Annotated in this window: 48 protein-coding genes and 2 pseudogenes (1 of these 50 running past the window's edge); 9 read left to right on the top strand and 41 right to left on the bottom strand. The window is 33.1% G+C overall.

The window, feature by feature from the left end:
* The 3 genes from RTP52_RS09440 to RTP52_RS09430 all read right to left on the bottom strand — a co-directional run.
* Positions 1 to 1,177, bottom strand: partial view of a TrkH family potassium uptake protein gene (locus tag RTP52_RS09440; RefSeq protein WP_312104838.1) — the 5' portion only. It extends 116 nt beyond the left edge of the window; only the first 1,177 of its 1,293 coding nucleotides appear in the window; the start codon lies at positions 1,175 to 1,177; the stop codon falls past the left edge of the window.
* 155 nt (positions 1,178 to 1,332) lie between these two features.
* Positions 1,333 to 1,470, bottom strand: a complete 138-nt coding sequence (locus RTP52_RS09435; RefSeq protein WP_312104840.1) for a hypothetical protein — start codon at positions 1,468 to 1,470, stop codon at positions 1,333 to 1,335.
* Between the two features lie 113 nt (positions 1,471 to 1,583).
* Entirely contained in the window at positions 1,584 to 1,739 is a 156-nt protein-coding gene (locus tag RTP52_RS09430) for a hypothetical protein (RefSeq protein WP_312104843.1), read from the bottom strand.
* A 432-nt stretch (positions 1,740 to 2,171) separates the two neighbouring features.
* On the opposite strand from RTP52_RS09430, the gene RTP52_RS09425 reads away from it, so the two are divergent.
* Positions 2,172 to 3,302, top strand: a complete 1,131-nt coding sequence (locus tag RTP52_RS09425) for a sodium ion-translocating decarboxylase subunit beta (RefSeq protein WP_312104846.1) — start codon at positions 2,172 to 2,174, stop codon at positions 3,300 to 3,302.
* 31 nt (positions 3,303 to 3,333) lie between these two features.
* On the top strand, positions 3,334 to 3,468 hold the full coding sequence (locus tag RTP52_RS09420; RefSeq protein ID WP_312104848.1) for a hypothetical protein: 135 nt from the start codon (positions 3,334 to 3,336) through the stop codon (positions 3,466 to 3,468).
* A 181-nt stretch (positions 3,469 to 3,649) separates the two neighbouring features.
* Here the strand turns inward: RTP52_RS09420 and RTP52_RS09415 are convergent, their stop codons facing one another.
* The 16 genes from RTP52_RS09415 to RTP52_RS09340 form a co-directional block, all read right to left on the bottom strand.
* Positions 3,650 to 4,036: a desulfoferrodoxin family protein gene (locus RTP52_RS09415; protein ID WP_312104850.1), complete on the bottom strand. Its 387-nt coding sequence runs from the start codon at positions 4,034 to 4,036 to the stop codon at positions 3,650 to 3,652.
* A 14-nt stretch (positions 4,037 to 4,050) separates the two neighbouring features.
* A complete protein-coding gene (locus RTP52_RS09410) occupies positions 4,051 to 5,091 on the bottom strand; it encodes a 2-hydroxyacid dehydrogenase (RefSeq protein WP_331661265.1) in 1,041 nt (346 codons plus the stop codon).
* A 211-nt stretch (positions 5,092 to 5,302) separates the two neighbouring features.
* Positions 5,303 to 5,434, bottom strand: a complete 132-nt coding sequence (locus RTP52_RS09405; RefSeq protein WP_312104853.1) for a hypothetical protein — start codon at positions 5,432 to 5,434, stop codon at positions 5,303 to 5,305.
* Positions 5,435 to 6,212: 778 nt separating this feature from the next.
* Positions 6,213 to 8,135 (bottom strand): ribosomal protection-like ABC-F family protein, encoded by a 1,923-nt coding sequence (abc-f, locus tag RTP52_RS09400; protein WP_312370797.1) that lies wholly within the window; start codon positions 8,133 to 8,135, stop codon positions 6,213 to 6,215.
* Between the two features lie 493 nt (positions 8,136 to 8,628).
* Entirely contained in the window at positions 8,629 to 10,797 is a 2,169-nt protein-coding gene (gnpA, locus tag RTP52_RS09395; RefSeq protein ID WP_312370795.1) for a 1,3-beta-galactosyl-N-acetylhexosamine phosphorylase, read from the bottom strand.
* 117 nt (positions 10,798 to 10,914) lie between these two features.
* The gene (locus RTP52_RS09390) at positions 10,915 to 11,952 is read right to left on the bottom strand and encodes a glycoside hydrolase family 88/105 protein (protein ID WP_312370792.1); all 1,038 of its coding nucleotides are present in this window, start codon (positions 11,950 to 11,952) and stop codon (positions 10,915 to 10,917) included.
* 567 nt (positions 11,953 to 12,519) lie between these two features.
* Entirely contained in the window at positions 12,520 to 14,193 is a 1,674-nt protein-coding gene (locus RTP52_RS09385) for an extracellular solute-binding protein (protein WP_312103711.1), read from the bottom strand.
* Between the two features lie 58 nt (positions 14,194 to 14,251).
* On the bottom strand, positions 14,252 to 15,169 hold the full coding sequence (locus RTP52_RS09380) for a carbohydrate ABC transporter permease (RefSeq protein WP_312370789.1): 918 nt from the start codon (positions 15,167 to 15,169) through the stop codon (positions 14,252 to 14,254).
* A gap of 12 nt (positions 15,170 to 15,181) precedes the next feature.
* On the bottom strand, positions 15,182 to 16,153 hold the full coding sequence (locus tag RTP52_RS09375; RefSeq protein WP_312370788.1) for an ABC transporter permease: 972 nt from the start codon (positions 16,151 to 16,153) through the stop codon (positions 15,182 to 15,184).
* Positions 16,154 to 16,465: 312 nt separating this feature from the next.
* A complete protein-coding gene (locus tag RTP52_RS09370) occupies positions 16,466 to 18,793 on the bottom strand; it encodes an AraC family transcriptional regulator (protein ID WP_312370787.1) in 2,328 nt (775 codons plus the stop codon).
* Positions 18,794 to 18,927: 134 nt separating this feature from the next.
* Positions 18,928 to 19,830 carry a hypothetical protein gene (locus tag RTP52_RS09365; protein ID WP_312370786.1) on the bottom strand — a complete coding sequence of 301 codons (903 nt, stop codon included), beginning with the start codon at positions 19,828 to 19,830 and terminating at the stop codon, positions 18,928 to 18,930.
* Complete coding sequence (locus tag RTP52_RS09360) at positions 19,823 to 20,107, bottom strand: hypothetical protein (RefSeq protein WP_312103723.1); 285 nt, start codon at positions 20,105 to 20,107, stop codon at positions 19,823 to 19,825. Before RTP52_RS09360 ends, RTP52_RS09365 begins: the two co-directional genes overlap by 8 nt.
* A 224-nt stretch (positions 20,108 to 20,331) precedes the next feature.
* Positions 20,332 to 21,564: an apolipoprotein N-acyltransferase gene (gene lnt, locus RTP52_RS09355; protein ID WP_312370887.1), complete on the bottom strand. Its 1,233-nt coding sequence runs from the start codon at positions 21,562 to 21,564 to the stop codon at positions 20,332 to 20,334.
* On the bottom strand, positions 21,558 to 21,947 hold the full coding sequence (locus RTP52_RS09350; protein ID WP_312370785.1) for a hypothetical protein: 390 nt from the start codon (positions 21,945 to 21,947) through the stop codon (positions 21,558 to 21,560). Before RTP52_RS09350 ends, lnt begins: the two co-directional genes overlap by 7 nt.
* 227 nt (positions 21,948 to 22,174) lie before the next feature.
* The gene (locus RTP52_RS09345; RefSeq protein ID WP_312370784.1) at positions 22,175 to 24,031 is read right to left on the bottom strand and encodes a hypothetical protein; all 1,857 of its coding nucleotides are present in this window, start codon (positions 24,029 to 24,031) and stop codon (positions 22,175 to 22,177) included.
* 273 nt (positions 24,032 to 24,304) lie between these two features.
* Positions 24,305 to 24,943, bottom strand: coding sequence for a TetR/AcrR family transcriptional regulator (locus RTP52_RS09340; protein WP_312103728.1), 639 nt, complete (start codon positions 24,941 to 24,943; stop codon positions 24,305 to 24,307).
* Positions 24,944 to 25,167: 224 nt separating this feature from the next.
* Here RTP52_RS09340 and RTP52_RS09335 point away from each other — a divergent pair, with 224 nt between their 5' ends.
* Together RTP52_RS09335 and RTP52_RS09330 are read left to right on the top strand one after the other, a co-directional pair.
* Positions 25,168 to 27,246, top strand: coding sequence for an efflux RND transporter permease subunit (locus tag RTP52_RS09335; RefSeq protein ID WP_312370782.1), 2,079 nt, complete (start codon positions 25,168 to 25,170; stop codon positions 27,244 to 27,246).
* A 13-nt stretch (positions 27,247 to 27,259) separates the two neighbouring features.
* Positions 27,260 to 29,188: a hypothetical protein gene (locus tag RTP52_RS09330; protein WP_312370779.1), complete on the top strand. Its 1,929-nt coding sequence runs from the start codon at positions 27,260 to 27,262 to the stop codon at positions 29,186 to 29,188.
* 349 nt (positions 29,189 to 29,537) lie between these two features.
* On the opposite strand, the gene RTP52_RS09325 is transcribed toward RTP52_RS09330, so the two are convergent.
* From RTP52_RS09325 to RTP52_RS09315, 3 genes are all read right to left on the bottom strand, one after another.
* Positions 29,538 to 30,947 (bottom strand): MFS transporter, encoded by a 1,410-nt coding sequence (locus RTP52_RS09325; RefSeq protein ID WP_312103736.1) that lies wholly within the window; start codon positions 30,945 to 30,947, stop codon positions 29,538 to 29,540.
* A gap of 194 nt (positions 30,948 to 31,141) precedes the next feature.
* The gene (locus RTP52_RS09320) at positions 31,142 to 32,065 is read right to left on the bottom strand and encodes a DUF1848 domain-containing protein (RefSeq protein ID WP_312370776.1); all 924 of its coding nucleotides are present in this window, start codon (positions 32,063 to 32,065) and stop codon (positions 31,142 to 31,144) included.
* A gap of 50 nt (positions 32,066 to 32,115) precedes the next feature.
* The gene (locus RTP52_RS09315) at positions 32,116 to 32,757 is read right to left on the bottom strand and encodes a lactate utilization protein (protein WP_312370773.1); all 642 of its coding nucleotides are present in this window, start codon (positions 32,755 to 32,757) and stop codon (positions 32,116 to 32,118) included.
* Positions 32,758 to 33,007: 250 nt separating this feature from the next.
* Between RTP52_RS09315 and RTP52_RS09310 the strand changes: the two genes are divergently transcribed.
* Together RTP52_RS09310 and RTP52_RS09305 are read left to right on the top strand one after the other, a co-directional pair.
* Positions 33,008 to 33,619, top strand: coding sequence for a chromate transporter (locus RTP52_RS09310; RefSeq protein ID WP_312106596.1), 612 nt, complete (start codon positions 33,008 to 33,010; stop codon positions 33,617 to 33,619).
* Positions 33,616 to 34,176 (top strand): chromate transporter, encoded by a 561-nt coding sequence (locus RTP52_RS09305; protein WP_312106597.1) that lies wholly within the window; start codon positions 33,616 to 33,618, stop codon positions 34,174 to 34,176. Before RTP52_RS09310 ends, RTP52_RS09305 begins: the two co-directional genes overlap by 4 nt.
* Here RTP52_RS09305 and RTP52_RS09300 read toward each other — a convergent pair.
* On the bottom strand, positions 34,087 to 35,055 hold the full coding sequence (locus RTP52_RS09300; protein WP_312370771.1) for a LysR family transcriptional regulator: 969 nt from the start codon (positions 35,053 to 35,055) through the stop codon (positions 34,087 to 34,089). The genes RTP52_RS09305 and RTP52_RS09300 overlap by 90 nt on opposite strands.
* A 70-nt stretch (positions 35,056 to 35,125) precedes the next feature.
* Positions 35,126 to 35,635: a GNAT family N-acetyltransferase gene (locus RTP52_RS09295; RefSeq protein ID WP_312370769.1), complete on the bottom strand. Its 510-nt coding sequence runs from the start codon at positions 35,633 to 35,635 to the stop codon at positions 35,126 to 35,128.
* Positions 35,636 to 35,923: 288 nt separating this feature from the next.
* On the opposite strand from RTP52_RS09295, the gene RTP52_RS09290 reads away from it, so the two are divergent.
* Positions 35,924 to 36,490: a histidine phosphatase family protein gene (locus RTP52_RS09290; RefSeq protein WP_312370767.1), complete on the top strand. Its 567-nt coding sequence runs from the start codon at positions 35,924 to 35,926 to the stop codon at positions 36,488 to 36,490.
* 89 nt (positions 36,491 to 36,579) lie between these two features.
* Here RTP52_RS09290 and RTP52_RS09285 read toward each other — a convergent pair whose 3' ends face one another.
* Positions 36,580 to 37,347: an EFR1 family ferrodoxin gene (locus tag RTP52_RS09285; RefSeq protein WP_312370766.1), complete on the bottom strand. Its 768-nt coding sequence runs from the start codon at positions 37,345 to 37,347 to the stop codon at positions 36,580 to 36,582.
* A gap of 133 nt (positions 37,348 to 37,480) precedes the next feature.
* Here RTP52_RS09285 and RTP52_RS09280 point away from each other — a divergent pair, with 133 nt between their 5' ends.
* Positions 37,481 to 37,639: a hypothetical protein gene (locus tag RTP52_RS09280; RefSeq protein WP_312106608.1), complete on the top strand. Its 159-nt coding sequence runs from the start codon at positions 37,481 to 37,483 to the stop codon at positions 37,637 to 37,639.
* 147 nt (positions 37,640 to 37,786) lie between these two features.
* On the opposite strand, the gene RTP52_RS09275 is transcribed toward RTP52_RS09280, so the two are convergent.
* The 7 genes and pseudogenes from RTP52_RS09275 to RTP52_RS09245 form a co-directional block, all read right to left on the bottom strand.
* Positions 37,787 to 39,136, bottom strand: a complete 1,350-nt coding sequence (locus RTP52_RS09275; protein WP_312370765.1) for a rhamnogalacturonan acetylesterase — start codon at positions 39,134 to 39,136, stop codon at positions 37,787 to 37,789.
* 10 nt (positions 39,137 to 39,146) lie between these two features.
* The gene (locus tag RTP52_RS09270) at positions 39,147 to 39,536 is read right to left on the bottom strand and encodes a bacteriohemerythrin (protein WP_312106614.1); all 390 of its coding nucleotides are present in this window, start codon (positions 39,534 to 39,536) and stop codon (positions 39,147 to 39,149) included.
* 15 nt (positions 39,537 to 39,551) lie between these two features.
* Positions 39,552 to 40,124 carry a cyclase family protein gene (locus RTP52_RS09265; protein ID WP_312370763.1) on the bottom strand — a complete coding sequence of 191 codons (573 nt, stop codon included), beginning with the start codon at positions 40,122 to 40,124 and terminating at the stop codon, positions 39,552 to 39,554.
* A gap of 132 nt (positions 40,125 to 40,256) precedes the next feature.
* Positions 40,257 to 40,472 (bottom strand): glycerol-3-phosphate acyltransferase, encoded by a 216-nt coding sequence (locus tag RTP52_RS20385; protein ID WP_312107641.1) that lies wholly within the window; start codon positions 40,470 to 40,472, stop codon positions 40,257 to 40,259.
* Positions 40,463 to 40,753: pseudogene (locus RTP52_RS20380) on the bottom strand (MGDG synthase family glycosyltransferase); the annotation flags it as partial. The pseudogene RTP52_RS20380 and the gene RTP52_RS20385, both read right to left, overlap by 10 nt.
* 335 nt (positions 40,754 to 41,088) lie before the next feature.
* The gene (locus tag RTP52_RS09250; RefSeq protein ID WP_312370761.1) at positions 41,089 to 42,195 is read right to left on the bottom strand and encodes a hypothetical protein; all 1,107 of its coding nucleotides are present in this window, start codon (positions 42,193 to 42,195) and stop codon (positions 41,089 to 41,091) included.
* 4 nt (positions 42,196 to 42,199) lie between these two features.
* Positions 42,200 to 42,718 carry a hypothetical protein gene (locus RTP52_RS09245; protein WP_312106955.1) on the bottom strand — a complete coding sequence of 173 codons (519 nt, stop codon included), beginning with the start codon at positions 42,716 to 42,718 and terminating at the stop codon, positions 42,200 to 42,202.
* Positions 42,719 to 43,239: 521 nt separating this feature from the next.
* On the opposite strand from RTP52_RS09245, the gene RTP52_RS09240 reads away from it, so the two are divergent.
* A complete protein-coding gene (locus tag RTP52_RS09240) occupies positions 43,240 to 44,235 on the top strand; it encodes an Ig-like domain-containing protein (protein ID WP_312370759.1) in 996 nt (331 codons plus the stop codon).
* Between the two features lie 506 nt (positions 44,236 to 44,741).
* On the opposite strand, the gene RTP52_RS09235 is transcribed toward RTP52_RS09240, so the two are convergent.
* The 9 genes and pseudogenes from RTP52_RS09235 to RTP52_RS09195 form a co-directional block, all read right to left on the bottom strand.
* Positions 44,742 to 46,628, bottom strand: coding sequence for a right-handed parallel beta-helix repeat-containing protein (locus RTP52_RS09235; protein WP_312370756.1), 1,887 nt, complete (start codon positions 46,626 to 46,628; stop codon positions 44,742 to 44,744).
* Positions 46,629 to 47,302: 674 nt separating this feature from the next.
* A complete protein-coding gene (locus tag RTP52_RS09230) occupies positions 47,303 to 49,861 on the bottom strand; it encodes a hypothetical protein (RefSeq protein WP_312370753.1) in 2,559 nt (852 codons plus the stop codon).
* A gap of 315 nt (positions 49,862 to 50,176) precedes the next feature.
* Positions 50,177 to 52,075: a peptidoglycan-binding protein gene (locus tag RTP52_RS09225; protein ID WP_312370750.1), complete on the bottom strand. Its 1,899-nt coding sequence runs from the start codon at positions 52,073 to 52,075 to the stop codon at positions 50,177 to 50,179.
* Between the two features lie 494 nt (positions 52,076 to 52,569).
* A complete protein-coding gene (locus tag RTP52_RS09220) occupies positions 52,570 to 53,175 on the bottom strand; it encodes a hypothetical protein (RefSeq protein ID WP_312370748.1) in 606 nt (201 codons plus the stop codon).
* Between the two features lie 155 nt (positions 53,176 to 53,330).
* Entirely contained in the window at positions 53,331 to 54,284 is a 954-nt protein-coding gene (locus RTP52_RS09215; RefSeq protein ID WP_312370746.1) for a tRNA dihydrouridine synthase, read from the bottom strand.
* A 463-nt stretch (positions 54,285 to 54,747) separates the two neighbouring features.
* A complete protein-coding gene (locus RTP52_RS09210; RefSeq protein WP_312103774.1) occupies positions 54,748 to 55,545 on the bottom strand; it encodes a hypothetical protein in 798 nt (265 codons plus the stop codon).
* Positions 55,546 to 55,625: 80 nt separating this feature from the next.
* Positions 55,626 to 56,597, bottom strand: coding sequence for a phosphotransferase enzyme family protein (locus tag RTP52_RS09205; protein WP_312103771.1), 972 nt, complete (start codon positions 56,595 to 56,597; stop codon positions 55,626 to 55,628).
* A 111-nt stretch (positions 56,598 to 56,708) separates the two neighbouring features.
* Complete coding sequence (locus RTP52_RS09200; RefSeq protein ID WP_312370744.1) at positions 56,709 to 57,272, bottom strand: metallophosphoesterase family protein; 564 nt, start codon at positions 57,270 to 57,272, stop codon at positions 56,709 to 56,711.
* Between the two features lie 105 nt (positions 57,273 to 57,377).
* A pseudogene (locus tag RTP52_RS09195) lies at positions 57,378 to 57,671 on the bottom strand (hypothetical protein); the annotation flags it as partial.

Here is a 57,671-nt window from a genome sequence, read left to right as displayed (position 1 = left end):
TAATTTTTGATAAATCTTTTAAATTTGGTGTAATACCTGTAGATAAACCTACCGTTCCAAACGCACTTGTAACTTCATATAAATTTTGAATAAAGCTGAAATTAGGTTCTATAAAACACAATAGTAACGTATTTAAACATACCAAACCCATTGCTAACAAAAATAATACAAATGATTTTGAAATAACATCACTTGGAACCCTACGCTTAAACGCTGTACAGTGCTTGTTTTTGGCAGTACTATATAGGCTTTTTATTAATGTATAAAATGTAGTTGTCTTTATACCACCACCAGTGGAACCAGGTGAAGCACCGATAAACATTAAAATAATTAAGATAAATAAACCTGCATTTGTAAAATTACCTGTATTAAAGGTACTAAATCCAGCAGTTCTTGCTGATGTGCTCATAAAAAAGGCACCCAGCCAAGTAATATCCTCTGTAATATATAAAAGTACGGTACCTACTGATAATAAAATACCAGTCATTAAAAGTACAACCTTGGAATGAAGACTTAATTTACGAAGAGATCTTTTTTCTACCAGCTCTTTTGTAACAATAAAACCAATACCACCAAAGATAATTAGACCAGCTGTAGTTAAGTTGAGCAATACATTATCTTTATAATTTAAGAGGTTTTGAAAGCCTCCAAGAACATCAAAACCAGAGTTATTAAAACTTGCTACCGAATGGAATAAACTTATTCCCAATGCTTTAATTGGTGAATAGTCTTGTACAAAGACGATAAAGCTTAATATCGTTCCTACCACTTCAAAGCATAAGGTAGTAAATAATACTGCCTTAACAAGTTGCATAATACCCTTAAGAGAGTTTAAGTTCATCGATTCTCTCATGAGTACTCTTCCCTTAATACCAACCTTCTTACCTGCAAATAACAAGATTGCAACACCTAAACTAGTAACCCCTAATCCTCCAATCTGAATTAGTAGACCTACAACGGTGCGACCAAATATATTAAAGGTATCTGCTGTATCGACAGCAATTAATCCGGTTACACAAACCGCACTTGTTGAAGTAAATAAAGCATCTATAAATCTAACATTTACTCCATCATTTGCAGATATTGGGAGCCACAAAATTATTGCTCCAATCAAAATAACACTTGCAAACCCTAATGATATTAATCTTCCAGGGCTTACCCTTTTTAGCAGTTTCATTTTCTACCCCTTGATGTAAAATAATTATGAATTTTTTAATACTATACTTTCCATTAAATTTGTTGTTACATAACCAAGACTTAATTCTATCACTGTCGATATAAAAAGTCCATAAAGACCTTTACCGACTCATTACCATTGATACTTAAGCCTACTTATAAAGCAATTGCTGCTCCAGAGATTCCTGCAATTAACGCATAACTCTCATTCATTTGTATTCCAAAGTATGATGCTGCTGTTACCCAGATAGCCACAGTAAATAAAGCTACACGTAGAGCAACCAGGGCATCCAAAGACCCCCCCTCAAATCTACTATATTATAAATAGCTTATGCTACGGCCTTATTCACCATAATCATTACTAACACACCCAAAAAATAAAAACTGCTGCATTATGATCACTTTGTTTAGTGATAACAATCTTGTTGATAACAAGTTGCAATTGCATTCGGGGCATCAGTCCAACCATTTACTAATATTACTACTAATGTTAATAATACTGTTATAAATAGCGCTGGATTACTCGTAATCTGTATTAAAAAATCAGATAACGAAACGCTCATGAACTTTCCCCCTTTGAATAATTTCAATCACATATTACCATTCGTACAAAATAAAACAATATAGTATATTGATTTTTAACAAATTCTTTACAACTATTTTTCGTTCCTATACCATTTCTGTTAATAAATAGTAAATATTACTTAATAAATAAGAATTTCTTCTTATTTAAATAGTTTATCAATATGCTTGCAAAAATACTTCCCAGTCTCTTAGGTAGGAGATGGATCTTATATCATATCTTATATATTATCCCTAATTGAATCCTTTATTTCACCTTTATTATCTTAATGACAAATCTTTCGTTTTTTTGTGCTATTTTAGCATATTTTTCTTGATTCTATGTCCTATGAATTATATAATTAGAGTATTGTATAGAAGCCAATAATTTAGTGTTTCTACGATACAAAAATAAGGAGAAAGTGGAGGATGTTATGGAATTTTTACTGTCCGGAATAACCGCCATTCGTTGGGAAGAATATTTAATGTTTCTCATTGGTGGTATTCTAATCTATCTAGCAATTCGTAAAAACTATGAACCCGCGCTCTTATTACCAATGGGATTTGGCGCAATCCTTGTTAATCTACCAGCAACTGGTGTACTTAACCAAACCTATGAAGGAATTGGTAACGTAAACGGTATCATTGAATGGTTGTTTCATGTAGGAATCGAAACTTCCGAAGTACTTCCAATTTTACTTTTTATTGGTATTGGTGCAATGATTGATTTTGGGCCTCTTTTATCAAATCCGAAAATGTTTCTTTTTGGCGGTGCTGCACAATTCGGAATCTTCTTAACAATGACATTAGCAGCTATGCTCGGATTCAATCTTAATGACTGTGCATCTATTGGTATTATAGGTGCAGCTGATGGACCTACTTCTATTTTAGTGTCCCAAGTATTAAAATCTCAGTACATAGGAGCTATAGCCGTCGCCGCCTATTCTTACATGGCTTTAGTCCCAATCGTTCAACCTTTCGCAATAAAACTTGTTACAACCAAGAAAGAACGTATGATTCGTATGCAATACAATCCTGCTTCTATCTCAAAACGTGCACGAATTCTGTTTCCGATTATCGTAACTGTAATTGCTGGTTTAATTGCTCCATCGTCTGTTTCTCTCGTAGGTTTCCTAATGTTCGGTAACCTTTTAAGGGAATGTGGCGTATTAAACTCTTTATCCGATACAGCTCAGAACGTTCTTGCAAACTTAATTACATTATTACTTGGAATAACAATATCATTTAGTATGAAAGCAGACGCATTCGTAAATGTTCAAACTGCTTTAATCATGGGACTTGGATTATTTGCTTTCGTATTTGATACCATTGGTGGAGTATTATTTGCAAAATTCCTAAACCTATTTTTAAAGAATAAAATTAATCCAATGGTAGGTGGAGCTGGAATCTCAGCATTCCCAATGTCAGCACGTGTAATACAAAAGATGGGTATCAAAGAAGACCCATCCAACCACTTGTTAATGCATGCAGTCGGAGCAAATGTTGCAGGTCAGATTGGTTCCGTTCTAGCTGGTGGTATTATCTTAAACCTTTTATTACATTAAAGACGTAAAGTTCTTTGAAAGGAGTATGTACATGGACTTAGAAACTGTATTTTTAACCTTAGAAATCATGTGGAAAGGCATGTTTAGTATTTTTATAGCAATGCTAATTATCGCTGGTATTGTTGTTATTCTTCAGAAAATTCCGGATAAGAAAGAGAATAAATAAGTAGTAAATTGATTCAAAAAAAGGGTGATGCATCTTAGTGTATTTTTACTACATGATGATCACCCTTTTCTAAATTTAAATTATTATTTCTACTAATTCTACTTAGTGTAATGTTTTTGATATGAACTTTTCGTTATCATAAACTAGGAAAAGATACTAAGAAAATTTATCTCTTCATAATTTAAAGAACAGTTTTCCATAGACCATGTATGTTACAGTACTCAAATACTTCGATTACTTCTTCATCTTCTGTTAATGCGAATACAACCTTTGGCTCACTGCCTGGTGTTAAGCTCTTTCTTTGACCACCCTGATTCGTTCTTAAATATACCCACATGATAAAGTGTTCTTCAACCATTGGATGAGGTACATTACCAACGCTTACATAAACTAAATTATCCTTTACTTCCACTACTGGAACATGTTTTTCCTGTGCACCATCGGTTGTATTGGCAACTAACTCAGTCATCTTTTTTCCACAACATACAACTGGAACACCTGCATCCTCAATCATACCGATAATGTTTCCACAATGCTCACAAATAAAAAATTTTTGCTCATTACTCATACGTATTCTCCTCTCTAAAAACAACGTCCTTCTTTTTGCTTTCTACAGTCCGGATTCGTTCCGCCTGGTTGGCAAAAGTAACATATTTCATTTATCAAAGGCTCATTATGAAAATAAGCTCTAAGATTCTCAATCGTAGTCTCAGCAATGTTACTTAACGCTTCATTCGTCAAGAAACCTTGATGAGATGTTATAATGACATTTGGCAGACCCACCAATAATGATAGCACATCATCCTTTGGTATGGTATCCGAATTATCCTCAAAAAATAAATCGGATTCTTCTTCGTATACATCAAGTCCGGCACCAGAGATCCTCTCTTCTTTCAGAGCGGCTAATAATGCTTCACTATCAATCAATGCACCTCTTGATGTATTTATAATGACAGCATCTTGTTTCATTAATTTTAAGGTATCGGCATTAATCATGTGTTTTGATTCTTCCGTCAATGGACAATGTAACGATATTACATCACTTTCAGAAAAAAGCGTCTCAAGACTAACATACTCTATATCTTTGCTCTGATCTGGATATAAATCATATGCCAGTACACGCATACCAAACCCTTTACAAATATCAATAAATACTTTTCCAATTTTACCTGTACCAACGACTCCTATCGTTTTTTTATAAAGGTCAAACCCAATTAATCCTTTTAAACTAAAGTTATAATCTCTTGTTCTAATATAGGCACGATGGATTTTACGGTTTAAACATAATAACAAAGCCATTGCATGTTCTGCAACAGCATGTGGGGAATATCCGGGTACACGCACTACTGCTATTTTATTGTAAGCCTCTTTAAAGTCAATGTTGTTATATCCAGCACAACGCATTGCAATTACTTTAATTCCTAGCTGATACAATTCATCAATCGTCTCTTTGTCTATCGAATCATTCACAAAAGCTATAACAGCTTGGCAACCATGAGCTAACTTTGCAGTATCTACGTTTAACTTATTTTCATAATATTTAATTTGAAATTCACCATTGTTCTTACGATCAAACCATTCCTTATCATAGGATTTGGTGTCAAAACATGCTACTCTTATCAAAATATTTCTCCTTTATTCATACCAAGGAAAAGTCGCAAAGCGTGCTTTTTCTTGTTTAATATGTAGTAATATTTTGAGCTATGAATCTACAGCTATTCTCTATATGTAATAATATTTTGCTATGAATCCATAGCTTTTCTCTCTATGTTGAAACTATATCTATGACAGATAGTGATTTCCATCTGTCATAGATCAGTTTATGTATTTATTTTTAGTGTTTCCCCGATTTATTTGTAGCCTTTGAAGTTGATTTGCTGGTGCTAGCACCTGCCTTATTCTTTTCGTTCTTTCCTGCAACTGCTTTTCCTACTGGACCCATAGCTTTTCCACTATCCTTACCCATAACTCACCTCCAGATACATATTGGTATAACTTTTCTCATTCCTATATTTATAGGAATTTCCTATATTTATAGGAATTTCATATATCCTAATGGAATTTCATATGTAAGCAACCAAAACAAATTATCTAAAGTATTTATATCTGTTATATTATAGATACCAGTTTTTGTCAATGGATATTAGTAGTACTTTTTTGCTTGTCCCACTGTATAAATGACAACATTCTACAAATTAATATTGATATAACAAGGATCATGGTTATTTTCTAGTATAACTTTATCGTAGCCTTTTATGCTTTTATTATAGGAGATTTTATGCTTTTGTCTATAGTAGGCTTTTGCTTTTGTTTATAGTAGGTTTTATGCTTTTATTTATACTAGGTTTTATGCTTTTGTTTATAGTAAGCTTTATTCTTTTGTTTATACTAGGTTTTATGCTTTTGTTTATACTTGGCTTTATGCTTTTGTTTATAGTAAGCTTTATTCTTTTGTTTATACTACGGTTTATGCTTTTGTTTATAGTAGGCTTTATGCTTTTGTTTATAGTAAGCTTTATGCTTTTGTTTATACTAGGTTTTATGCTTTTGTTTATACTTGGCTTTATGCTTTTGTTTATACTAGGGTTTTATACTTTTGTTTATAGTAGATTTGTCACTTTTGTCTATAGCAGATTTTTATACATTTAAAAGGAATGCATAATAGTATGAACCTAGTAAGAAAAACCATCATATCATAACTTCAGCTTAATATCATTATATTGTTCCATAATTTTAAAGCGTAATTAGCTGTTAGAAATGAGTTCTTCCCATTCTTCATAAACAGCTTCTAATTCTTTTTCAATATTTTGCTTTTCTAAGAAAATATCTTCCAGATATTTTATATCTGAGTTATACATATTCATTTCGTTCTCCAGAGCTTTTAGTTTTATCTCCATCTTTTCTATGGTTTCTTCAATCAGCGCTAAATGTTTAGTTCTCTGCGCATCTGCATTCTTGGAGCGAATCGAATCATCTGATTTCTTAATTTGAACCACTTTATTTGATTCAACTTTGAGATTATTTATGACGCTTATACTGTTATCTTTTTTCTTCTTAACAGCTTCCAGATAATAGTTATAATCACCATCATAGGTGTTGATCTCGTAATCTTCAATCTCAATAATTTTATCTGCCACCTTATTGATAAAATACCTATCATGGGAAACAAAAAGCAAAGTTCCCTCATATTCTGCTAGAGTTTCCTCTAATACCTCCCTTGAATCAATATCTAAGTGATTGGTCGGTTCATCTAAAATCATAAAATTGACTTTTTCAAAAGTTAAGGAGCATAGTTTTAGCCTACTTTTCTCACCGCCAGATAAAATTTTAATTTTTTTATTGACATCTTCTTTAAAGAATAGTACTCTGGCTAACTGCCCTCTGGCCATCTCATTCGTAATATTATGCAACCGCGAAAAGTACTCTAGTATTGTCTGTTCTTCGTCTTCAAACCTTACATGTTGAGGAAGATAACCAATCTTTACTTGAGAACCAAGTTTTATGGTACCGGCATCCGCATCTAATTCACCTAAAATCATCTTTAGAAATGTTGATTTTCCACTGCCGTTTTTCCCAATAATACAGGCACTGTCCTGATAGAATATATTTAGATTAATATTCTTAATTAATGTTTTCTCTTCAAAAGATTTGCTGATATCTTCTACCTCAAGGACTAATTTCCCGGTTCTATTCACGATATCTTGATCGAATCGAACTTTCTTTGAATCGAGAACAGGGCGTCCCAGAACTTCCATCTTTTCTAGTCTTTTTTCAAGCTCCTTCGCTCGTTTAAACATCTTATCACTATCTCGCATTTCACCCCAAATTCGGTATCGTTTTATTTGGTTTTCCATTTGCTCTATTTTCTTTTGCTGGTTTTGATAATTCTTATAATCGATAAGAAATCTTCTTTCTTTTTCTATCACAAAGTAGCTGTAATTACCGTAATAAATATTAGCTCTGCTATATTCCAATTCAACCACTTTATTCACAACACTATCCAAAAAGTATCTGTCATGAGATATGATTAACACGGAACCTTTATACTCTTTTAAAAACCCTTCCAGCCAGCCAATTGTTTCTAGATCCAGATGGTTGGTGGGTTCATCAAGCAGTAATATATCCGGTTCCTCTAAGAGTATTTTAGCTAAGATAACTCTGGTCTTCTCTCCTCCGCTTAAATTGTTAAAGGACAACTCTTTTAGATTATCAGTAATTTGTAATCCTTCTGTTATCTTATTGATTCTGGTTTCTAACTCATAACCACCATCTAATTCATATTGTTCAGATAAACTCCCGTATTGGTGGATTGCTTTCTCTAATTCGGTTCCTTTTAAATTTTCAAACTGTATTTCTAATTGATTCATCTGATTCTTAATGATGGATATTTGCTCAAAAGCCGCGCGAATAACTTCTATGGTTTTTATCTCCTTATCATATATAGGAATTTGATTCAAATATCCAATCTTTGCTCCCTTGCGAAGATGAATGTCACCTTCCTGATAATCTTCTAAGCACATCATGATTTTTAATATGGTTGTTTTTCCACATCCATTCTGACCGATTAAACCTATTCTCTCCCCGGTTTTTATGTCAAATGTAATGTTTTCGAATATTTTCGTTGCACCGTAATATTTTGTTAAGTTGTTAATTCCTAATTCTATCATGCTAACCTCCTAAAGACGCAAAAAACCCAAAGCCAATAAGCTTTGGGTTCATTTCATATTTTATAATGATTTTACATCATTCTATATCATGATTTATATCATTTTATTATGAATATTCCAAAATTCCTATATGGATTCTCGTAAATCTATTAAATTTGGACGCACTTATCCCCTTAACGAAAAATAATGCTATCATAATAGATTCTAATTTTGTCCATTTAAGAATTTCACTCATTTCAAAATATACCTTTCAAAATATAAGTAATCATAATTAAGTCCCTCAATAAGAGCTAAGTCAATAATACACGTCTTTATATGACGTTGATTTAGCATTTAACATATTGCTATCATAAGTGATATTTCTATTTAAGTCAAGTAGCTATATGAGACTCATACATTTAATAATATGTAACATTAGTAAAAAAACCATGCATCTTGATATGCATGGTTAAAAGTAAGTTTATCTTAAAAGTAGGTTATGCTAATCGTATATTCACTCTAATGGTAGAATTATGGTATCAAATGCCGGAATATCCTTTGTATATGTTTTTCCCTTAATAGTAACAGATGATTTTTGTAAGGTATCGCTATTATTAATCATAACTAGGATCTTATCTTTCTCATAATAAGCACATTCCGTATATAGATTATCGGTAATTCCTTCTTGGCAGAAGGATTCTCCTGCTGCATATAATAAAATATGAAGAAGCGTTCTAGCATTCTTAATGGAGTGCTCATAGGAAGAAAGATAGATTCCTCGACCTTTTCCAAATTCATAAGAAGTTATAACTGGTATTCCATTCTCTTCCTTTAAAACTTTTGCTAAGCCATCTGTAAGATAAATGTTTCTCTTAGCCTTTGGTCCGCATTCCGTAAATTCTAATTCTTCTACTGGTTCTGTCATAAAACTATAACGGCCGTGGGAAACGCGGTCACCTAGATCCATATCAACGCCGAGTATGTGTGCCATTCTAAAAAGTGTATCATAACCAGTAATGGCACTTGGTTCATTCACCCCGATAAATGCATTTCCTTCATAAACAAATCTCGTTAAGCGTTCTATTATCTCTTGATCCTCCCAAGCATTACCCCCGCTCCATGCAGACCCAAAAGTCCCTGCATTTATTACAACGTCAACATCCTCAAGGGCACCTTGCTTGATATCCTCGAAGCTAATAAATTTAACGTCAAACGGAAGTCCGGATAAGCTTTCATTGATGTGAATTAAGTCATGCATATATGTCTCATGAAAATGTCCGGATAATGTCCAAGAACGTAGTGTTCCCCAGCTATGAAGTACCGCAATACGTGGCTTTAGAACCATTGGTTTTCCTGAATTATGAAGTTCCTTGATTCGACGGAACTCATTTGCAATCTTTTCTATATAGTCTGTAAAATCTGGGAAGTCCTCGACTAAGTGAAGATAACCTCCCAAACCAATTCGATCAATTGGTTCCCTTAGCAATGCTCTTCTTACACTAATCCAGTAATTCTTTGCATCGAGTGTTGGATTACCACCTTCCATAAATGTAGGGGCTCCACCAAGACCAACTGGGAATAAATATGGATGAAGCCTTAATTCATGGGTATTTACTTTAGCTCCAGCACATAACCTAACTTCAAATCCTGAAAATACACATTTAATTAAGCCGTCAAAACCGAATTTCTCAAAGTTTTTATGATAAGGTTCAACACCTACCCAACTATCGTCATAAAATACATAAGCTAATTTTCCATAGTTATGTACAATGTCAATTAATTTCTTACCAAAGTCCACTACGAAATTATTAATAAATTCCATCCAATCAAGCTTATGTTTATCTGCAGGCATATGAGTAACATGGAACTTCCCTTGATGAATAAAATCTTCTGCAGTAAGTGCATATCCATACTTTTCTTCAAATAACTTTAGTGCTTGCGGACTTACTGTAAAATCATAGGATGCCCAATCAGAAAATAGATAACGATTTTTTTCATTACTTCCCCACATCCAGACGAAGTTATAGAACATAGAAGTAAATCTAACAACCGTTGTCTGTTCATGATTTTTACACCAATCATCCATCCAAGTAAGTAAATACTCCTGAGTTTCCATATGTATTGGATCAATTTGCATCAAGTGTTCTTTGTTCCAATTGTTTGTCGTATGGTTATACATTGAGATTTCTTCCCAGATACGGTAAGCCATAAAACTAACTGTATATTTATGCCATGGGCAAATACCTGTTAAAACTATGGTTTGATTTAGTGGATGATAACTCCATTTCTCATTCTCAAGATGGGTTTCTGTCGTTCTATCATATACCTCCCAGTACTTTATGGATTCATCACTATCATTTAATAAGAATTGCTCTTTAAAAAAGCCTTCCATTAAATCAATTGTTAAAGTATCTGAATTAGCTACTACAGGACTTGTGACAAGAAAAGTCTGTTGTAATTTGTCCATATTGGCTTTTGCCCAAGCGTTATGGTCTCGTATTAAACAGATGGTGGAATAGATTCCGTATCCAGCATTTAAAATATCATCTGATAGCTCAGTTCCATCACTATCACGAATAACATCAGCTCCCCATCTTTTAGCAAGTTCTAATGTAAGCTCCTCAAACCCAGCTTCTCCGGGGAGCGTGAATCCACCTTTGGTAATCTCATTTTGTTGTTCCACGTTAATTCTCCTTATCTATGAATGATAGGACTGTCGCAATGATCTGTGAATATATTCGAGGAAAAGTACGCTTCACGTACTTTTCCTTTTCATAAATCATGCGATAGCCCTAGTTCACTAAAATAATTTCTGGCTATCGTCCACAAGTGCGGATAAGAACGAAAGTGCCAAACCTTGACCCCATCCCTGCATCCAGGTCTTAGGTACATTACGGTAACCTTCTCTGTCTTTCATTACTGCTGTCCCGCCAGAAACATTAAGTACTCTACCATCTTCTGATATGTTCTTAAGAATCCCACCAAGTGCTTTTTGAATATATTTGGTGTGAAGTGGATTTTGATTTGTAACCATTGCTGCTGCGATTCCGCAGCTTGCAGATACTTCTTCATAGGACTCTTCATCATCAAGAATTGTTCTCCACAAGCCATCATTTGTCTGTAGGAGTTTAAGAGCTGCTAGTTGGTCACGTAGTGCGCAGTCAATTTCCATATAGTTTGGATATAAATATGGTTCAGGAAGTCTTTTACTAACCTGTGACATTGTATAAGCTGCCCAAGCATTGGCACGACCCCAATAAAATCCTGACATATGATCTTTATTAATATTGTTATAACCATGATACCAAAGACTTGTACTTGGCTCCTGTAAATACTGGATATGCCAATAATACTGATTAAGAGCATCATCGATCATATCTGCATCCTTTAATTTCACGCCTACACGTAATAAGAAAAATGCTGCCATAAATAAAGTATCTGCCCATGCTTGTTCTGGGAAATCATTATTAACGGATACTGTATGTTGAAGAACATTATCACCAAAACGTAATGCTTTATTGCGAATATAATCAACCTTACTCATGACAATATCCCAATATTTTTCATCGTTTGTTGCTTCGTATAAAGTAATCATACAGTGTCCCATTGCACAGGTATTTACTGTCCAATTAGGTAGTCCAAGTGCAATGTATTCATCTGTCCATTCTTTTAATAAATTGATATATTCTTCATTCTTTGTAACGCGATAAGCCTCACTGATTCCGTAGTAAGCAACCCCACAAGGCCAATCCCATGTCATATCCATTGTCATCGTTTTTTTCACAACACGGTCAATTACTTGCAATAAATTATCTTTATCGTACTCGATTTTTAACATATTAATCTCCATTCTGCCACCGTATTACAAATTTGGACGGCTGCACAAATTTGCCCTGTGAAAAATCCTGGATTTTTCACATTACTTTACTATTCATTTTATGATACCACATAACCCCCCTGCAAAAACAGGAGGGTTACATGGTATTTTGAACTTATTACTTTTTCCTTTGTTCTCTCCATAAGTAACTTTTCTAACTAAATAGTTTTTGGATACCTACTTTTTTCTTTTCAGTATTCTTTTTATTTTATCGGGTGTACATGATACCTTTCCTTCTCTTTTGCCTCTAGATACAATCTCTTTTGTTTTTACTTATTCTTACTTTAGTAAATATCATATCTTCTTCCTAAGTATTTTTATATGATACGTTTTCCTGATAAGTACTTTTTATCAATATTTTCTTCGTAAGTATTTTATTTCAATATTTTCTTCGTAAGTATTTTATTTCAATATTATCTTCGTAGCATTTTATTTCAATATTATCTTCGTAAGTATTTTACAAAAAACATCTTATCCTACGTAGATTCGTATATAATCAATTTTTTTGGAGTATTTCTAAATAAAATCCTAGTTGTATCCACCAGTAGCGATAGCTGCCTGTTTCTCATCAAGAATTGTCTGATATCCAGCTGCTAAGTAATCTTCACAAGCTTTCTTATATACATTTTCAAAATCAGCTTCAGGAGCCATAGCACATTTTACATAAAGTTCTTTAAAAAGATCATTTAAATCAGACTTAAATTCTGCAACAGACTGAATAGTATCTAAGAAAATTGCATCTGGAGTCATGTACTCTAAATTAGCAACATAATCGTTATAGGAATCTTCGATAATATACTCAAATCCTACTGGAGCCCAGTTAGCAATATTAGCTTTGTAGTTTAAATCTTCATTTGCGTATTGTGCACTTTCTACTACTAAACACCAATAATCTTTATTGTTGTTATTAGAAAGTTTAGATTCTCCTGCAAAGTCTGGATTCTTAACTGCCAAACCGTCTTCACTTACAGTATAGTTTTGACCTTCAATACCATTTTGGAAGAAGAATAAGTTATTTGGCTGACTTAACCATTCAAGATACATCCATATAGCAGCTCTTTCTTCTTCTGTAGTAGTAGAATTGATACCCATAATCATACCAAATGGCCAGTAACCACGTTGCTGTGGAACACCACCTTCTGAAACGTTAGCAGCGATTGGTAATAAGGAAACCTTTGCTTCTGGATTGTTTGCTAGAAGGGAAGTTAAAACATCAGTAGAGCTTGAGATATAGAAACTATATACACCGCTGTTACCAGAAACGAAGTCTGCTTTTGTTGAAGCATCATCTGTATTTAAGTAGAACTCTTTGTCAATTAAGTTGTTGTTATATTGATAGTTTAAGTTCTTTAAAAACTTATGTGTTGGTTCCCAAGGTAATGCAGCAATGGAAAGATCGGAATATAATGCTCTCTCATCTGCATCGATTGGCCAGGTACGGAAGAAATAATCATAAATGAAGTTGTTCTGGAGTAAAGTACCTCCACCATTTCCAAGACCTGCATCTCTCCAAGCAGCATATAATTCATTTAATTCAGTTAAGTTAGTAGGCATAGTCTTACCAACTTTATCAATCCAGTCTTGTCTAATTAAAGTAACCCAGTTATAAGCAGTTGGTCTGGATGCAAAGAAGAATACCTTCTCACCGTTAATTGTACCATAAGCATCAATCGTAGCTCCAAGGTTCTTATAGTATGTAGGAGCATAGTTAGCAATTTCATCGTAGTTTAATTCTTGCATAGCGCCTTCATCGTAGTATGCAATTGCCTGTGGCATATCATAATGGAAAATGATATCAGGTGCTGTACCAGCAGCTAACATTTGTGTATAGTCAGTTACCTCTGTTGATCTACCAATAGCTACAAATTCAACTGTGACATTATACTTATCACCAAATTCTTTTTGTACCCACTGAGTATAATAGTTGTTTGTTGGATTCCATCCTTCAAAAGCTCTGTCATAAACAGGAATTTGAATGGTTACATTTTTTTCGAATCCATTAGAGTAATCCTTAAATGCACTATCTGGAGCTTTTGTTGAATCTGTAGACCCTTGATTATTATCAGCTGCCTTTGTAGGTGCTGTAGTAGGGTCATTCTTGGATCCAGTTGATTTGTCTTTGCTGCCGCAACCTGCTAACAATGCTGTAGACATAGCAAGAGTTAAAGCGAGTGCTGCTGCTTTTTTCATTGACTTTCTCATAATTGTACCTCCCTTTTTAAAATACATTTATATAGCATCCGGAGCACCCGGAAAACTATCAACCTTTTACAGAACCAATCATAGTACCTTGCACAAAGAACTTCTGTACGAAAGGATAAATACAGATGATTGGTAACGTTGCAAACATAATACATGCTGCTTTTAAAACTTCTGGATTTGTAATCTGAGCTGCACCTTCCGATGCTGCCTGTAAAGACTCTGTAGCTGATACGACTAAGTAATACATTTTTAATTGCAGAGGTCTTAAGGATACATCCTGTTTTATATAGAACAATGCATCTTGATATGCGTTCCAACGACCTACTGCGTAGAATAAAGATAATGTTGCAAGAATCGGTTTTGATAATGGCACAACAATCTTTCTAAGAATTTGAAATTGTGTTGCTCCATCCAAATGAGCTGATTCAATCAAACTGTCCGGTATCGTACTTTGTAAGGATGTCTTCATAATTAAAAAGTTATATGGACTGAATGCTAATGGTAAAATTAACACTGCCCAAGTATCTAAAAGTCCTAAATTATTTATCAATAAATATTCAGGAATGATACCTGCGGAGAAATACATCGTAAACATAAACAAGAAAGTAAAGAAAGAACGTCCTTTTAAGCCTTTTCTTGATAACGGATATGCAGCGCATAAGGTAATAATAATACCAAGTATTGTAAATAATATGGTTACTACTACGGAAACATAAAAGGATCTTAGTATACTAGTATCTGCAAATACCTTCTTATACGCTGTTAACGTAAAATCTTTTGGGAGTAAAAATACCTTATTAGCAATTACATAAGCTTCATTACTTACGGATTTTGCAAAAACATGTAGAAATGGTAATACACAAGTAAGTGCGGTTAATACCAAAATAAGGTGGATGATAAATGCTGCTATTTTGTCACTAATTTTATTTTTAACTAATTTTTTATCTAATTTTTTTGATTGTAATTTTGCTTCCATCTGCTCTCCTCCTTATAACAATCCATCTTCGCCAAGTTTCTTTGCAATTCGATCCGAAATAAGAACAAGTGCAAGGCCAATCACGGATTGGAATAAACCGATGGCTGTTGCCTCACTGTATTTACCATTTGATAAGCCTAAGCGGTAAACAAGGATAGGAATCGTTGTTGTATATTTTGGAGTAGCTACATTCATAAGTGCATAAACATTTTCAAAAGAACCTGCCATAATCTTACCTAAGTTCATAATAAGTAGAGTAACAATGGTACTTCTGATACATGGAAGTGTAACATGTTTAATTTTTCCCCAGCGACCTGCTCCATCAACAGTAGCAGCTTCATATAGTTCTGGATTAACACTTGTAATGGCTGCTAGGTAAATAATCGTTCCCCATCCCATTGTTTGCCATACGTTAATAATTACGTAAGATACTAGCCAGTGAGTATCTTCTTGTAAAAACGGTATTCTAGAACCCCCCATTGATGCAATAATGTTATTAACTACACCACTTTCCTGACCAAAAATCTGGTAAGCCATTGCACCAATAATAACGAAGGATAAGAAATGAGGTAAATAAATTAAGGTTTGTGTTACTTTCTTAAAGTATTTATTCTTGACTTCATTTAATAAAAGAGCTAATATTATTGGCATTGGAAATCCAAATATTAAGGTTAATACATTAAGTAACAAAGTATTTCGAACAGCAGTACCAAAGTTTCTCATTGAAAATACTTTGCGGAAAATATCAAATCCTACCCATTCACTACCACCAAAGCCTTTTAATATCTTATAATCCTTAAATGCTATGGTTAATCCGAAATAAGAACCATATTTAAAGACTAAGGCAAATGCTAATGGTACTAATAGCAATACATATAATTGCCAATCTTTCTTTATGTAATGAAAAATGCCCCTCTTTGTCATTTGTAAAGGAACTACACTGTTGCTTCTCTTATTTGCCTTGGCAAATTTCACAAATACCATCTCCTTCTGTTTGTTGTTTTGTGCGTTTTTTCATTTAGCATACTCACACTATAAACTGGTATAAGACCTTTGTAAATAATCACTTTTGATACTATGTATCGTTTTTGACTATTCAAAAAAACCTTGTTTTAATAGTGTTTGAACGTATCAACAAGAAAATGATACAATTTTTTATCTATAAATAGACATGTCCAAATTACCAAATCAAGACTTTTAAGTATCAAATGTGATGGCTAAAATCAAAAAAAATATCCATAAAACCAATCTAACAGCTTGGATTTATGGATATTCTGCACAAATAAAACTATTGAATTATTTTACATTATTCTTAAAGTCACTCGGAGACACTCCTTCGTACTTCTTAAAGAAACGATTCAAGCTCTGTACATTACGGTATCCAACTTCTGTTGCTATCTGAGTAAGGCTCAAATCCGCGTGACGTAATAATCGTTTTGCCTCATCAATACGTAAAAGATTCACATTATCTATCAAACTGTTACCCGTGTCCTCTCGTATCACTTTTCTCATATACGAATAACTAATACCAATTTGATCAGCAAGATCTTCAAATACGATTTCCTCTTTATAGTGTTTTCTTAAATACTTAATGATTTGTTCTGAACTTTTCTCTGATGTATCTTCATGAAAACTCTTTATATAATCTGTAATGGATACAAAAACCTTTCCAAAATAAGCTTCTATATCCTCTAGGGTATCCATTCCACCAATCAATTGATATAAATTAGTGTTATTTCCAAAAACCTTACTGGAATTAATATTGTGTTCCATCATGAATTTTACGGTAGCGCCTGCTAATTGATTTAAAATCAGAAGTAAATTTTCATATGAAATTTCTTCTTTCTTTTTGATATCTTCAAAAAGATTGGTAAGCTCTGCCCTCGCACTCTCCGCATCACCCGATGATAGCAAGTTTAGTATCTTTTTTTCGCTATTATAAGAATAGGAATATTTGTTACTCTCTTTTTTTTGTGGATTCCAGAAAATAATTTGATTTCGACCCACAATAATACGGCGCTTGATAGCTTCTAGTGCTTCAACATGGCATTCATTAATGAGTTCAAACCCGTTATGTACGGTGGAAACTCCAACCGTTACGGTATTTTCAAAGATACGCTGTGCTTCTTGACGTATAACGGTTAAAATATTAAATAGCTCTCTTGAAACTTTTACATAATCATAAGATTTCAGGTTTATAATGATAGCCATCATACCCGCACCATCTCGCATTGATTCAACATGATACCCTTCAGAAAATACCCTTTTTATCTTTTCTTGCAGGGCAAAACGTTGAATACCTCGCTTATCTTTTCCTGTCGTCTCTAAATAACGTTTCGTATTGTCAATTGAAAGTATTGCTACCATATAATGATTGTATGGAAATACTTTTTCAACATTTTCAATTTCTTTTTGATTAATAACTTCTCCAGTTAATAAATTATGAAGAAGTAAGTTTCTAGCTTCCTCTTCCTTTTCCCTTAAAAGATGATGCAATTCACCCTCCTGCTCCTGTATTTTTTCAATTGCACCACTTAAAAAAGAAAGTTCGTTTTTTACTCCAAGTCCCTCCATACCATTGAGCTGTTTCACATTTTGAACCAGCTTTCTCATTGGTTTAGAAAACTCTCTTGCTAATACAACTACCACAATAGTCCCAAGAGCAATAATAATTGATATAAATATGGTATATCCATTACGCACACTATCTGATTTACTCATCAGCGTATCCATATTATAGGTATTAATATAAATCCACTGGAATTGCGGTGATTTTTTATAGGTTAATAAGATTGCGCGATCTGTGTCTTTTTGATACTTGTAACCAGTAGTGATACCGTTTGCTAAAGACTCTTTTATGATTTCCATATCCTCAAACTTTTTAAGAAACTTAGAGCTATCTTTATTCGATATAATCGTACCATCTGGTATTACCAATATTCCCTGCGCGTCATTTGAATTGATACTTGACAGTAACATTTCATTTAATCGTTGTGCATCAACATTTACAACAATCGTACCTTTTGTTGATGTCGTGAGTTTATTTAAGCGATAAACATAAGAAATGACATTTCTCATTTCTCCAGCCATCTTATCATTTGCCAGTTCAGAGACAGTTGCAGTATTATAGGTTCTTGGGTACCATAATCCAGCAGAACCCTGTGCTTTTAAATCCATTTCATCAATCCATGAAATATCTTCGTAAGCCTGCTTTTTAACAACACCTCGGTTCGTTGAGATAACGTAGTCAGCACCATCAAGGCAAAAATAGATAGAGCTAACTATTCTGTTGTTGTTTTGAATCTCTCTCATCTGGTCATAAATACCGGTGGCAACTTTGATTTTACTGTATTCAGAGTTTAGCGTTTTATATGTAGTAATGTTTTTTAATCCATTAAATTCATTGGTTCCAACCATTTGTAATATGTTCTTTACAATATTCATCAAGATCGCTTCGCTATAAGAACTGCTCGTATCAATTTGAGCCATAGCTGAGTTTGCAATTTCTTCTTCAGAATACTTCATCATTTGCACATTGCTGTAATATCCGGTAATTACTGTTGGTATTAGAAACAATAATAACAAGATAAAAATTAATTGAATTACGATCGGAATTCGTTTCATTGCATCCTCCGAAATTATATTTTCTTATGTAAATTAACTAATATGGCATCTTACTCCCGTATATATTTGTCGATTATGCATAGTGTATCTAATTTCATTTAAGATTGCAAGCAAAATTATTTGGTTATTTTCCCCTAAACCTGTTTTTGTATATAAAATAGATTTCTTTTCATCTTATTGACAGAATCTTCCATAGTTTCTTTTTTTTCTAGAATCCAAGAAAACTCCTTCTGTGTAATACTACTCTTTGTACAAATATCAATAGCGATAGAGTGTTCCAATAGTTCAACCAAATTAGAATAAAATCGAAAAACTTGTTTTATAAACAAATAATGTTTTTCATATGGTGTATTGGATAGCTTTAAAATAGATTCTAAGGTAACAGTTCCTGGATATTGTCTTATCGCAATCTGTGCTGCTATGTGTTTTGCTACCAAGAAGGCATGAATCCCTTCTGTTTCTGGTAAAATAATCTCATTTATATTAATTTTGAGATCGATTAATACATCAAGATAAAGCTTAAGTTTTGTTATTATCTCTGATATTTTTATAATTTCCTCTAAGTATTCTTGTTTTTGTAATGCTACCATATCTCGCAGTTTTTTAAGATCTTGATTTCCTACCTCTAATTTTTTCTTATTGCTTGTCCATTCATAAAGAAATTTAGTAACTATATCATTCGAATCTTTCTTGTACTTTGATAAACGCTTTTTAGCTATAAGATAGGTACGTTTAATTTCATTATCTTTCCAGTCCTTCGTAACCGAATTATCTGTTAAAAGCACCGTATAATTTGGTTTTTTACTTGGACTTCCAAACTCTTCTAATTCTTGATATAGCTGATTAATGTATGGAGCCAAATAAGCAGTTCTAATATTATCAATCGCTAATAATAACTGTTGGCATTCTTTCTTTTTCATTTCATAATCAGCCAATAGTTGCTCTCTCTCTTTTTGATAAGTTCGGTAGATCGAATCCATTGTACTCGATAGTTCTAGTACAGAATCATTTTTTATTATACTATCAACATTAAGCATGGTATTGCCCTCCCATATATTCTTTGTAAGAATCTGGTTTGGTTAAATCTTTTACTGCGACAATCTCACCATGTCGAACAAGATACTGATATTGGTCCGAAACTGTTATAAGATACTCCTCCCGTACACCAAAGGCACGTACTTCTCCTTGATTTATTGGAAGTTTCAGATTCACCATATTCAGTGCCTTTTTCTTTGTTCTGCTTACAAGGATCAAAATCACGCATAATGTTATTAAACTTACTATAATACCAGCACTTGCATAATATATCCACATAATACTTCCTCCTCCAAACGAATGAATTCGTAACTTTATTATATGAAATTTAGGATTTTATGTCAATTCATACATATTTTTACTCTAATAATTTTGTATAAGTAGTTTGCTAAAGAAGAAATGCCCTTATATAAAAAAATAATCTTTAATAGAGATTCATGTAAACTCTCTATTAAAGATTATTTTTATATAGAAGACATAATTTCTTTTATATCAACATGTTGTTATCTACGATAAAATCTTCGTTTTATTATAGCAGCAAATATTAGACCTATGCCAGGTATAACAATAACATCACCGATTCTCGTATATATCGTTTTATGGTTATAAAATTTGATTTCTCCTCGTAGAGTTGTACCAATCAATGCATCTACTCTTTTTATAACTTCACCTTTTTCATTAATGATGGAAGTTAGACCAGTATTGCTCGCACGCACAACATACCTTCCATTTTCTACTGCTCGAAGGATAGACTGTGAATGGTGCTGATAAAGTGCAGCAGAATCTCCAAACCAAGAATCATTGCTAAGTACAGCAAGCAACTGCGCTCCATTCTTAACACTTTCTCTTGATATCTTCGGAAATATCGATTCATAACATATTATTCCACCAACATCTCCATATTCCGTTTCCACTGGAAAAGTTTCTGTTCCGGGTGTTTGAGATAACTCCTCCATTAACATAAACGTAACGTCAGGAGAAATTCTACTAAAAATCTTTGAAAATGGTAGGTACTCACCAAATGGTACTAATTTTTGCTTATAATATGGATTTTTTGATATACCTTCCTTAGTTACTACATACATTGCATTATAGCAAATGTATTCACCCTCTACTTCTTTACGGTTAAAAGTTCCAAGCACAATACTAATATTATGTTTCTCACTTAATGTCATTAACTGTTTTTGCTCTTCATAAGCTTCTTCAATATAAATGGGTACCGCGCTTTCTGGCCAAAATACAAGTCTTGTATTCTCTGTGACATTATCTTCAGTTAAATCAATGTAATCCGCTAGAATCTGAACTGTTGAAGTCTGCCATTTATTAATACCAGGATGATTTCCCTGTACTAATAGCACTTCAATAGCCTCAGAGTTTTCATCATCAAAGGATTTGTTCCCTCTAATGGCTCCAAATAAAAGATTTCCAACCAGTATTACTCCAATAAAAATATATGCAGTTAGATTCATTAGTTCTTTTTCCCAACTATATCTTTCTGTTGCTATATGAAAAATACCAAAATAATGATTACTCGCTTTCACAATACCGAAGGCAAATCCACCATTTATTAATATCAATAAGAAGGAAATAAATAATCCACCAAATACAGAAGCAGACTGGATAAATAATGGCCAAGGTGTTACTGATAGGGATAATCTTGCCCATGGAAACGCCACAATTCCAAGAAATTCTTGTAACCATTCTGCAAGTATATAAAGACATGCAATTATTACGATATCCCATGCCGTACCAGTACGTAAATGTCGAAAAGAAAGTAAGGAAATATATAACCCAAACCCGTTTGTAAAACAATGATAAGAATAGCTAAACTAAGTAGAAAAACTGGTGTAGTCCCATCAAACGGCATAGCAGAAGATAAATGATAAAGCCAATATAACACCAAACCATAATAAAATAGAGAATAGGAAAAAATAGCGATTGGCTGTAGCTTTTTTAGTTCCACCTTGTTGTTTTGCAAGAATACTAGAAATAGCGGTATCAAAGAAAAAAAGCATAAAAACCATGCTCTTCCTTCTAAAAATGCATAAGCAGTTAATATTCCCGATAACATACTATAGAGAAAAGTCTGCATTTTAGGAGAGTATTTCAATCCATTCATATAAATCCTCTATTCTGTCGTAATCCTTCTAATTTGGTCAACAGCACAAATTAGAATTACAACCATCGCTTTATTGTTCTTACGAATTTGCTTCCATCCACAGACAAGCTTTATTCAAGTTCTTGGCTCTTTTCTCAGAAATTCGCACCTTTTACAATAATAATTTCTCCCATTCTTACCAAAATTATGTGAACTGTAATAGGAACAACTATATAAAACGAAATGAATTATTTACATAAACGCCATCCACCACTATGACGAACGATTTTCCTCTCTTGCTTTAGTTTTTTCACAATTCCCTCAATAACATCATGGAACATTTTTGTTCGTCTCGGGTATCCTAATTGCTCCGCCATTATTTTACTAATTTCATCTAAAGTAATTTCCTTATTTACACGGATAATAGATAAAACTCCCGCACATAGCTCGCACTCTGGAATACTCTCTATCTCTCTCCTGCCATTCTCAGGTGAATGAATACGGAGATTATATTCTGTAATATCCTCTTTTTGTAATACTCCTTCTTTTAAAACAAATCCATCCTTTAAATAATTTTCTAAATAAGAGTTAATACTTTCCTTTAGTTTTGCAGTAATTCTTTTTTGATCTAATAACTTTACAACTCTTTTTTGAAAAATTTCCTCTTTCATCGGATGTTCTTCTAGAAGAATAGCTTCGCAAACTGTCCATATATGATCATTGGTAAGTTCATTTCCTTCTTCTACTTGAAGTTTAATTGCCTCAGTATAGAGTGAAAATCCATATCGGTTCGTTTCTTTTACGGAAGCTAAATATTGTTTTACTTCTTCCCAATCGGTTAAGTTCTTCCGATAATGTCCGCCAAATGCATCCTCAATCTTTTCTTGATTCGTCAAAAGCCATTCTTCTTTTTGTTTGATCCGCTCAATTTGCTGAAAATATTTCCTGAGTTCATCTATTGTTAATCCTTCTCCTCTTTTATAGGCTAAGGAATGAATGTATTCTAAATCGTTAATGAGTAACTGATAATTATCTTTTAATTTCGTAAATAAGTCGAAAGCTTCTGTAACGGAAAGCTCTATCATCTGAAGAGATTTTGGTAATGGAATATCCCCTAATTTATTCAGACCTTCTATATTCTCTTGTTTTATAAATGTCTCGATTAAGTCATAAAGTTTTCTAATGCCATTCTCTTGTAAGAGTTCCTTAATAAAACTCATCGGAAGCTCTATTGAAAACATGTGGATAAAACGATAAATTGAATTATATTCTTTTCTTAAACTAGAGAACGTGGTCTCTTCTTTATGATAATTCTCACCTAATAAACTAAAAACTTTACTATATTCATCCTCTAACCATGCTTTACACTCGTGATAGATAAGAAGGTTATGATATAGAACTTCGTATTCCTGTTCATTTAAAAGTTCTATATCTTCTATAAATAAAGAACGGAATTGCTTCTTTTGCTTCCAATAAAAACTATGAAGGAAACGAAGGCCTCCCTTCTTTACAATCTGGAAGCGTTCTACTAAAGGTAGGGTTTCCTTTAAAAATATCTCTTCTTTCCAGACCTTTCCGAGTCGTTTCATTGATTTTATATAATCCTCAACTTTTGTTTGCGCTAAATCAATCATCTCTATAATAGCATCATAATTTGCTTCTACAAACCATGCTGCGGTTGGCCTTGTATTAATATCAATTTGCATGGATAGATCTAAAAAGTTTATTAGATTACCAATTGTATAAAAAGTTAGATGATAGTGTTCTTTCATCTTACGAGATATGTTATCTAACATAACTAACTGTTGATATCCATTCTCTATCTCAAAAGATATTTGCTTTAGTAATTGTAATAAGTCGCTTACATTAGTCTGCGACATTTGATTATGTAGCTCATTTTTTATAGAATATAATATTTCTTGATATTCCTTTTGAAAACGATCACGTATATTTATCATATCAAGCGATAATATATCTGACTTAAACTTTGTTAATACTTGATTACGTTCACGTTCTAAACTTACTGTAACGTATTTTACATCATTATAAAAATGTGCATCTTGTTCTGAAATATTGTAATTTAGTAACTTAATCTCGTTTGTCATTTGGTTTCCCCAGTGCTTTATTTTCCATTTACCTTTGGTAAGTTATCTAAGGTAGTTTACTATGGTAAGTTAATCAAAATTAACCCAACATTGGATATCATAACAAATTTTGGACCAAAATACTATGAACAAATTCTGTTAGAAATATAAATTTTATTATAATTACAATAACTTCTCTATAAGCTTTTTACATAACAAAAAGGCTTCGTTACATAGTCCGAATGATATCTCCGTACTATCTACAAAGCCTTTCTCATTAATAAATTTTAACATTTAATGTCTATGATCTATGATCTCTTTGCTAGATTTTTTTCGAACTATCTGCATCTGAATGATCCCTCGAATTACATCGTAAAGATATGGTTTATACTCTTCCATCGGTAATGGTTCATCCTCAAGAATACAACTATAACAGCTTGAACCTACTAATTCAACAATCATAAATAACATAATTTCTGGATTCTTAAATTCATAAGGGCTTTCCTCGACCATACGTAAATACGCATTATAAAAATCTGTTTCTCCGGTATCATGTCCTTTTAACAATGCAGTCTTAAATACGCCCCAGCTTAAATTCTTTGATATAAATTTTAGAAAATCTGGTTCTAAAGCTAGCCTATCAATAATCTGATCTGCTATAAATATCAAACGTTCCGAAAAATCTTTAATATTTGTTTTACTTAAGTTAAGTTCAGCTGCATGAAACAAAGTTCCTGCTTTATATGCAATAAGCTTGTCTCGTAAATCATACTTGTCCTTAAAATAGAGATAAAAGGTACCTTTGGCAACTCCAGCCTTTGTTACGATATCCGAGATCGATGTCTGAAAAAAACCTTTGGTCCGGAACAAATCAAACGAAGAATGAAAGATTGAATTTCGTTTTGCTTGTTTATTTTCCGTTACTCTTCCCATCAGCACTCAACCCCTTTCTTATCTATGGGGAATTATTATCGACACTATTGTCTACCGATTAATTATCTTTATACTAGCACAGAACATTTGAAACATCAATAGCTTGGTTTTCATTAAGTTTTCATTAAAATTAAACTTCGATATTGACCATCGGTCATTTTTGTGTTATAACATATCAATGATAAATGACCAGCAGTCATTTTTAAAGAATGGAGGATGAAAATATGATAAGATTTGGTAAGTTTGTTACCAAACACAAAAAATTAATTTTGGTGCTTGGTATACTACTACTAATTCCGTCTTTTATCGGTATGATATGCACTAGAATTAACTACGATGTTCTTACATACCTACCAAAGGACACAGAGACGATGATAGGCCAAGATATCTTAGTAAACGACTTTGGCATCGGAGCTTTCTCAATGGTAATCGTAGAAAACATGCCTGATAAAGACGTAGTAAAGCTCAAAGAAAAAATTAAGGATATTGATCATGTAAAAGATGTATTATGGTATGATGATGTGTTCCCGATTGATGTCCCAATCTCGATGCTACCAGATAAGATTAAGGATGCATTTAATTCAGAGAACTCTACCATGATGGTAGTTCTTTATGATGGAACAACTTCTGCGGATAGTACAATGGATGCCATCGGTCAAATAAGAAAGGTCACAGGAGAACAGGTTTTTATTAGCGGTATGTCTGCTCTTGTCACTGATACCAGAGACCTCTCCAATCAAGAAACACCAATCTATGTATTGATAGCTGTAGCGTTATCTTTACTTGTTTTATGCATTAGCATGGAGTACTTCTTAGTTCCATTTTTGTTTCTTATTAGTATAGGAATGGCAATTGTATATAATCTAGGAAGTAACATTATCTTTGGAGAAATTTCTTATATTACTAAAGCACTAAGCGCCGTACTACAACTTGGTGTAACAATGGATTATTCCATATTCCTACTTCATAGTTATGAAGAAAACAAATTACGTTACCCTGACGATAAAGACAGAGCTATGTCTCATGCAATATCAAATACTTTCTCATCCGTTGTAGGTAGTTCTATTACAACAGTAGCAGGTTTCATTGCCCTTTGCTTTATGAGTTTCACCCTTGGTAAAGACATTGGTTTAGTAATGGCGAAAGGTGTAGTTTTTGGAGTTATAGCCTGTGTAACTATACTTCCTTCCATGATTCTTCTTTGTGATAAATGGATTGAAAAGACAAAACATAGAGACTTCTTACCAGATTTAAAGGGTCTATCAACTTTTGTTACGAAACACTATCTTATCTTTGTTGTTGCATTCGTTGTATTATTGATTCCAGCTATCTACGGAAATAACCATACAGATGTGTATTATAACCTCGATGAATCATTACCAAAAGATCTTAAAAGTGTAATTGCAAATGATAAATTAAAAGAAGATTACAATATGGATACCACAATTATGCTTCTATTAAAGACCGACTTATCACAAAAAGATGTGGATCAACTCATGTCAGAAATTCAAGCTATCGATGGTATTGAGTGGACACTAGGTATTGATAAGCTTATTGGTCCAGCATTACCAATCTCTATGATACCGGATCATCTTTTCTCCTCAGTTCGAAATGATGATTATCAGCTTGAGATTGTAACCTCTAGCTATAAGGTAGCAACAGATGAAGTTAATAATCAAATTGATCAAATTAATCAAATCGTAAAGAAATATAGTAAAGATTCCCTAGTCGTAGGAGAAGCGCCTTTAACTAAGGACTTAATTACAATTGCAGATACAGACTTTCAGACTGTTAGCATCGTGTCCATTGTTATTATATTCCTTATCATTTTAGTGTTATTTAAATCAATCTCACTACCTATTATTCTTGTTAGTGTTATACAGTTAGCGATCTTTATTAATATGGGGATTCCATATTATACAGGAACACAACTTCCATTCGTTGCTTCCATTGTTATTGGAACAATCCAACTTGGTGCAACAGTAGATTATGCTATTTTAATGACTACAAGATATCGTAAGGAACGTTACAATGGAAAGAGTAAAATTGAATCCGTTACAATAGCACATCAAACTTCCATCAAATCTGTCTTTGTTAGTGCACTAAGCTTTTTTGCCGCTACCTTCGGAGTTGGATTGTATTCGAATATTGATATGATTAGTTCACTTTGTGGTTTAATGGCACGAGGAGCCTTAGTTAGTATGGTTGTTGTTATCTTTATACTACCTTCCATGTTTATGCTTTTTGACCGCATTATCTGCAAAACAAGTATTGGTTTCTTATCGAAAAAGGAAACAAATTAAAGGAGGAATAACTATGAAACGAATTTTAAATAAAGCAACTGTTTGTGTACTCTGTACTGCCATGGTTGGAGGTATCTGTTATGTAGGTACTACCTTTTCTAAAAATGAGGGCACCGCTTATGCTGCTACTCAGGCAAATGTAAATGATAATACAATCGATAAAATCATCAGTACTACTACTTCTTCTAACTTAAATAATAAGCAAGAAAATAAGAAGCCAGAAAAAGAAGAAGTCGTTTATGTTAAAATGAATTCCAGTGCTGACGTATCACAAGTAATCGTAAGTGACTGGCTTAAAAATTTTAATAACGATTCTGCACTACTAGATCAATCTGATCTTGAGAATATTACAAATATTAAAGGTGATGAAGTATTCGTAACCAATTCGGATGGAACCATATCATGGGAAGCAAACGGTAATGATATTTATTACCAGGGAACTACAACCAAGGAATTACCATTCGATGTGAAACTAACTTATATTCTTGATGGAGAAGAAGTTAGCGCAAATGACATTGTTGGAAAATCCGGTGCATTAACAATAAAACTTCAATTTCAGAGCAAAGAACAAGTACCATTTTCTATACTATCTACAACAACAGCAAGCACTGATATGTTTAAAAATGTGACTGCAAAGAATGCTAAAGTAATATCCGATGGCGACAAATATATTATTGTAGGTGTAGCATTAAGCGGAGTACAAGAGACTCTCAATTTAGAAAGCATTGAAATTCCAGAAGAAATTGAAATTAACTGCGATGTTATCAATTATGATCCAATTATGTTTCTTAATGTAGTAACAACCGGATTATTAACCGATGTCAACTTAGATAATGACCTTGATATAACGAAACTATCCGACTCTATAGATACCTTATATGAATCTTGCGAGGAATTAAGAGATGGAACAGCAACTCTTTCAAGCTCTCTATCCGAATTTCAAGGTAAGTCAGAGGAATACTTCTCTGGAGTAACAACTTTACTCGATGGCACAAAGGAATATACCAACGGAGTAGCTCAGGTTATCAGTGGTGTGAAAGAATTACATTCCAAATCTAATACTCTTATCGAAGGTATTAGTGCCCTATTAGAAGGTTCTAACTCCTTAGATGCTGGATTAAACCAAGCAAACACTGGAATTACTACCCTAAACAAAGAGTTTAAAAATTTAGTTGCAGGAAGTAAATCCCTAAAGGAAAATCTCGCTTCCTTACAGCAATTAGTTTCTGGTATTGTTGATGGTAAAGTAAAAGAAAATGCAGTATTTTCACAGTTACTACAAACTGTCGAAAATAATGAAAAGATTCTTGCAACATTAAAAGCAGCAAATGCTGATGCAAATATTATCGCAGCTTTAGAAAAAAATACAGTTGCACAACGTCAAATTGCAGAAGGCCTAATAACAAGCGGTAAAACATTAAGTGCTTATCTTGATAAATTAAATGGAGCTGTGACTCAAATATCTCAAGGTGCAGAAACTTTATATCAAGGTTGTACTTCCACAGACAATGCACAGGAAAAATTGCAAACTGGATTATCAAAACTTACAGCTGGTAGCAAAGCTTTAGAGGCAGGTCTAACCTCTTTAAATACCGGTTCCAAAGCATTAAAAGCAGGTATTGACCAATTGTATACTGGAGTAACGCAGTTAGAAAGTGCTACCTCTTCCTTAACAAATGGCTCTGCAAAATTAAAGGATTCTACAGGATTAATGACTAATGCAGTTGGTGATCTTACGATTGGTGGAAAGAAATTATCTGATGGAATGAATAAATTCTATGAAGAAGGAATAAAAGAAATTTATAATAAATATAATGATACAGTATCTGTATTTCAAGGAAAATTAGATGATTTAATCGAAAAAGGTGAGAATTATAAATCCTTTACTAGTCTAACCGATAATATGGATGGTACTGTAAAGTTTATAGTTGAAATCCAGTAATTTAGTTAATAAATAAGGGTTAATAGATTGTATCAAAATAAAATAGGGGTAATTTTGTTAAATCGTATGAAAGAAAATAGTTTTAAATAACGATATTATAATTTCAAGCAGCTAGTAATCCCCCAGTGATCCAGCTTCGCTAGATACACTGAACTAAAAAAGGTATGAAACCATTTTAGAATCTTGGTTTCATACCTTTTTTTATTATTCTTAATTTGTATTACTTTACAATTACGACTGTTCATGTTTCCTATTACTTTGCAATTACGACTCTTCATGTTTCCTATTACTTTGCATTTACAATTCTTCATATTTACTATTACTTACGATTACCAATCAATAGACTCTATTACCGTCCTTGTTTTTTTGGCGATTGTCCTTGTATCATAAACTTTGTATAACTAAATGTAACAAGTAATAATGCAACACCGATTGTATTTAAAATTTGTTGTGCATATAACTCCCTCTGAAATATGACAAGAGGGTTTCTTTGAAAATAATCTAATAGTCTTCCACCTAGGTAAGATATAAGAAAACCATAAACACCAGAAATTGAGGATAAAAGACTAAGCTGAATCATTCGTTTCTTTTCATCCAAGAATTCAAGTTGGATTCCAAATAAACCAATACCTATAAAGGACCACCCACACGCAGAGAAAAATGCAGCAATCGGTATCATAATATAGGCATTGCTAGGAAGTGAACAAGCTGTCAAAAAGTAATTTAATAATAACCCAAGTAAGGAATATTTAAATATTTTTGCCATACCAAATCGATCAGCAAGACGTCCGACTTTTGGTGAAATAAAGATTCGAAAAAGATTCGAACAAAACCCAATTATCATAATAAAAGTATATGGTAATGCTAATTCTTTAATCTGGTAACTAGAGTTAAACGGTGCTGCTATGTAAAAGGATGTCATCCATAAACAATTTAAACATAATGCTTTGAGAAAGTATCGATTTCCAAACGCAAATTTTAATTCTGACATCATACTATCATTACTATCAATTTTATGTACTGTTTTTGCCCGTTTTGCTAAATTACCATGCATCTCATATCCATCTTCATTTGTTAAGGATAGCCTTGGCTCTTTCATAAAACTGAATGCCACCAGGTTTACGATAACTAATATTGCTATCATAATACCAATCAATACAAATCCAATGGTTAAATGCCCATTTTTAAAATAATCCAGTATAATTCCAGCGATTAACATAACTGTTGCTACAACAAACACTGCTACGGAATCTTTTATTGCAAAATACCGTCCACGTAATCGACTAGGTACAAGACTTGCTATCCAATCTTGACTCGCTGGTGTTCCTATCTGGGTACAAATCTGCGCATAAAAATATCCTAACACAACCCAGATTACCTTTGCCCGCTCGCTTAACGTAAACAGTGGAATAAAGTAAATTAGTGAAAAAGCTAATTTTTGTAGTACTGTAAGGCAAACATAAAATTTATATTTTGGTAGCCTATTAACAAATCTCATCGTCATCAGCTGAAACACTGCTGCCAAGCTGGCAAGCGATGTTAGAATACCTATATTAGCATCCGAAATTCCAACATAAGACATCAGCGTTACAATAAATGTACCACCAGCAAGCTGCATCATTGTTTGATTCGCAGAATCTCCTACCGTGTACCACATTCTGCTTCTCTTTAAGTCCTGCTTATTTTCTGGCAAAGCCATAAAATAGACCCTTCGTAATTTACCCAGCAGGAATTTTGACATTACCATCAAGTTATTCATTGCTACCCCCATGCACACTAAATTCTAGCAAATTATCAAAAATATTCTGTTTTTGTGAATGTGATGTTCTAAGCATAGAATACCATGAATTTTATAGAATAACAATCAAAATAGTAACAAAGTTAAACATTTTTTATGACAAAGAAATGTTTTGAAAACGTACTTTTTTGTCATGTAAAAACCTAAATATTCTATTACAATTCCTTAAAAGAAGTAACCTTTCGTATCGTAACTTTATCCGTGATTGAAATAGAATCACAAAGTAATTCCGAATGTATATCATAACGCTTACGGTTGTTTTCCACATGATCTTTTGTCTCCGTTGCATAACAGTAGATGCAACCACTTGGACATGTATCATAACTCCCAATATCAATACTTTGCATACAACCACAAGCTACCCTTTGATTGTTATCTTTCTTTGCCTTTAACTTATAACCTACAAGCTCTTCAATCTTTGATTTATCAATACAGCAACCATGCTCTATTCCAAGATAGTCTAATGATATTTCTTCCGAACAAGTCATAACCGTCATATGATGTTGCTTGGCAATGTTTACAAATTCAGTAGATAGTTCATATATTTCTTCTTTGGTAACCTCGCGAAAAGGATCATTTTTATTCTCACGCTTCTTCATCTTACGGTATAAATCTAAAAAACTGATGACCACTCGATTGGTCGCACCGTCCAGTGCAGTCGCTATTTGTTTAAAAGCTTTTTTATGATATTCTACTGTATACCGCCCATTTATCATAATTGGATCATAACGCCAAACCATTCGTTCTTTTCCAAGTTTTTCTGCTAAATAAAGAAACTGCGGAATAAGAACTGTACGTTTATCAGGTAGGGAAGGTTCAATATCCTTCCCATACCCTGACAACGTAAAATGAATATAGTACATAAATTCATTTAATTCACTTATATGCTCAATCAATCCACGTGGGTGTTTTGTCCAAAAAACAATACAATCAATATCTTCTTTTCTTAATGGAATCTTACTAATTTGATGAGGGTTATATGGATTTTTGATACAAACCACCTCTTCTTTTAAACGCTCAAGAAACCATTCCATATAATAATTGGGAATATCCGTTCTTCTGCTAACACTAAGAATCATCACGAACCTCCTTCGTTTTTATGAAAATATCACATAGAAAATTTATGATATCAATAACCTAATTGCTTCCCGACGATTATAACCTTTATTCTGTCCTTAATAAACTGACCACGAATAATCGTAAAGTCATTGCAAATTCTATTCGGGCTTTTACAATCCACACAATAACCTAACGTGGTACATGGTGTTTCTTTCCCAAGTCTTTTCGCATCAATCGGTGCAGCATAATTTCTAACTCTTTTTTCAGCTTCTTCAATATTTTTTACAATCTTATTGATTCCAGTAACTAAAATAACCTGTTTTGGACCATATATCATAGGGGCCACTCTACTACCATTGCCATCAATGTTATAAAGCTCACCCTCTTCAGTTAATGCATTTGTACTACATAAAAATGTGTCTGCTGAAAAGTTATTCAAATAAGTTTGATGCTTCTCCTCTTTCGTAATTCCTTCTTTGTATTTATCTAAAAATAAATAATTCCCACGTCGTAAAAAATCAATTGTTCCAGTATCAAATAGTGTCATTGAGTCTCCAACACCAACTACTGAATTATCTTCCAGAAGGCGATTTAACAGGTTATGTAATTCAACCTCATCTTGGACATAAAAGCCAGCCATATTACGTTTATTTAGATTCTTAATTGTCCTTTCCACTTGCTTTTCTATATACCATAAAACTTTTTCATCCATTGTTAAAATCCTTCTTTCTATTTACTATATCTTAATTATGAAAGGTATATAATAAATTCACATACCTAATTTGTTGTATGCATGATAATAATATCCTTATCAGTTTGATAAAAAGTACATATTTTACAAAACTACAATTATCCGTTATGATAAATGCAGGTCGAATAAAGTCGAAGAGATACAGAAATTTGCTTCATTATTTTCTTTGTATCAAGACTATGAACAAAATTTTATAAGAGAGGTAATATTCATGGAACAAAATGTAACAAACCAATCGGTGCAACCAACGGATCCACAACACAAACATGTACTATGGCAATTATTTAAAGCAACTTTTTTCCTTAGTGCATTTACATTTGGGGGCGGATTCGTTATTGTATCATTAATGAAAAAGAAATTTGTTGAGGAGCTTGGTTGGCTGACCGAAGATGAAATGTTAGATATCACAGCAATCGCTCAATCCTCTCCAGGTCCAATTCCTATTAATGCTTCCGTTATTCTTGGTTATCGTATGAAAGGGATTATTGGTTCCCTTATCGCTGTTCTTGGTACTTCGTTACCACCAATGGTAATCATCTCTGTAATCTCCGTTTTCTATCAGCAGTTTAGAGAAAATGCTGTAATTGCAATGGCATTACAGGTTATGAGAGCTGGTGTTGCAGCGGTTATTTTTGATGTTGTTATTAATCTTGCTAAAAATGTCTGCAAAACCAAACGTTACTTGTATATTGGTTTGATGACAATTGCTTTTGTATTAACTTGTTTCTTTAAGGTTAGCGCAGTATTAATCATACTATCTTGTGTAGCAATTGGCGTAATCGATTTAATCGTACATTTAAAGAAAAAAGGAGAAACCGCATGATTTTCAAATTGTTTTTAAGTTTTATCCAAGTAGGATTGTTCAGTGTTGGTGGTGGATATGCTGCGATACCATTAATTCAACAACAGATTGTCGAGGTTCACAAGCTAATGACTATGGCAGAATTTACAGACTTGATTACCATAGCAGAGATGACTCCAGGACCAATCTCCATTAATTCAGCAACTTTTGTTGGTACACGCCTAGCGGGAGCATTTGGAGCCGTCATCTGTACATTAGGTGTCATTTTGCCTTCTTTTTGTATCTGTTTAGCGTTGGCATATTTTTATTATAAATATAGAAACTTTTCCGGTGTTCAGACCATATTGTCTGCCCTTCGCCCAGCTGTTGTCGCTTTGATTGCATCAGCAGGTATTTCCATCTTAATGTTAGGCCTATTTGGTACCGATAATAGTAACTTTGCTTTCTCTGATATTCGAGTTATCGAAGCACTGCTATTCGTAGGTGGTTTATTCCTTCTTAGAAAATACAAGGTTAATGCTATCGCAATCATTTTCGGTAGCGGTGTTATTGGTACAATCTTGTATGCTATTTTTTAAATCTAAGCTTAACTTAGAACATAAATCAATAAATTGTTTCAGTGGCTTTGATAGAAACTTATCTTTATGATAAATAAGATGTATTTTCCTATGAACATGAATATCTTCTAATTGCAGGATTTTAAGAGTTCCCTCCTCCACTTCTTTTCTGATAATCATCTGTGATAAGATAGCGAGGCCACGGCCATGCTCCACTGCATTTTTGATTGCCTCACTGTTCGTACAAGTCCATTTTTTTTGCATTGAAATATTTCTCTCGAGTAGAAGCTGTTCAAACTGATTTCGTTTTACACTACCTTCTTCTCGTGAGATTAATATTTCATTTTGCAATTCCTCAAATGTTATTATTTCTTTATGATATAATGGATGCGGCCTGCCTGCAACCAATACTAATTCATCCTCACTAAGCGGTATTTGCTTCATATCCTTATCAATTACTAATCCTTCCACAATACCTAGATCAAGTCGACAACTATGAATTAAACTTTCTATTGTTTGAGTATTATGAATAATAACACTCGTATCCAAATTACCATAAATCTCTTCATATCTGTCTAATAAGTCATTTAAAAAAGTGGTTCCAACAGAAACACTCGTACCCAATCGTATCCTTGAAACTTCCCCTGCATTCTTCATTACTTGTTCTGTATTTTCGAATAACTCAACTGCCTGTCTTGCATAAGGCAATAAAAGTTCTCCCATCTCAGTAATTGCAAGTTTCTGAGAAAGTCGTTCAAATAACTTGACTTGATAATGTTCTTCTAACTCTTGTATTGCTTGGCTTACTGCAGGTTGTGATATATATAGCCTTTCAGCTGCTCTTCTCATCTTTCCACATTCAACCACAGCAATAAATATTTTGAAATGTCTGATTGTCATTTAATTAAGCTCCTTCGGCATTTTGTTTCATAGTCAAAGCGGTTATTCGCAATCCGCTTGCGCTACTTGCTCATAATTTTTTTTCATATACCAGACGTTTTGTACCATCCTGCTGTAACAAAATATAACCACAAGGCTGATAACCTTCTCTTATAATTAAATGTTTCATCAATTCATTATTTGGATGAGTGTCAATCCTTATACTTTCCATACTTTCATTCACACACAGATCTTCTGCTGCTTGAAATAAACTTCTAGCCATTCCTTTTCCTCGGTAACTAGATGAAATTGCTGTACGGTGTATCGTTCCATAGATGACATTAGGGCATTGCCATTCTCCATCATAGACTATATGATAACTTTCATCTTCTCCATAACAAAGTGCCATATAAGCCAATATTTCCTTATTTTCTTCGAATACATAACCTTGTTCTTTCTTAATATCATTTAAAATTATTTCATTATTCGGAGAGCCATTCTGCCACTGGTCAATTCCTTGCTCTTTTAAAAAGGCTTTCGCCTCCTCTATTATCTTCATAATTGCATCTATATCTTTAATAATCGCTTTTCTAACCTTCATAGAAATCCCTTTCTATCTATTAAATATATCATTTTAGTTATCTATAACATTTTAGTTGATTTTTTTCCCAACAAGCGTAGTGAAAAGCTTAGGTCAGAGCAATTCCTCAATTACTTAAGCCCAATTACGGATGGAGAGATTTTGATACATTGTATCATATATCTTATCTGATTGCGATAAGAAACAATGGAAGAAAGTGAATTTTTTCGTATGAAATGCTAATGAAAACATACCTCTATTATGGTACACTTAAAATGTAGTCAGATAATGTAGAAAAAGGAGACGCCTATGAATATTTATTTTATACGACATGGTGAAACCGATTGGAATGTTGAAAACAAAATACAGGGTAGTAATGATATAGATTTAAATGGTAATGGAATCTCACAAGCATTGGCTCTAGGAGAGAAAGTAAAAACACTAGGATTACCAATTCAAAAGATATATACAAGTCCACAAAAAAGGGCACGCAAAACTGCAAAAATATTAAGCGAAGCAATACAAGTAGATTGCGTAGTTACCGCTGGACTTGAAGAGATGAATCTTGGGCGTTGGGAAGGATTAACTTGGAAAGAAGTAAAAGAAAAGGACATTGAAACCTTTAATATATGGTATCCTAACCGAAACACAGAAAAAACTCCCGACGGAGAATCTTATGAGGAGGTTCTATCCCGCTCTCTTGCTACCGTACAATCAATCCTAAAAGAAGAATCTCAGGATATTGCTATCGTTAGTCATGGTGCTGTTATTAAATGCTTACTATGCTATATAAACCAGCTACCATTTGATCAGATGAAGCAATTTCAAACAGGAAATACTTCAATTACAATCGTTGATGCCGATCACTTTAGGTAAAACTTAAATGGCTGATTATTCGGAACACTCTAGCACTTTACGATATCGTATCCGTGCTTTGAGTGTTCCGGTAATCAGCCTTTTTGGTACTATGTATTTTCTTTCATCGGATAATTCGGGCATTGGTATCTTACTTTTCCCTTACTGTTTTTCCCGTATTCAATTGCCTTTGTTGGACAACCACAGATGCATGCCATACAATGCGTGCAATCTTTTCCCCACACTGGACTTTTTTCCTCTAAACGAATATTATTAAGAGGACAATTTCGAACACAATAACCGCAGCTATTACAAGAATCGGTCGCATAAAAGCCTTTTGCTTTTACAAAAAACTTATAAAATAAGTTATTTACGATTCCGCTTAAAATTTTACCACTAAACTTGATTCTAGGGCTAGTAAAAGATATTTCTTCTTTTATTTTATTAGAAATATCAGAAATTAAAGCTTCTGATTTTCGAATAATATCATGTGCCTTTTCTTTTTCAGGAGCGGTATACATAGCAATGTAGTTTTCTGGCATCACAACTTCTGCACACCCCATAAATTGAAGTTCCTTTTCATCGCATAGTTTTTTAGTATACCTTTCTGCTGCACCAATACTATCTCCACATGTCAACACAAAATATATTTTTCGATTTCCGCTAAAATCTATCTGTTTTATAAAATCACTCACAACCCGAGGTATACGCCATGCATAGGTTGGAACAACAACTACTAGTGGCAGTACGGATGTGATTTTTTCTTTTAAGCCTTTCTTTATCATCTCATTTAAAGAAAGAACTTGATCACCTGTTTCCTTAGCGATAGCGTTAGCAACATAAGAACTATTACCCGTTCCTGTGAAATATAGTATCATTTGATTTTCTCCTTCCAATTTCAAGTATATTTTAAAAAATAAATAGTATAGGATAATATATTTTGAAAATACTTATTACGATACCTAAAATATAAATCTTGAACTGATTTATACATCCAAGAAAGGAGTTACTATGACAAAAAATCCAAATCATAGTTTTCAAAAAAAGGAACAACCACATAGCCCAAGTAAAGGCGTGGTAACGGAGAAAACTGAGAAAGATGCACAAACTGGTTCTACTTCCAATACTACGAAAAATAAAACTGCAAAAACACAAAATAAAGAGTACTAAATAAGAAACAAAGAGTATTCGCATCTTAGATCCATCAGATTTTCATCTTTAGATTAAACTAATTATAAAAATCTTAAAAAACAGAGCCACTAGGCAATTGCCCTAAGGCTCTGTTTTTTTATTGTTTTCCTGAAAAAATCAATGATTTTACTCTCTTGAAAATCCACATAAAAACTCCAATTCTTTCGTAACATCAGATGGAGATTTTGCAAATATCCCAGAAAAAGGAATCTGATATCCTTCTGTATGTTCTGGTGGTGTTTCATATACTGGATTTCCTGGTTTTTGTGGTAATACTAAGGACTCATCCGGTATCCAAGCCTCAGGCTTGCTTGTAAGAAATTTAGCTAATTCAGGAATCTTTTTCATTTCTTCCGCAACAAAGCCAGCAAATAAAAATCCTCCAAAGTCATTGCTATGAGTATAATCACCCGGATAGAAATATCGTTTTGATACTTCAATCCCATTTTTCAAAATGAATTCCTTGCTTCGTTCATGTAAATCGATAATAGGAATATCATATTCTTCCCCTATTTGTTTACATACCTTATCGTATTCCACGAGTAAATCAACGTACTGTGTTCCATCTTCTCTCCAAGTATTCCTAGACAATGGCGAGATTAGAACAGGATAGACATCTTTTTCTCTACACTCCATGATATAGCGTATCAGATTATTACGATAACCTTCTTCTGCTTTTAGATGAGAGAGTTTTTGATCATTATGACCAAATTGAAATAGTACTATATCACCTGGTTTCGCCAAACGAGTCAAAATATCATAATGCCCTTCGTTACGAAAACTCTCTGTCGTTAATCCGGAATGTGCATGATTAGATATTGCAACTTCTGTGGATAAGTAAGCAGATAGAGCCTGACCCCATCCACAATAGCAAGCTCCTGGTTCATACGGGTAACCACTAGGTTGGTCAGTTACAGTGGAATCTCCAGCTAAAAAAATAGTTTTGGATTCAACACTTTGAATATGCACCTCCGATATACGTACTCCATCTCCTATGATAGCAAAATCTACACTTCGATCAGTATGTACCTCTGTGTAGTTTCTTGGAATGATATCACTAACATTTACAAGGAAGGAATAGGTAAGCTCTTCTTTACTAGCTAGCATATAATTATGAAAATGAAGGTGTCGCCTTCCACCAAATAATGTAAGAGATTTCACTCCTCTATCTCCAGCTTTTAATTTTAATGTAATTAGATAATTGTCTTCGCCTTCTATATCCAACTTAAAAAACAATGGAACATTAACTGGAGTTACTGAACCATTTTCTAAAACTCCAACCGCATAGCAACCATCTTCATCTTCCATAATTCCCGTAATTTCACTATCCATATACCAGTATAAGATGTCAAATCCACTATTTAACTCTGGTATCTTAAGTGCTTTTTCTAAGTCGCGGATAGGTTCTGTAATAAAACCGTAACCTCTCTCACTTGAATAAAGCATATTTTTATTAAGTTTTATCTTCTTGTTCATAGGTAAATTCCTACTTTCCAATTAAGATATCATTACCAAGGATATGATTTACTAACCAATCACTTACAAAACCAAGTAATTCTAAGCATGTTTGCTTTTGATCTTCATCAATAGACTCTAGATCGAGGCCCTCCATTTTCTCTAAAAATGCCTGATGTTCAATTTTATGAGAAAACAAACGCTTATAATTAATACTCATCATATAATCTTCTTCATCTGTAAAATGTTTCTTTGCGTATTCTTTTAATCCATAAATTACTTCCACTATATAATCAAACTTATCATGAATAAAATCATTATTTAATAACTCATATAGTTGATCAGCCAATTCAAAAAGTTTTTGATGTTCTTCATCAATTAATGTAATTCCTGTCATATACTCTGGCTTCATCTCAAACATGTTTTTATGTCCTTTCTACGAACGTATTAAAACTGCACGGCATGGTGCACCATCTGCTCCAGCAAGATTTAATGGAGCAGCAAATAGAAAATAATCTCCTTCCGGAACACTCGATAAATTAATTCCTTCTAGTAATACTACCTCATTCGATAAAAGTTCTAGATGAACCTGCATTGGCGAATCTTCCGGTCCTATTGTCTGTGATTCATTTGCAACCAATAACACCCCAAAATGATTGAACTCCTGTGCTGCTTCGAAAGATACTACCGTTTTCCCTTTTAATAGTATTCTTTCTTTCCCTTTTAACATGATTCGTTGAACATCTTCACAGGTAAGTACGCCATCATGTTCCACTACAGTACACTCCCCAATCACACGCGTTAAGTCAATTTGATCGACTGTTTTCCCACCATCAATAAAATGATAAGGAGCATCTATATGTGTTCCATTATGCGCACACATATGTAAAACGGTTAAATTACAGACATCTCCTTTTGTAGTTTCCTTAACCCTTTCATATCTAGGTGCCTCATCTCCCGGAAATACTCGGCACGAGAACAGCTCCTGAGTAATATCATAGATTTCCATTGATAATTCCTCCCTTTTAACCAATTTGACTATGCTTTTTCTTTAAAGTAGGTCAACGTTTAAGTTACATTAGAAAAAGGAACAAGTTAAGAATGTTACTTCTGAATAATAATCCTTTATTGTTCCTCATCATTATATCATAACTTGTTTTATTTTCCATACTAACATAAAAAGTACTAAAATAATTCGAGCTCTTCCCCATGGAATGCATGAAGGTGCTTTAAATGAAACAGCAATTGCCTTTCCTCCCGTTCCCTTATGGAATAATGAATAAGCATGTGCAAGTACTGGTGCTGCTCCCAGAATGGGATACAAGTATAATCGGTTGCGATAGCTAAGGTTTTGCATCGAAGCAAACCCCTTTTTTTCATATATGTAATAGTTTCCGCTGGATATAAATGTGGAATTACTAAAATATCCATGGTATGTTTCTTTAAGTATTCGCTTAAGTATTTTGCCATCAATGCATTTGCATAATATACAGGAGATTTATAGCGCTTATTACTAACTTTCATTCCAAGCTGATAGATAAATCCAAAAAAATGTGGTGTTATTTTTGCAATAGAGACATAGGTTCCTCCAACAATACGTGAAGTTCTTTCACTGGCTAGCTTCATAAAGTCTAACATTTCAACTTTTTCACCAGAACACTTAAGATATTCTTCTAAAGCACGCCCTGCCGCATTATGTCCCTCTCCTGTATTACAAGAAAGAATTAATACATTCATATCAACCTCCATAACTTCCCAGAGTATTCCTCGCACCTTATCTTTTGTTCTCTATTGAATTAAGTTTACACAAAAAGCGCTTACTTGTAAAGTAAACGCTCCTTCTTAGTTCAGCTTATTTCATATTTTCTCAATATGGATATGACACTCTCATTTGAACATCATATAATCCATTTACTTGTACTATGATATAACATAACAACCCCATAGCTTTGAAATATTAACCCTTTATTTCGCTAAGTTAACTCTGTCCAATGAAAAGTAACAGAGATAACAGTTTGAGGTTGTTGATTCACTATATGAAAAATATAGGCCAGATTCGTCCCAGGAGTTAATTCCATACCCTTTAGCATAGGCTCATCTACTGACTGATAGGGATTAATCGTTGAGGATAAAAAACAATAATCTTTATGATAAGCTAAGTTTTCATGCGACAACAGTTTACAAAATGGTTCTTGAGGATAATTACTTAAATCCTTTGGTGCATAATGTTCACTAGTCGTTGCATCCTCTGGTATTTCTACATTATGAAACACTTCAAGACTAAGAATCGCATCTGAAAAATTATGATAAATTGTTTTTTCGATAGAAATTTTCGTATTAGAATTCTCTGGATTAGATAAAATAACAGCTCCTGCACCTTCTCGCATAAATGATATCATGTTCGAGGTTGCTATGTAATCATATTGGTTTACCGGTTGAATCCATGGTTTTTTTGCTTCCATTTCCTTTGTATGAACCCCCTCCATCCATGGCATCTTCCAGGTTTTTTTATTTTCTTCAAATATTGTACTCATATTATTTATACGATCATCTCTGTTATTTATATAATATCCTCTATTATTTATATGATCTTCTTTATTGCTTACATGATTTTCTTTATTGCTTACATGATCTTCTTTATTACTTACATAATTTTCTTTATTGTTTACATAATCCTCCTTATTATTTATATGATCTTCTTTATTATTTATATGATCTTCTTTATTATTTACATGATCTTCTTTATTACTTACATGTTTTTCCCTATTATTAAAATAATCTTTTATATTACTTATAAGATCTTCTCTATTATTAAAATAATCTTCTCTATTACTTACATGATCTTCCCTATTATTAAAATAATCTTCTCTATTACTTACATGATCTTCCCCATTATTATTGTAATCTTCTCTATTACTTACATGATCTTCCCCATTATTATTGTAATCTTCTCTTTTACTTACTTGATCTAACCTATTATTAAAATAATCTTCTCTATTACTTACATAATCTTCTCTTTTATTTAAATAATCTTCTTTATTACTTATATTAACGTCCTTATCATTTATATTATAATCCATATTCTCACCTTTCCGACCAACGAAAACCCATTCGAACGCAGGCATCTGTTCCAAGATAAAGTATTCTAAATTGAAATACCCATTCCGTACCTGGAACTATTACGAATGGTTTCTCTAATTCTTCATTAATTGTTTGAAATCTTGGTATAATATGCTGATATAAAAGTAACCCACCCGTCAAAGTTAGATTTCTACCAAAAGTAATTTCACATAAGCTAACTTGCTTTTCAAATGATAAGGGGCTATTGATTCGAATCTCATGGGTTAATAACTCCCCTTCTAGTTTCGCAAAGATAAAGGCGTCCATTCCGACGATTGCATTGCTATAATTTATGTAACTAAGCTTATCCAATATCATGTCTTTGTTGGAATGGCTTGGATTATAGATTCTTACTTCTCCTGATCCATCTTCGGTAAAATTTAAATAATCCGTAGATGCCAGAAAATACTGATTTATTGGCTTCTTGTCGTTTGAAGCATCCTGCGGATTATACACCTTACGTTGTTCTTCCCATTCCCTCATACTCCTACGGACCTCCGGCATCTACATCCCATCCCATACTTCACTATTTTATATATTATGCGAGTCATTTTATGAATATGATATTTTTTCTTTTTATCTATATCTTGCTACCTTCAGTCCTTACTAATCTCTTTTTTGATACTTTCTCATCTTTTTACATTCTTTTATATCTTCTTTTTACTATCTCCTTTTTAATACTTTTTTTATGCTCACTCCTTTTTACTATTTTCTAATATGCTCACTCATTTTTACTACTCTTATATGCTCACTACCTTTTCCATCCTCTTTAATACTATCTATCTTCCACTTCTTCATTACTATTTTTAATCACTACCTTTATTTTTACCACCTATTTTTTCACCACTTTTATTACCTTCTTTTTACCATATACTTCTATTTATATATTCCTTTTGCCAGATTTTTAAATACATAATTTGACATATGGTTTGCTTTATGCTACATTAATATTAGGTTTGCATTTCTAATATTGCATTATTCTCCATTTCTTATGGAGGATATTTATGACAGCAAAAAAAATAAAATTATTTTTCTTATCTCTTATCTTAATTTTCATATGTACAACTCCAATCCTTCCCAATCAAGCATCTGCTTCCTCTTTTGTCATTATTCTTAGGCAAGATGTTACTTTAAATATTGGTGAAGAATATCAATTATTTCCACTATCCAACACAATTAACATTCCACAATTTAAAAGCAGTAACTCAAAAGTTGCTACAGTCAGCGCTCTTGGAAAAGTCATAGCGAAAAAACCTGGTACCGCCAAAATCACAGTAACCGTAGGGAAAGAAAATACAACCTGTCAGATTACTGTGAGAGAGACAAAAATAACTCTAAATGAACAAAAAGTCTCCCTCGAAAACGGAGAGACTTTTCGTTTAAGTGCAACTACCTCAGACGGATCTTTTGTTACCTATAAAAGTAGTAAAAAATCGGTAGCTACCATCGATGACACTGGTTTAATTACTGCCGTGAAGCCAGGGACTACAACTATGACAGTAAGTGCGAATGGCACCAAATCACTTTGCAATATAACAGTAAAAAAACCAACGGTTAAATTAGACCGTACTAGTATTAAAATATTTCGTGGGCAAAGCTATACTCTAACCGCATCTGTTTCCTCACGCATTTCCCCTACCTACAAATCTAATAAAAAGTCCGTTGCGATTGTAGATTCCAATGGCACAATCACTGCGATGAAACACGGGGTTGCAACCATCACTGCAACAGTGGATGGTGTTTCTACTACTTGCATCGTAACAGTAAAGCAGCCTGAAATCACCTTAAATCAATATGAGATACATATGGAAAAAGGAGATCGTAAAACTCTATATGCTACAGTATCCTCAGGAAATACTCCTGTCTTTAGTACAAGTAATTCCAACGTAATTACTGTAGATAAAGCTGGTAAGATATCTGCCATTAAAAAGGGGACTGCTTATGTGTATTGTCAAGAGGACGGCGTTAAAGTAAAGTGTAAAGTTATAGTATCTGAGTAGTACAAATATTATATTTTCATGAATTAAAACTTCAAACAAAGAAAAGTATACTTCGCTAGCTTTTCTTTGCCATGTACAAGAAAAGCTAGCTTTAATCACATTTCCTTGTAATGAATTATTATTATCTTTGGAGAATAATGCAACAAACCTAATGTCAAAAATAATCTTTTTCACAATATTTCGTGAAAATACCAAGTTTATACTTGCGAATAAAAAAAAGAAACTGATTCCTCCTTCCAAATGCTATTTGCATCTTAAGGAATGTCAGTTTCTTCTTTTATTTTTCTAAACCATTAGATATAGGATTTATAGCATATACTCCCCAAGTATATTCATAGGATACAAAGTGTTTCGTCTCCCTAATATTTTGTATCTTTACTTCATCCTCTGTACTAAATAACTCTTATTATCATTTGTGATAATCATCTTTTATTATCCTTTGAAATAACTAACTCTAATCATCTTTTGTAATAATTAACTTAATTATCTTTTGTAATAATTAACTCTTAATTTCCAAGATTAGCTCCCATTGTCTTATATGCAGAAGTACTACTTAACTTTAAGAAATTACCTAAGTTAACTGAACCATTGGAATTTCTTAATGTTTGATGTAAATTTGTACTACTAGCTGGAGCTGATAAGGACACAAAGTCTGAGGTCTTAACACCTGTTGTATTCAAGGTTCCATAGCTTCCACTTCTTGTATTTACACTTGAAGTCGAAGTTATAAGATAATACTTAGAACTATTATAAAAACTACAGTTCGTTGCAGTTCCCTTATATTTATCACTTGAGACAGACTTTGTGCTGAATGTAATAATATTGGTAAAATAATTATTGGATGTATCCGCCCTTGCAAAATCAAAATTGGACTTACCTCCATCCGCTAAACTATTATTAAAAGAAGTACAATTTTTTAATGTTATAGGACCTGGGTTAGAATTATCGGTAAAGCCATGGTTTTTATTTTCAAATGCAATACAATTTTCTACGTTGTGAGCTACTGCGATACTTGAGCCACCGAGTTTAAATCCATTACCATCACTATTTGCAGTGAAAACACCTGAACTTGTTGCACCATTGCGGAATGCAACACAGTTTCTCAATGTTACACTACCAATTTTTCCGGTATCTGTTTTCGTATATAAATCCCAACCATCATCTACGTTATTGTATGCAATACATCCATCAAAAACGTTTCCTTCTCCACTAGTTAATTTTGCAGCAAATCCATCTGCATTCTCACCAGTGGCAGGATCGTAACTGTTAAAGGAGGTACAGTTTTTTATAAGGTTATTAGAAGGCCATCCTGATATACTTGTTAAACTAGAATTTCTTCTGCTTAACTGTAATCCAGTATCACGGTTAGCTTCTAATACACACATTTCTATAATGTTATTATTACCACTTATAAAGATACCATTATCAGCAGCTCCATACACACGGATACCATAGATATGCCAATAATTTGCGTCAAGTTGAATCCCTCTTGCATTCGTATCAGTACTACCGTATGGCTGAGAAGAAAAATTAAGCGTTACACTCCCATTATTGTATGGTATTAATTTGATTCGTGCACTGGATGTACCATTGGTTCCTACTGGAATTGTTATTTGTGTACTATAAGAATAAGTACCTGGTAACATATAAATGGTTTGCCCAGCTTTCGCAGAACTGATCGCTCCCTCTAATGATTTAGGATTGGAATATGTACCACTTGCACTTGCAGAACCATTGTTTGAGACATATACTTCATTGGATGAAGTTGGTGTAGGTGTAGGTGTTTGAGATGGATTTGCTGTTGGCGTCGGTGTTTGAGATGGTTTTACTGTTGGAGTTGGTGTCGGAGTCTGTGTAGAATCCGTCTTAACTACCTTAAAATAGTAGTAGCTAATACCATCATCTGGTGGATAAATAACATAGGTACCGGAATTTGGTATTGTAAAAGTCATAGCTGTAATGTTATCAGCTACTGCAGTATAACTTTCAAGATCCTTTCCGTTCCCATAAAGCGTTACATTTCTTGAAGTACTTCCAGAACTCATCGCATAAACGGTTAGTTGACCTGCTCCAGAGGCAGTAAAAGAGATAGCTCTTTTACTAATGGTACCCTTTCCGCCCGATTTTACTCTCTTCGTGTAGGATACACCACCATAAGATTTATTAGAGTTATCTACTTCCCAAATAGATCCTCCCGTAATAAATGTAAATCCATTTACAGTAAAATCCGACGAGTATTGTCCAACTGTCATTGAATTTGATACATTTAATTCATGCGTTGTCGTCGTTGCTGCTAAAGTCTCAACTGATTTCATCATAGGTAAAAATAGTCCGAACATCATCGCTAGAGTAACAACAAATGCTACCCGTTTGCTAATCTTCCCTAATTTCATATTTACCTCCATTTTGCGCTTCGCGCCCTCTCATAATTAGAACATAGAAATCTTATTGATCTTCTTTGAAAGAAGGACTGCTCTCACTGTTATAGCTTACTTTAAGAGTGAAGTAAACTTCTTTCTGACTTTCTTAGAACATGAATAAACACATAATCAAGTAGTTCAACTAGGAATGAACGCTAACCTCCTTTCACGCATAAGAAATAGCAGAATGTAAGTGATTACATATGCCGCCCCTATGCTATCACTCTAATTCCTTAGATGATGTAACTTACGTACAAAATATTAGTACTATAATCATAAATGTAAATGTAAGTATTTACAATATTAAACATGACGAAAAAACACACCAAAATATGTATATTATTCACAATTTATTAATGTGTATTTAAATTTTTATAAACATAATGCATAATATTAACCTATTACACCGCTGGATCAAATCTAAAAATTTAACTACGATGCAAGTTGTATATAAATTTACGAAACACAAAATAAGAAAATGTACACTATGAAATGATACTTTGTCATAAATAAAATAGGAATAAACTTAGAAAATTTTAAGCATCGAACTATATCATCGAATTTCAAAGTTTATTCCTCCTATGATTTGGAAATTCATCCAATAACTATTTTTTATGAGACGATTTTTTGTAAAATTAATAAATTCTTTAGAATAAACACTCACATTCATAAACCATAGAATCATCATGAAAAGAAAATAAAACACGTGTCGAACCTAATTCTATCAGTTTCTTTCTCTGATCCTTATTCAATTTAATACGATTGTCTATACTATTCAAGTCTTCTAGTTTTGTTAAGCGTCCACTTATTATTGTAGGAATTTGCTTAAGAATATCTTTATCTAATTTGCTCGGAGTCGAATCAAATATGTAATAACTAAGTCCCACATCAGATGCATGTTCTATATAATGTTCAAAAAATTCCATACGTTTATAGGTTAAGATATTTTGATTAGGAAATAAATCATTTAAACTATTCCATGCGGTAAGAAAATGAAATTCTTCCTCTCTTTCTTTTGCTTTTTTTGAGGCCAAATATAACTTTTGAATAAGTAAGACAAGATAAAATTCTCTCTCTACCAAGTTGTATAATGGTGTTAGACTCAGAAATGATTTTTGCTCTAATATAGCCATAAAATCAGCACTTTGATGAACGTTGAAGATATTTGCCTTCTTCCCTAATAATAACACTTCAAGCTTTGTTCTAAGTTCCATATTACATTCATCTCTAATACTAGGATCTGTGATTTCATTACGAAGCAAAACTTTTACCTTCCCTATTAAGTCACTTAAAGTAGGAAAAGCATTTACTGTATCCAAGAAAGTTTCCTCTCCAAACCATGAGTTGTAACTGGAATCAATATCCCAACCGTAGTCAGCATAACATTCATAACATCCTTTTTCAACAATGCTCAATAGAATGTCTGATAATGGTATTACCGATTGAAAACAAAGTTTTAAAAAATCTACCTGTGTTTGTATCTGATCGCCTTCGTAAAATTGAAATAAGTTAATTGGGAAAATTCCAGCTCCATAATCCAATCCTTCATAACTATTTATATTTTCATATATTATCTTTTGTTTATAATTTCTATTTGTATTCACTATTAGATAGGAATAACTACTATCTTCTAGGATACGGAATAATAACCTATCATTGATATCTTGATAAGAACCGGTTAGATAGATGTTATTAGTTAATAATCTCTTACTTAGTATGATTTTTTGCCATGTCATAATCTGTCCATTTTTTACATAATGGCCTAATAGTACATTATGTGCTTCTAAATAATTATCGACATAACAATCAGTCAATAGATACTCACAAGAGGGGCTTATTGTTGCTAGATCATTCGGTAAAGATACCATGATACCTAATTCTTTACTTGAAACTAAATTTCCACCGAACGCCAATTCACAGGATATAACCTGTGAAAATACCGTTCGTGCTTCCTTCTCTTCACAAGAAAATTTTTCACATTGACAGTTTTGGAATTTTAAGAAAGACAAAAACTGAAAGTTATCAAACGCATCTAATACACATTCATTCTGATCGATATTGGTAAACTTGATAGGAACATTATTACCAGAGCTTCCAGAATAAATTGATTGAATTACTGACTCTAGTTTATTCAAAACAGCTTTGTTATTCGTTTTTAAAACAGTACTGTAACGATACAAAGAGCTTCCTAATGCATAATTAAGTCTTGGGAATAATACATCCTCTATATATATTCTCCACTCACTCGCACTCATATTACTGTGGACTTCTCTTATTGATATGATTTCTGTTTTCGTTTGAGTATTTGCATTGGTTAAGGAATTGCTAATTGCACCTTGCAATGCTTTAGACTTCCCGTTACTCTCAAGCTTTATCGTATTAGTATCAACTACCTCTTCTAACTCATTATTTTCTTCAATGATTTCTTCACCTCCAGTATTTCTACCAAGCTGTGGTATTCCGGTTTGTATTTGATTTGTCTTTGAATAGGTATCTGTATTCGAAGCAAGATTGGTTAAATTATTGGAAAAAGTGGCAGAATTACTTTCAAGATGATTTCTAGTTATAATTTCTTCCGTTAGTATTGATAACAGATTATCGATATCCTCTAATTGTTCAATAAAACATGCAATTTCTTGTAATGTGAAACGATTCGCAATAACTAGATACACAAAATCATCATCATTCATTACGGTTTCGATTCGATCAATTCCTAAATCTAAGTTAGTAACATCTATAACTCCAGGTGTTCCCTCAACCATTGTATGAAATCTAAACTGATCAATTTCCTCTATCAAAGCTGTAATTCCTTCCCTATTAATTGGAATTATTGTACTGTCTTCTAAATTTCCAGTTAAGGATGTAAACAAAACTTCAGCACTAAAGTCTATATTTCTCCTTATGCACTCATGATCCAATTGACATTCTAAATTTGGAGCTAATCCGTAAAAGAATCTGATTATTCCTTTCGAACCATGGATTAAATAAAAAAAATTCGTATTATTAATCGGTAAAGAATTCAATATATTCTCAATGGATCTCATTCTCACAGCATCTGTAACTTCCATTATATTTTCTACTTCGAATATAGCTAATTCATTACTATTTATTCTATCTATGTTATTTAGAAGAAGACATGGAGTAGTAGAAAGATACCAATTTAGACTATCATTTAAAAAATCTAATACTTGCTTTTCTAAATTCATACTAATAACCATGCCTTTCCATAGAAACTTTGTGCTGCAAGTACAATGATCTGCATTGTACACTTGAAAATACCTGTAGTAGGTAGATATTCGTGCCGATGATAGCGTAGTAACAAATACCCAGCGTGAGGTTTTAGAATTTCTTAGGTAGCGTCTTTTGGTGCCTTAGAATTTCTCTTCACACTACTTTCGTACTAGCTCTTTATAATATATGGTTAAGAGGATAGAATATGTATATTTTTAGATACAATAAAAAACAGCAAAGTTAGAAATCTGATAGATTTCTCTCTTTGCTGCTTATCATTTTTATTCTAATTAATCAAAGATACGCCATGCTACAATGAAACGACTACTCCACCATGAATTTAAATCACGATATACAATCCTTCCATTGGAGGAAGAAGCATCTATTACTGTACCATTACCAGCTGCTATACCAACATGTCCTCTAACGACGATGATATCACCAGCTCGTACATCAGATAAACTTGTTATCTTCTTATATTTACCAACACTTCTCCAACCGCTTGATGTTAAATAACTCTGTTTAACTCCAACCTGATTTAAACACCAATAAACAAATCCAGAACAATCAAATGCATTCGGACCTTTCGCACCTAAAACATAAGGACTACCAACTTTAGATTTAGCGACACTAATTAATTCACTTACGCTTCCACTAACTGTTCCGCTATTAGAGTTGTTATTAGAGGAGCCATTGTTTGAAGAAGTATTACCTGAGTTACCCGAGTTACCAGAGTTACTGGAGTTAGAAGAACCGCTGTTACTATTGGAACTTCCAGAATTACTACTTCCACCGGATGTAGTACTCGCCTTCACAACATCAGAACCTGATAACTTAGTCATGGTCATAACACCAGCATTACCGTCAGCAGATAAACCATTGTTCTTTTGGAAACTCTTTACTGCATCTTCTGTAACTTCACCAAAATATCCAGTCATATTAGCAGAAGAAATATATCCGTATTTATTTAATAACTCTTGAATACGCTTAACGGCATCACCACTATCACCTAACATAACGCCGTTTGGTACTGCACTAGAGCCCTTTAATATCTCTCTTGTTGAAGGTCCTAAGAAACCGTCCACTACAAGGTCATTTCTAGATTGGAACTGCTTTACTGCAACTGATGTATCATTACCATACTTACCATCTGGAGTAGTGGTTAAATATCCAAGCTCTTTTAATCTCTTCTGTGCAGCTAATACAATATCGGACTGTTCTCCATATGCTATAAGATTAGGTTTTGCGTCTTCACTATAGAGCAAGTCCACAGTCATCTTTCCAACTTTACCATCTGCAGCTAGTCCATTGTTTTCCTGCATTTTCTTAACAGCACTTTCAGTTACATCACCAAAATGTCCTGTTACCATATCACCGGTAGCTAGATAACCCATTTCATAGAGACGTTGCTGGATACGCTTAATATCTGCACCATCCATACCTAACTTAGCAGCATAATGCTTCGCATTGTCAGATAATAACATCTCAAAAGTATCTGGTCCTAAGATTCCATCTTGTTTTAAATCTGATTGTCTCTGGAACATCTTTACTGCATCCGCAGTGATTGAACCATAATAATCAGTTGGTTCCGCATCTTCCATAAAGCCAAGATCCATTAATTTTTGTTGAATCTCCATTACAGTGCTATGTTTTACACCAATGTCATAAAATTTTGGAGCTGGTTCTTCATCAACAACTGGTACTTCTTCCTCTTCTGGGGTGTCTAATGATTCATCTACAGACATTACAGAAGTATAATCATCTATACATTTATTAGAGGTTAACTCTTCGGTTTGATCATTCTCATCATTAGAAGCTAATTGAGTTTGATCTGATTTATCACTGTTATCTTCTTGGTTAACTACGTCTGATAAATTATCCTCTTTCTTCTGGTTATCCTGCTTTTGAGGTTTTTTTGTTTCCTCTAACTCTGATGAAGAATTATCTTTTTCCCCTGAGTTGTTTAATGAAAATGTTATCTGCTCATTTTCAAGATTTATTGGACTTACGTTTATTAAACCAGGTGTAATATTATTGTAACTAAGTTGTTGAGCAACCAGTGCTCTTGCACTTACTTCCTGAGCATGATCTTTCGCTACACTATTTGGAGTAGCTACTGCTGCTCCTAACCCAACTACTGCGCCCACAATAGCAATTCGCAACTTGTTTTTTTTCATTAATGGTAGCATGAGTTCAGTTCCTTTCCCGACTTTATAAAGCCTTATCCTATCTTGTACTCTTTTTTATTAAATTTCGAAAGCATTCGATTCTGTATTTTTTTCTTAACTGTTTCAATTATACTACAAAATTATGTATTAAGTATGACGAAATTGTTAACTTTTTATTTGATTTTTATATTATACAATAAAAATTGTAGTTTGACAATATTATTCTACCATATTTATTCCATTATGAAAAGATTCTTTTAATAAATTTGTTAAAATTATTTAATACGATAGTTACAAAGATGAAAAAACAGAAAAGATATTGTTACATAAAATTACTTTTTGTGAATTTAGCATTAACAATTTCTTTTTCCTAATGTTTCAGTAAAAAAGGATATAATAAAAGAGATAACATAGATTTAATGACATGAGGTATCATATCTTAAAAAATCTTGTTATCTCTTATAAAATAAGAAAAAGTACCTTCGCAAACTTTTCCTTGTAAACTCTATCACGAACTAACGGAGAACAATAATGACATTGGGCTGTGTTTTTGCTGGGATGCTTTTTGTCATACTACTATATAAAGCAACCATATATTTATTCGAAATATTACCGCAGTATGGTATTCGGTTGTCTTCATTTAATATATACGTATTATTTGTTACCTCAAGTTGTAGTTGATTGTCTTGACTAAGTAAAAAGCAATCATAAAAATCAGCCTTCACAAATCGGCCTGGTAAATCAAGTGCAATTACTCTAATTTGATATTGAGGTGGATAAATCAATGGCATCGGTAACGAAGGATCGAAAAAGCCGACTACCTTCACACCTTCATCACCAAAAAAGCAGTCTACAAAAAACGTATTTGCACTTAGAATAAAATGAACGATACCATATGATTCTGAATTCACTTCAATATTATAATATTCAATACAATCTTTATTCGAAGAGTAAATGGTATCAACACTGATTATAGTACCATAAATCGCCGTTAAGCCAGCTTCTTTACTTTCTTCTTCAACCATTTGTTGTTCCCTTGGTTTCGAATAATCACATTCTTCAAATTCCTTTGTATTATATAGGTCTTTTTCACGATAACAAAAATCTTCCGAAAAATCCATGATAATTTTCCTTTATTTATTCCTTCTATTTAGCATATGCTACATAAAATAATTGTTTCTATTAGAGGAAAGCTAATTACACTCTTGTTAAAGAGGAAACTCAGAATCCGCTTCCGCAACTTCTGTAAGGTTATATAAAGATTTGAAACAAAGACTTACGAATTATATCCAGCTTTTCTAATCTCTTGTTCATAGAATAAGTTGTCAACCGCTTGTTCATAATCTGTAAATCGTTGTGCTTTCCTAATCTTTTTCACATACTTCTCATAGTTAGTAAACATGAACGACCAGTAATGCCACACTTCTTTCATCTTAAACAGTACATCACGGTCTCCGGATAAAATTTGCTTGTATTCTATTACTAGTCGATTGTGGAACTCTTTTAAAATACTCTTATCCAATCCTTTTCCTGAAGTTATTTCCTGTATGATGGCTGGGTTTGCAATAATTCCCCTACCAAGCATGACCGCTTTCACTTGTGGAAATTTAGCGATAAATTTTTCATAATCATCCACAGTGAAAATATCCCCATTATAACACACCTCATGTTTGCTAAGTAGTAACCCTTCCGCAAACACTGGTAAATTCGGAGTATTCTTATACATATCTTTTTGAATTCTTGGATGAATGATTAATTCCTCCAATGGATATTGGTTAAAGATTGACATCAAATCATGAAACTCTTCTGGATTATCGCGTCCAATTCTAGTCTTAATCGAGATTTTTGTGACATTTGCCTGAAATATCTCCTCTAAAAAACGATTCAACTCATCTTTCATCGCTAAAAATCCGGAACCTTTTCCTTTTGCGACTACTGTTCCAGATGGACAGCCAAGATTTAAATTAATCTCATGATATCCAAACTCTGCTATCTTCTTTGAAGTTTGGATAAAATCATGGGCGTTATTTGTTAAGATTTGCGGAACAACGTACATTCCTTGATTATGCTCTGGTTTAATATCCTGTAACTCTCTTGTTTTAAAGCTAACACTCTGATTAGCTACAATAAATGGAGTAAAATACTTATCCACATTAGGAAAATACGAGTGATGGATATTACGATAAATATAACCGGTCACTCCCTCCATTGGTGCAAAATAAAACTTCATCTGTGAAAACTCCTTATCTATAGGAATATGATTCCTTACTTTTTGTTTTTTTTTTGTTTCTATTCTGTTTGTTCTATACTATTTGTTCTATTCTATTTGTTCGTTTGTTCTATTCTGTTTGTTTCTATTCTGTTTGTTCTATTCTGTTTGTTTTTATACTCAATTTCTTTTCTATTTGTATACTTTAAATTTCTATTCTTACAATAATCTACTCATTATACTTAAATTTTTATATACTATTTTTTCAATTGTTCTTAATATCTCTTGCGCTATTATACATTTTCCTATCAGATATTTCTACTAAAAAAGAGGTTAGATGCAAAAATTTTGCTCTATACCTCTTCCTATGATAATTTCAATTCTTCTTTAGCATAAATTGCATTTATATAATAGTTTCTATCAATTATAGCTTTCTCTATTAAAATAGAGTTTTCACCACACCGGCAGTTTTGTTTTACCCTATCTACAAAGGTGTATGCTCATTTGTTAATTGTGACACTATCTCAGAAACTACCGAATCCCAGTCATCATTTATAATATCTATCATTTGTGATTTAACAAAAAGGTCTGGGATAACGGCTAAATCCATCTGTTTACGTTTCTCCCAGAACTTAATTCTTTCATCATCAGGATAAGTTTGTCCTCGGCTTCGACGTGCTTTTATCAGACGTTCACGCACATCTTCCGATGACAGATAAAATATAATGGGATTTAAGCTATGTATTGTTTGAAGCAACTTTTCTAGATGATTTACTAATTCTACCTTGGAAGCGTTATAATTACGAATTAAATCGTTAGTCATATGAGCAACAAGTGAAGCATCAAAAATTGCATAATCACATTTTATCGCATCGCTCTTAGTGAATTGTTTCCATAGATTCACAAATACTTCTGTAAATCTCGATAAAGGCACTACATTATTAACTGGATTGTAGCAAAATTCAAGTTTCTGTAATTTTTCATGAAGTTCTTGTGAATATAGAGGCGTTCGTTCAATTTGATATCGAAGTAGAATATATTCATCTTTATAAATGATGTTCTTTGAAAGAACATCAGAAAACATAGGATATGATACTAACAAGTTTTCATATTCCGATTTATCCAGGTAAGCAACCCAACACAAATCAAGAGGACTATCTGAATCTCCTTCAACATGACATATTGTTGAATAACCGAGACTTCGTAACCTTTCACTTAATTTTTGTACAGTAGTTGATTTGCCAACTCCCGATACACCCTCAATGAAAATAATATTTTTCATTCTCCCTCCCACAATTCAAAAAACATAAAAACTTTTTATAGTTAATCATTTACTACATTTTCACAAATACTATAAGTTCCCTATAAATGAAATGTAGGCGGATTTAAGATATTCCCCTTGAAGTTTTTCTTTAATTCTGGCTCCGTATTTAACCAATCTTGCATGCAAGTAAACAATAACATTCTTCTATAATTTAAAAATAACGGAATCTGTTCATACCAAAAATCCGAAAGATGATGCTCCGTTTCATACCCATTAATAAAACTATCAAAGAAGCTTTTCAAGCGTTCTTCCTCTTTGATTGGTGAAATCATTCCACCTGTGATATCAAACATAATTCCTTGTGCTGGAGTAATAATATCTTGGACAAAAAATTGCCTACAAGAACAATCAAAATCAATCAAGGTAATATCATGACCAAGTACTAATATATTTCTTTGATGATTATCATTATGAATAAATCCATAGTTATCCTCACAACGATGAAAACTTTTTAATACCTCATTCATATGCTTCCATGCAGCTTTAATTTCTGCATCCTTACACCAGTTAGTAAAAAAGTTAAGTTCTTCCTCATGCCCAAGCTTAGATTCTTCTATCTTTTCCCTAAATGATTTTGTTATTAAGTGAGATTTACCAGTTAGTTTTCCCCATTGATAGACTAACTCATTCGTGAGCTCACTGCTCTCTGGATTCTTACCATCACAATAATCCATGAGGTATGCTGCGTAATAGTGATTATGATCAAGGCTCGTTTCATATAAATTCCCGTTGGTATTACGAAGCGGATAAGCAATTCGAATTCCATTTTCTCCAAGATAATTGGCATACTTTATCCGAAGGATAAGGTGCTGTAACTTATCTTTTTCAGCTTCAGGAAATGCTAAAATCTTTAGAACTTTTTTCTTTGAGTCCTCTATGAAAGTAAAAACTGTACCATCGGAATCTTCTCTGCCACCGCCTAAAAATGTTAATGTTGCTTCATCAATCGATAACTTCTCGCAGAGTTCTTTTCTTGCATTGTCTGTTATTTTAATCATATTAATAACCATGCCTTTCCATAGCCTGCATACTTTAAGCTGCAGGTACAAATTATGTGTACTTTCCTAATTACTGCAATGTTATTTACCTTTTTTATAACCAAACAAAATCCTAAACAAATCTTATAACATATGAAAAAAAGCAGCGTTGTTTCTTTTACATTCTTCTAATGTGACCGGTTCAAAATGATTGATATCAACTCCAACATTGAGAGCATATGGGTAGTTTTTCTTTAAAAACTCATATACACCCTCCGTCTTAGAATCATGAGTATGTCCATATAAATGAAGGCTCTTTCCTTCTCCGACATTGCGATGAGAATCTGTCCATTCTACTATGGGGAAGTGACTTAGTGTCAGCATTTTATCATCCAGTTTTATTATCTTCATCCAGTCAATCGATTTAAAATAATGTCTCATCTTGGAATCTTTTAATAGATGTAAGTCATGATTTCCAACGATAAGGTGCTTTTTCCCATTTAATTTTTCTATGTAATTCACTGTCGTATTTGCATCAATTGATTGATGTGTCAAATCTCCTAGGATATATACTTCATCCTCATCCCCTACCTTTTGATTCCACATGGAAAGGATGAAAGAATCCATTCTTTCTACATCAGTAAATTGCGTTCTGAATTTTAGTATATTCTTATATCCAAAATGTAAATCAGCTGTAAAATATGTCATTGTATGCTCTCCCATATCTTAAGAATACCGACTTGTTATAGAAAGATGTATTTCTTTTTTAGTTTTTAGTATTTCTTTTGTATTTCTTTTGTATTTCTCTTTAGCCTATCTAATTATATCTTTTCTATGCTTTACATGTATTCCTATGTGACCTATCCCAAGAATAATAACAGAGATCATCAACCATATCACTTTCCCATACACACCAAGCAGAAAAAAAGCCAGTACAGGTAGTGTTGCACCTGCTAAAGGAACCCCAACGAAACTGCTATAAAAGTCTTTTAAGGTTCTTTCACTTCGAAAATAACGAATCCACCATAGTTCATACAACACCATTAATAAGAAGGAAACCAGCAACCAGACTGACCAAGTTGACCAAGGTTTTACATTGAAATCAGA

Origin of the sequence: Lachnoclostridium sp., from assembly GCF_031997925.1 — a bacterium.
Classification (GTDB): domain Bacteria; phylum Bacillota; class Clostridia; order Lachnospirales; family Lachnospiraceae; genus Lachnoclostridium.
This window is presented reverse-complemented; position numbering and strand designations above follow the sequence as displayed.

Coding starts and splice junctions, on each gene's coding strand:
- RTP52_RS09430 (WP_312104843.1), bottom strand. CDS start 1,739: ATGAGCGTTTCGTTATCTGATTTTTTAATACAGATTACGAGTAATCCA.
- RTP52_RS09425 (WP_312104846.1), top strand. CDS start 2,172: ATGGAATTTTTACTGTCCGGAATAACCGCCATTCGTTGGGAAGAATAT.
- RTP52_RS09420 (WP_312104848.1), top strand. CDS start 3,334: ATGGACTTAGAAACTGTATTTTTAACCTTAGAAATCATGTGGAAAGGC.
- RTP52_RS09415 (WP_312104850.1), bottom strand. CDS start 4,036: ATGAGTAATGAGCAAAAATTTTTTATTTGTGAGCATTGTGGAAACATT.
- RTP52_RS09405 (WP_312104853.1), bottom strand. CDS start 5,434: ATGGGTAAGGATAGTGGAAAAGCTATGGGTCCAGTAGGAAAAGCAGTT.
- abc-f (WP_312370797.1), bottom strand. CDS start 8,135: ATGATAGAATTAGGAATTAACAACTTAACAAAATATTACGGTGCAACG.
- RTP52_RS09390 (WP_312370792.1), bottom strand. CDS start 11,952: ATGTTAAAAATCGAGTACGATAAAGATAATTTATTGCAAGTAATTGAC.
- RTP52_RS09385 (WP_312103711.1), bottom strand. CDS start 14,193: ATGAGAAAGTCAATGAAAAAAGCAGCAGCACTCGCTTTAACTCTTGCT.
- RTP52_RS09380 (WP_312370789.1), bottom strand. CDS start 15,169: ATGGAAGCAAAATTACAATCAAAAAAATTAGATAAAAAATTAGTTAAA.
- RTP52_RS09375 (WP_312370788.1), bottom strand. CDS start 16,153: ATGGTATTTGTGAAATTTGCCAAGGCAAATAAGAGAAGCAACAGTGTA.
- RTP52_RS09370 (WP_312370787.1), bottom strand. CDS start 18,793: ATGAAACGAATTCCGATCGTAATTCAATTAATTTTTATCTTGTTATTA.
- RTP52_RS09365 (WP_312370786.1), bottom strand. CDS start 19,830: ATGCTTAATGTTGATAGTATAATAAAAAATGATTCTGTACTAGAACTA.
- RTP52_RS09360 (WP_312103723.1), bottom strand. CDS start 20,107: ATGTGGATATATTATGCAAGTGCTGGTATTATAGTAAGTTTAATAACA.
- RTP52_RS09350 (WP_312370785.1), bottom strand. CDS start 21,947: ATGAATGGATTGAAATACTCTCCTAAAATGCAGACTTTTCTCTATAGT.
- RTP52_RS09345 (WP_312370784.1), bottom strand. CDS start 24,031: ATGACAAACGAGATTAAGTTACTAAATTACAATATTTCAGAACAAGAT.
- RTP52_RS09340 (WP_312103728.1), bottom strand. CDS start 24,943: ATGGGAAGAGTAACGGAAAATAAACAAGCAAAACGAAATTCAATCTTT.
- RTP52_RS09335 (WP_312370782.1), top strand. CDS start 25,168: ATGATAAGATTTGGTAAGTTTGTTACCAAACACAAAAAATTAATTTTG.
- RTP52_RS09330 (WP_312370779.1), top strand. CDS start 27,260: ATGAAACGAATTTTAAATAAAGCAACTGTTTGTGTACTCTGTACTGCC.
- RTP52_RS09325 (WP_312103736.1), bottom strand. CDS start 30,947: ATGAATAACTTGATGGTAATGTCAAAATTCCTGCTGGGTAAATTACGA.
- RTP52_RS09320 (WP_312370776.1), bottom strand. CDS start 32,065: ATGATTCTTAGTGTTAGCAGAAGAACGGATATTCCCAATTATTATATG.
- RTP52_RS09315 (WP_312370773.1), bottom strand. CDS start 32,757: ATGGATGAAAAAGTTTTATGGTATATAGAAAAGCAAGTGGAAAGGACA.
- RTP52_RS09310 (WP_312106596.1), top strand. CDS start 33,008: ATGGAACAAAATGTAACAAACCAATCGGTGCAACCAACGGATCCACAA.
- RTP52_RS09305 (WP_312106597.1), top strand. CDS start 33,616: ATGATTTTCAAATTGTTTTTAAGTTTTATCCAAGTAGGATTGTTCAGT.
- RTP52_RS09300 (WP_312370771.1), bottom strand. CDS start 35,055: ATGACAATCAGACATTTCAAAATATTTATTGCTGTGGTTGAATGTGGA.
- RTP52_RS09295 (WP_312370769.1), bottom strand. CDS start 35,635: ATGAAGGTTAGAAAAGCGATTATTAAAGATATAGATGCAATTATGAAG.
- RTP52_RS09290 (WP_312370767.1), top strand. CDS start 35,924: ATGAATATTTATTTTATACGACATGGTGAAACCGATTGGAATGTTGAA.
- RTP52_RS09285 (WP_312370766.1), bottom strand. CDS start 37,347: ATGATACTATATTTCACAGGAACGGGTAATAGTTCTTATGTTGCTAAC.
- RTP52_RS09280 (WP_312106608.1), top strand. CDS start 37,481: ATGACAAAAAATCCAAATCATAGTTTTCAAAAAAAGGAACAACCACAT.
- RTP52_RS09275 (WP_312370765.1), bottom strand. CDS start 39,136: ATGAACAAGAAGATAAAACTTAATAAAAATATGCTTTATTCAAGTGAG.
- RTP52_RS09270 (WP_312106614.1), bottom strand. CDS start 39,536: ATGTTTGAGATGAAGCCAGAGTATATGACAGGAATTACATTAATTGAT.
- RTP52_RS09265 (WP_312370763.1), bottom strand. CDS start 40,124: ATGGAAATCTATGATATTACTCAGGAGCTGTTCTCGTGCCGAGTATTT.
- RTP52_RS20385 (WP_312107641.1), bottom strand. CDS start 40,472: ATGCAAAACCTTAGCTATCGCAACCGATTATACTTGTATCCCATTCTG.
- RTP52_RS09250 (WP_312370761.1), bottom strand. CDS start 42,195: ATGGATTATAATATAAATGATAAGGACGTTAATATAAGTAATAAAGAA.
- RTP52_RS09245 (WP_312106955.1), bottom strand. CDS start 42,718: ATGAGGGAATGGGAAGAACAACGTAAGGTGTATAATCCGCAGGATGCT.
- RTP52_RS09240 (WP_312370759.1), top strand. CDS start 43,240: ATGACAGCAAAAAAAATAAAATTATTTTTCTTATCTCTTATCTTAATT.
- RTP52_RS09235 (WP_312370756.1), bottom strand. CDS start 46,628: ATGAAATTAGGGAAGATTAGCAAACGGGTAGCATTTGTTGTTACTCTA.
- RTP52_RS09230 (WP_312370753.1), bottom strand. CDS start 49,861: ATGAATTTAGAAAAGCAAGTATTAGATTTTTTAAATGATAGTCTAAAT.
- RTP52_RS09225 (WP_312370750.1), bottom strand. CDS start 52,075: ATGCTACCATTAATGAAAAAAAACAAGTTGCGAATTGCTATTGTGGGC.
- RTP52_RS09220 (WP_312370748.1), bottom strand. CDS start 53,175: ATGGATTTTTCGGAAGATTTTTGTTATCGTGAAAAAGACCTATATAAT.
- RTP52_RS09215 (WP_312370746.1), bottom strand. CDS start 54,284: ATGAAGTTTTATTTTGCACCAATGGAGGGAGTGACCGGTTATATTTAT.
- RTP52_RS09210 (WP_312103774.1), bottom strand. CDS start 55,545: ATGAAAAATATTATTTTCATTGAGGGTGTATCGGGAGTTGGCAAATCA.
- RTP52_RS09205 (WP_312103771.1), bottom strand. CDS start 56,597: ATGGTTATTAATATGATTAAAATAACAGACAATGCAAGAAAAGAACTC.
- RTP52_RS09200 (WP_312370744.1), bottom strand. CDS start 57,272: ATGACATATTTTACAGCTGATTTACATTTTGGATATAAGAATATACTA.